The sequence below is a fragment of the Ruegeria sp. HKCCA4633 genome (assembly GCF_013034605.1).
GTDB lineage: Bacteria > Pseudomonadota > Alphaproteobacteria > Rhodobacterales > Rhodobacteraceae > Ruegeria.
Map to the genome: position 1 here is coordinate 1 of NZ_WQGJ01000005.1, position 57,671 is coordinate 57,671.

Sequence of the window (57,671 nt, forward strand, 5' to 3'; positions counted from 1 at the left end):
ACCTTCGACCAACTGGCCGCATAGCGCCGCACCGCATCGTAGCTGCCGTCGTAGCCCCGGTTGCGCAGCTCTTCGTAAATCCGAACAAGGGTCAGCCGTTGCCGCTTGGGCTGCCGGTCATTCTCGGCCAGCATCTCATCCAAGTCGGACCGCCAGGGATCGATCTTGGGCCGGGGCTGGGTTGAACGATCATAGCTGAACTCGGTCACCCCGGACCGGACCACCTTGCGCACCGTGTTCCGCGACACACGAAGTTCCCGGCAAATCCGCTTGATAGACTTCCCCTGGATAAAATACGCCCGCCTGATCTTCGCAATCGTCTCCACAACCAACATCCCCAACTCGCTCCCTCAATCCTTTGAGGGAGCTTCTGAAACGAATTATCAGGGGGGTCACTTTTGGACGCCGATTACCCTAATACAGGGGTCAATTTTGCATGCCGGTTCACACCCACCGCAGTTGCTGCAGAATACTAGACCGGTCAGAAGGTGCTTTTTGCGACGCTTCTCCCAAAACTTGGTTTGCTTGATGGCTTTGACGCGGGGATCAGCCTCGATCTCGCCTTGCCGCTGCTTGACCGCCTCCCAAAGTTCATCCCCGACGATCCGCAGCTCAGGGACCTCCGCGATGATCCATTTGGACGGATCGTTGAGACGGGAAACACGTCTGCCGGTCTCCGGGTCCTTGATGTAGCGCAGCCGGTTCCAAACAAGGCGGCCGATGTAGAGCTCATTGTTGAGAAGGCCCGTCCCACGCACTCGGTGCCCCCGGATGGCGGTGTCACGCCATAACTTGCCACGGGGACCGGGAATACCTTCGGCGTTCAGGCGGCGCGCAATGGCTTTCGGGGAGTGCCCTTCGGTGAAGTCATGTAACACCCGCCGGACGATCTCAGCTTCTGCTGCGTTGATCACTCGTTCCCCCGTGACGGGTTGGCCGTCGGGCCCGAGACGCCGGACGACATCATAACCGTAGCTGTTACCACCGCCGGAACGGCCAAGCTCGACACGCCCGCGCAAACCACGCCGGGTTTTGTCGGCCAGGTCTTTGAGGAACAGTTGGTTCATGGTGCCTTTGAGACCTACGTGCAATTCGCTGATCTCGCCCTCAGCCAGCGTCACGATGCAAACCCCTGCAAAGCTTAGCCGTTTGAAGATCGCAGCGATGTCTGCCTGGTCCCGGCTCAACCGATCCAGCGCCTCTGCCAAGATCAGATCAACCCGTCCTTCCTGGGTTGCATTGAAGAGCGCTTGCAGCCCGGGACGCAACATGGACGCACCAGAGACCGCCCGATCCGAATAGGCGTCGACAACAGTCCAGCCTTCCCGCTCTGCACGTTCCCGGCACAAACGCATCTGGTCATCGATAGATGCGTCTCTCTGCATCTGGCTGGAGAAGCGGGCATAGATTGCAACTCGGGTCATCGTCTGGCCTTTCTCTTTAAGTCGATCAAAGCCGCGTAGTCGCGGCCCGCTTCAATGGTTTGGGCGTGGATGTAGTGGCGCTCAGCCGTTCCGAAGCTCGCATGAGCCAATATTGGTCGGATCAGCTTCGCGTGTTCCGGAGAGGAGCGCGCCAATGTCGTTGCGGCGGCATCCCGGAAGAAATGCGGTGGAATGCGGCGACCCGTCAGCTTCAGGGTCTGCTCCGCGATCCGGGGGCTCAGCGCATCTTGCTTTAATGGTGCGCCTGTCCTGCCGACCCACAAGACATCGTGTTGTTGTTGGCCACGCTCCATTAAAAAGGGACGGGCTTCGTTGACATAACGACGCAACAGCGGCTCAACGCTCTGGGGAACATCAGCCTCCCATGGCTGCCCTGATTTGGTCAGATCCCCTGGGAGCGCGACGGTCATGGTGTCTGTTGTGACATGCAAGGATATGCCAATCCGAAGGCCGGCAAAGGCGCGTCGCCGCATCGGCATCAAAGCCAGCATGGCTATCATGGTGCCATCCCGCAGGCATATCATACGGCGCAGCGGTGTTGGCTCCGCTTCTGCATGACCCGTCGCTAGAGACATTCCCGCCTTGAATAGAACCTCGCTGGACAACACACGCCCAAGTTTGCGATCCCGATCACCCCGTCCTGCGGCGCGCTTCAATCCCGCTTTCAATCTCCGCTGAGCGGACCAGTCCTGTGTCGGGTCAGCCGCGGAGAGGATACGCAACACGCCGTCAATGAACATCAACCGGGTCATCGGCCGGGTGTGTGAGAGGTCCCTAAGCCAAGCGGAAAGGCGCGGCAGGGTCCCGCGTCGAGCCGGAGGCAGTGTGATCGCCTCCGCATCGCTGTTAATCAGCCATTGCAGCCATCGGGCATAGCGCAGTTCTAACGTCTTCAATGAGGTCGCGCGTAGATGTGACAGCGCGCCGCAATCGTCGAGTGGGCCACCTTCTATCTGAAGGTTGAGCCACATCTCCCGGTCTTGCACGGGCCAATCAGACAGAGGCAGAACAAGGCTCATCAGCGACGCCCTTTCTTAGCTTCTATCAGGTCAGCAAAGGCGCGTGTTGCCGAACGTGCCTCAAGACCGGAATACATGTTGATCGTGTGGCTGACCTCCGAATGTCCGAGCAACCGGCGCGCGACCTCATAGCCGCCGGGATTGGCGTCGAGCCAGTTCATCACCGCAAAATGCCGAAACAGGTGGGCATTCATCTCCAACCCCGTTTCCTTCCGAATCCGTTTGGAGACGCGCGCAGACAGAACGCCAGGATCAACCGAATGCTGACCATCCCTCCGGGGAAACAGCCAAGGCGTTCCCGCGGGGCAGAGTTCCGGACAGCGAGATTTGAGATGCACGTCGATCATGCGCAATACATCACGCGGGATCTCGAACTCGACAGGTCGCTCATTTTTGGTCTCGCCGTCTTCCAGAACCAGGTAGGCTCGGCCATCACCAGGACGGTGCAGGTGGCGTTCCAGGTGGATGCCAGCCAGGTTCTTCACGCGAACCGGGCAGACCAGCAAGATGGCGATGGCGAGTGCATCTTCGCGCGCCAGAGCCCAGCCATACGGTTTGGACATGCCGCGTGGTCGCGCGAAAATCCGTTCAGGCAGGAGCAGCAGGCGCTGTTGATGCCGATCCTCTTGCAACACCCGCAGCCGGCTTCGGTTCTTTTGGGTCATGCCATTCTGAGGTTTGACCGCCAGGCGCGTGGCAAGCCCGGCCAGTGCATCGCGAGCGTCATCGGGTGCATTAAGTATCCGGGCCAGGTTGCGGAGCAGCGCGGCGATCTCACTGATCATCTTTGTGGTCTGGTTGTTGGTGCGCGATAACATCTGGCGCAAACCCTGTTCAGCCATCACCGGATTGATCAGGACGTCCAATCCGCCAATCTCCGCGATCGGGATACCAGAGTGAACGAGTTCGGAGGCAAACCGAACCAACTGTCTTTGGTATTGGGACAGGGTCGCGGGTCGGAGTACCCTGTTCTGACCGTCATCTGCCAGCGGGTCCGGAGTTGCAAGACGGTGCATCAATTTTGCAAGCTCGCTTTGGAACGGCGTAGGAAATGCTGTCACGGGAAAGGTGATGACCTTCTGGCGCGTTTCCAGAGGCAGGATGGCCTTGGGCCATTCAGAAATACGTCGGACCGCCAGGTTCCAGCCGTTGACCGCAGCCCGATACGCGACATCCGGTGATTTGCTGATCTCGTTATGCGCAAGGGCTTCTCGATAGGCCGCGGCATGCTCTTTGCGCACAGTGGCGGGTTTGACGCCTTGCCGGTTCAGAAAATGCACGAAGCGGCAGAGTGCGGGTTGCAATGTCTTGTCGCCGGACGCCAATACATTCGCCCAGAGCGCTTGCCAATCGGGAGACAGATCATCGATCCGGTTGAAGCGCCGTTCCACCAGCCCGAAATGCGCGAGGGCGGCACGCGCATCACTCACCGCGTTTTGCCAACTCTTCGGTGTAAGACCGAGTGCTGCCGGTGTGACTTTGGACAGACGGGGCTGCAACCAGCGACTGTCGCAGGGCACATCCTCTGGCGGCAGCCCAAGGGCTTTGGCCACGCGGCGCAGACCGGAGATCATGTCGCGGCGGCGTCCGTCCGACAGAGAGCTGTCGGAGCGCAGTTGGTCGATGAGCTCGGCGAACATCGGTGTGTCGGCTTTGACGAAGGCCAATCTCAACGGAACGGGGCTCTGGCTAGTCATCGGGTTTACGTTCCTTTGGACATGTCGGGTCTCGGGCGGACGGGTGTGGACAGGGGGTCCGATTCGGGAAAAGCGTAGCACAGAAAGTCAGAAACTTACGGGCAAGCCCTCTTCCCGAAAATGTCATAACCTATTGACATTAATGTACATTAATGATCTCGATTGCCTACCAGCACTGTGCCTGCCGGTAGACGGCATGAGCTGCCGGATCAATGCGGATGAGGCGTCCGCCGGGGCCAACTCGGATAACCTCAAGCAGGCCTGCGGCAATCGCACGGCGCACCGTCTTCTCGGAGCAATTGTCCAGTTCAGCGACGTCCTTCACCGTCAGTAGCTTGCGGGGTCGGTTCTTCTTGGCATTGATCTGTGGCATCCTGATGCGCCTCCTTTTGGTCAGAGGCGTCCCGGCCCAGTTCCTGTACTGCCTGGGCAGCCAGCAATCGGACCAACTGGTCAATCGCTGTCTCAACCTGCTTGTGCGCGTGGTCGTCAGAAGGGGATATGGCAGGAACGCGTGTCATGCCATGACCATGACAACGCGGGCTTGCTCATTCTAAGTGTATTGATTGCCCAATTCCGGCGGCGCCCAACGCTCTTGCTCTTCGCGCTCAAGCTTGTCGCGAAAACCGTCAATGTCCACGCGGATCGTCTCACCGCTCAGGATTTGCCCCGGCTCGGTGATCATCTTCACGACAGCCTGGATAAAGTTGACGAGCGGACCTTGCCGTTGTCCTCCGGGGCGACCGTCTGAGTATGTCGTATAGGTTAGGGGGCGACCGGCATCTTTCCAGATGTAACAGCAGCTCTCGACAATGTACTGACGGCGTTTGTCGCGCGAGAACCGCTTGTCCCGGGGCGACATCTCCGCAATCGCACCAGGTGTCCCATGGATGCGTCGAATGTCATCGATGACATCCTGAGTAAGTGTCGTTGCGGTCTCAAGCTTGTCGAGCACTTGGGGAAGAAGGCCTGCGTCTTCTGGCGTCGACGCGAAACAAGTCGAAAGCGAGCCCAATGCGTTCCGGAGCTCTTGGGGACCAATGGAACTCTGTTTGGCTTTCCGCAAAAGTTGCTTGAGGTACTTTTGACCTCGTTCAATCGCTTGCGAGCGTCGGACCTCAGTCAGGTTGATTGCGATGTCGTCGTCGTTATTGAGGCAGTTCCCAAGAAGCACAGAGAGTTTGCGTACGAGCTGAGTTGGCAGGCCAAACCGTTCGGCCAAGCTCTCGATCATGTCATCAGAGAGAGTACCGCGTTCGCCATAACTGCCGAGCTTCCATGACAGCGAGCATTTGATCCCATCCATGTGCGGGTAGACCGAATAGTCACCTTCATCATCTTCAACGTCGCCTTGATCGTTCAGGCCAGCGTCCAAGTCAGCGCTCATCTTATTCTCCGCTTTGTACACTCTGCATTCGAGCCACACGTCCAAAAGCCAATGTGCATCACAGCAACTCTGCTTGCCGAAAAATCGGGCTGGATGACACAAGGCGATCCATTCAAACGTTGCACACAAACAAAAGAACAGGAAGAGAACAATTTGGTACCAGGTTCTGACTTGAAGCGCTGACCCAAAACGCCCGCGCTTTTGATAGGCTACAGCGCTTCGAGACAGCTGCGGCTTTTTAAGTTGGCGGACGAGCGAAACACAAGGAACAAAAAAACAGATCAATACACTTAGTCAGCAAGAACGAAAAATCGGACGTTCCGGGCCGGGACGGGTCTCCTCGTCTCCGTTGCGCCCGGTTTATGCTTGCTGCTTTCCCTCGCAAACGATCAAAAAAAGCGGTGACCACGGTACGTTCACGACCGGCCTCCAATAGTGAACTATGGTTCGGGGACTACCCCATCCCGCACCGACGCGGCTCCTTCTGGCCCGGTGCAGAAACGCGACTACGGAACCCACCGGCCGACGGGCGTCTTCAGACACTCGTCGGACCGGGGACCGCCGAGACCGTGCGCGGTCAAAGCGGGGCAGGTGAGAAGCCTGCGGGGAAGCGGCTGGCCTCCGACAAAAGGCATCGCGCGGATACGAACCTGAAAACGAAGGGCCTTCTCCCGCATGACGGGGGGAAGGAGCGGGGGCCGGATATTGTCTGGACAGTTGGAGGTCTCCGAACTGAAAGACTTTGCTGCCCGCTACACTTTGAGGGATGCTTGTGCCCTGCAACCTTTGTGAAATTTCCATTTGGTCGCGATATCTGTGTGACTCGTTTTTTCCAACACCATTTGAACTTTTGCACTTCGCTCGTTTGGTTGAGAAAATCGGCCATTTCGCTCTGTGTCAGTGAACTTTTGACCGTCTGGCTGCTGAGCCCTCTGACAAGGAGTGAGGCGAAGAAAATTTATTTGACATGCAGACATTATGTTTCATGCTTCAATTAGTCTTTTCTTCGGATTGGGAGTGCGAATGATGAAGTGGATGATGATAGCAGTCGGATTATTGACCTCTTTCGCCACAAACTCTGTAGCCCAAACCGCTGATACCGTCTTATTGAATGGCAACATCTACACTATGGATGCATCACGGCCTGAGGCTGAAGCAGTTGCTATTATGGGAACGCAAATCTTCTACGTTGGTTCCGATGATGGAGTCCAATCCCTGATTGGAGAAGAAACAAAAGTCATCGATCTTCAAGGACAAACGGTTCTGCCGGGCTTTGTCAGCGGCCACGAACACCTTGTCGCATCCGGGTGGACGCAATTGGGTGTCCAATTGGGCTCTGGTCAATCCAAAGAGGATTATCTCAAGTTAATTAAAGAGTATGCGGACGCCAATCCCGACGAGGAGTTTATCCGTGGCATTGGATGGAACGCGACTCTGATGGGCGGTGAGTTCACGGCTGCCGATTTGGATGCGATTGTACCTGACAGACCCGTGTTCCTGCAAGATTACACCATTCATGACGCATGGCTGAACACCAAAGCTATGGAAATGGGAGGCGTGAACAAAGACACCCCCGACCCAGTTCCGGGTTTGATCTATTTTGTAAGAGATGGCGAGGGTAACCCAACGGGCTACGCGAAAGAATTTGCGTGGATGGGGGCCTATGTGGAATCTGGTGCATGGCAGCCAGATACGATGATCCCAGAGAGCCAAACAGAGCTTTATGATTTGGCCGCGAAATTTGGCTACACCACTTACATTAACCAAGGCCTAGTGACACCGAACATCAAGTCTCAGGCTAAACACAAAGATGACACCCGAGTGGCGCTGGACATCCTGCAAGCACAAGCTGACGAAGGCACACTCAAGCTTCGTACGTTGATGATGACCCTTGTCAAAGGTGACGATTTCAATGCCGACGATGCGGTGGCCAATACTTTGGAGCTGAAGTCTTCATTCGACAACGATGACGTTCGCGTGCTTGGAATTAAGATACACCCGGAAGGGGTTCACACAAGCCATGCATCGGTCATGCTTGAGCCGTGGCTGGACCTGCCTGAAAAAACGGCAGTGCGAGGTGTATCGGCTGCCCTAACAGATGAAATTGTCCTCAAAGCAAACGCAGCCGGACTTGACGTCTCTGTGCATGTTGATGGCTCAAAAACCGTTCGCGAAACTGTTGACTCGTATGTCAACGCTCAGAAAGCTGGATACACCGAAGCCCGCAACTCGCTTCAACACTTAGCTTTTGCGCATCCAGATGATATTGAACGCATCATACAGCACAATATCCTGTCTAACATCACCCCGATTTGGGGCACGACTTGGAGCGGTGGGCTTGACGGTGCCATGGAAATCATGGGCCTTGAAAGGACGGTTTCCGAATTTCAACGCATCCGTACTTTGATGGACGCGGGCGCACCCGTCAGTATAGGCGCGGACGTTCCCAGCACCGACCCTAGCCTCATGGGGGTATTAACCCTATGCGAAGCAGCCGTTACCCGGCGCGATCCGTCTAATCCGGACGATGATCGTATCTTCCCGCCGGTATATCAGGCTCTCACGCTCGACCAATGTATATACGCCGCGACGCTTGGTGGTGCGTATGAAGCGAGGATGGAGGACAAGATCGGAAGCTTGGAGTTTGGCAAGTATGCTGACCTGGTTATTCTAGAAGATGACCTTTTCTCGGTGCTTCCTTCTGACATCGCGGATGTGAAGATAGTAGCCACGATGAAGGGCGGAGTATTCACACATGAAGATGGTCTTTGAAACGCTGTAATAAACGTACCTTCGCAAAGTAGGCCAGTGCGATGAACTAGGCTGCAATGCTACTAAAATAGGAAAATTTAGAGCTCTGTAATGACAAGCAACTTGATCGCTTTGGTAGCTTTTGTTTTCGGGTTCGCGGAAGTGAATGCTGCTGAGGCGGAGGTTACCCAAGGTTCGCCAAAACCTGCTGCCCAAACGTCTCCTTCAGGGGCGAAGCGTTTTGACATGTCCGGGCGCGCTCATGATTTTACTTATGCTTCAAACTCCACTGCGCTGGATGGATTTATTCAGAAACAAGTGGCGGATAGCTGGCTTGACTTGAAGCCAACCCTGAAGTCTCTGGAAGCCCCATTTGAAACCCTGCCGGATCCGTTGTTAAACGCAATGAGAACGCAAGTTCGTTGGCGAACGTCCGGAAACACTACGCGCTCTGATCCTGATTTTATCAAAGAGTACAATGCAGCCACAGGTGTTTTGGCGGCGAATGAAGTAGACGTTGAAAAGCTGATGCTTGAACGTCGTAAAATCATTGCGCATAACAACTCAATCGGGCGCGGTCCAAACTTAGAAAAGCTTGGTACGGCAATCAAGCTGCCTGGGTACATAGTACCGCTTACACTCAGTGGACGCGTTGTCACTGAGTTCCTATTTGTCCCGGTCGCTGGATCTTGCGTTCACACACCTTCGCAGCCGCCGAACCAGATCATTCATGTTGATTACCCCGGTGGCGTTGAATTCAAGTCGATTTTCGAAGCTTTTTGGATCGAAGGGGAACTGTTAGCAGAAAGCAGGGTTAGCGACGTTGTATTCTACGACGGCCAGTCAAACGTGGAATCCGCTTACAAACTAAACGCGAATTTAGTTGAAGTGTTCGCGCCCTGATCTTTAGGCCCCAGTGACCCATAACTTTCGGTCTTCTGTACGCGTAGACACTAATACCGGTAGACCGTCGCATACAGACCAAGCCGAAAGTGTTGAATAGAATACAGCCCGACCCCTAATCTGGTGGGCTTTTTGCGACGGCCGTCCCCTCGAAGATTTCTTCAAGAGGGGTCTCAATTTCCACGAGCAGATCTTGATTTAACTTTGTCCAACGTTTGCTCTGCGGGACAAATCAACCTAAGTCGCAGTGCGAAACTAACACGCAAAAAAGCACTTTCTTTTGCGATACGCCTCATGGATTGGTAGGGGCGATTACATACAGAGCTTTCAATGCTTCGCCGGGCTCTATCCCCGGCAAGGCAATACGGAAAATCTCCTCCATTGAACCTTGAGCATACATCTCTGACAAAATACGATCTACAAGCAATCGAAAATCATAGTCTCCTTTCTGTATCGCTAATCCTTGCTTTTCTATCGTCAATATTTCTTGGGATAACTTGAATTTTCCCTTTAGCCCGGCAGCAATGTAGTTGACTAACAAAATCGACTGATCTGCAAAATACGCATCGATTTCGCCGTCTCGCAGCGCCTTGATGCCGTCTGGGTGTGAGGCGAACCGTACCATATTTGCATCGATACTTGCCGCCTCAAAGGAATTGAGAACGGATGCCTCTGTTGTTGTGTTGCTTCTCATGCCAACCCTCTTACCCGCTAGCGCACTCATGGTGCCCTCGGCCTCGATTGGCAGTAATATGGACGTGCCGTCGACATAAATTGGAATCGAAAAATCAACAACTTCGCGACGGGAAAGTGTTATGGTTGCAGCCCCACAAAGCACATCGACTTCTCCTGAGGCAATTTTGTCGAAACGATCCTTGGCGTCGACCGGAATGAACTGGACGTTTAATTCCTTTAATTCAAGCTTCTTCGCAAGACTCTGCGCGACCCGATCGCAGATTAACGGTGACAATCCAAACGGCCGACCTTGATCGTTGAGGTAAGATAGTGGCGCAGCGTCTGTTCGAAAACCAAATCGGATTTCGTTGTTTTTTGTTATCCTTTCGATTGTCTGAGCAACCGCTCCGGTTGTGAAAAGAGCCGTTGCAATAAGTACAGATAGCAAGCGCATGGGTTTTCCTTCTTTGTCCGGTTTCCATTCCATTGGAGGTACGAATTATCCTATGTCGAGATCAAAACACATTGAGACGCAAAGTAGGCTGATAGTTGATAGCAAGAGTCGCTTGGCGAGGAAAGAAAACCACATCCTTGCACCATGGGTAGCTAACTCAGTTAGATAAAAGCAAAGCCTATTAGGCCGGGCTTATGTGCAAATGTCTAGTATGGGTTAACTCATTTGGATGCCACGGTGTCTTTGCCCCCTAGAGTTGGGCCACTACTTTTGCCGAGAAGGGGGAACAAGAAATGGCTCGGAGCGGCTCTTCGTTCCGATCTGACGAGCGGCTGTTATTTGGACCAAGCCTTGACCACAACATCCAACAATAAAATCGGTTAGTACAAGACACCAGGTCCGGTTGTAGATTATCCTTTGGAAAGCTACTTTTATCAGGCTTAAGGAAAACAAAAAATGGCGAACAAGCTGGCCACAATGTGGTTCGACGGCCCTTTGAGGTTAGTTGACCGGGTATGTATATCGTCAATGCTCGCCACAGATATGCCTGTCACCTTATACACCTATGGGGACATTCCGAATGCACCGCCTGGCGTCGAAATCAGGGACGGCAACGAAGTACTTGATAGGGCTTTAGTCCAGCGGCTGGTGCCTGTGGCGAAAAAAGATCAAGCTACCTGGCTGCCAACTGTTCAATTCAGTGATTTTTTCAGGGTCTTTCTGCAACGGGCTGGCGGAGGTTTGTGGCTTGATAGTGATGTGTTGATGTTTCGCCCCTTTGAATATCCTTCAGATGACGTCTATTTCGTGCGAGAGGTATCCGGCGGAATCGGCGCATCTGTTTTCTACCTTCCCCCCGGAAACCCGATTATTGGAGAATATGAGCGTCTACTTTAGCAGGATAATCTGGTGCCAGACTGGCTTGAATTTAAACGCCGCATTTTGCGTCCAATGTGGTATCGCCTGACCGGAACGTCCTATTCCGCTTCGGACCTTGGGATTACGATCTACGGCAACGAGGCCTTCCGGCAGCTTGCAAAAAGATACGACCTTTATGGTCGTGCACAACCACCAGCGACTTTCTATCATTGGTCTGACGCGAAGAATTTTGACGTTTTTCGCGACGTTCCCTGGCAATTCTTTTACGATGATCCTTGCCACATCGGTTTGCATATCCATAAAAAGTCCAATGAACATATCGAGGGTCCAGAGCCTGGCAGCCTTTGGCACAGAGCTCTTAAAGACTTCTCGTGAAATGATCCGCAGTTTTCCCAGCCTCGCCACAAGAGGAACACTTCGAATTTAGATCCTTCTGGCGATGTTTGCGGCGGACTTGTTGCGAAGAAAAACAATTTGGGCTCGGATTGGACATCTAACAAAACTCGTCTGGTGCCAGTTGCCCGAAACACAGGATCTGTGGGTCTGGAACCTATCGTGTCAATGTTTCAACGTTTATGGCGCGCGCTGGACCGTTGCACTTGAATGCTCCAATTAGACTTGGACCACTACTACGTATGAGAAACTGAGTTCTGTACACGGCACACAACAGACGTAAACCAGAAAAATAGTGTAGAAACATCAGCAAGTTTATGTGCTTGTCGGCTGGAGAATGAAATGTTCAACCCAGTAGGTCTACTGGAATGGGAGTCCCTAAAACGTCTTGGTCAATACCTAAACAGAACGCGCAGTCGGTATTGAAACGTCTGTAATTTGTAGAAGAATAGTTGCCGGTTTCAAAAAAGGTGACTTAAAATCTTTGGCCAACATAGAAATATAGAAACTGGTCTCCGTCGTCGTTGACCGCCGCATCTATCGAAAAATCCAGTTTGTGTTTTTTTGTTACTCGGTAGCGCAAACCAACACCGCCAGCGTAGCGGAAGCCACTATCGACAGAAATACTGTTCTTTTGCACTTCGCCACCACCAGCAAATGCGACGTATCCAAATCGCTTAGAAAGTCTTCCTCGATATTCAGCTTGCGCGGTCAGCATCGAGTTTCCATAAACATCAAACAATGGAAAACCCCTTATTTCAGAACCTAGAAGGCAACTGTCGAAGAAAGGAGTGCGGTCGCTTTTTTCGCAAGCCGTTGCTCTGAAGGCGATAGCTGATTCATTGCTAACGGGCCAAAACTTGTCGTAGCTTAGCTTCAGTCCGTAATAGGACAGATCCCCGTTTTGAACATCGTTTGAGTAGGTCAGTGCCAGATCCACTTTGTTCCCGCTAACCGGGTAAAACGTATCGTCACGAGTATCCCATTTCGCGACAAGGCCTACTGTTGCTAGCGCTGTGTCTGAGAGTTCGGCAACTTCAGGGGGCAACACGAAGCCGTCTACACCTGAAACAACGGTGTTCAGATACTGCAACGATGCACCTGCTGAAAAAGTATCCGTAAAGCTGTAGCGATACGCGCCTTGGAACGCGAGGCCCTGCTGCGAGACGTTTATCGAGTCATTAATCAGGAACAAATCGTATTTTAGATCTCCATATGCGAGTATGAACTCAACGTTGTGGCGATTGTTGTCGAGAGACAAACCACCACCTAGCCCGATTGCGTAGCTTTCCTTGTTCGTCCCTGCGAGGGCTGCACCTAAAGACGAGGTTTTTGATCCTTCGTCGCTTTGAAAAAGGTATCCAACACCCAAAACTAGCCCAGCACCGAAAGTCGGGTCGTTAATCGGGATGGGAACACCAACAAAAGAACCATTTTTGAATCCCAGTTCACTGTTGTCCTGGTTCGCATTGTCATCAGTGCCTTCCGCGCTCGCTCCAAACGCAGTGCAGAACATCGCAACTGCGCAAAAACCGGCCAAAGAAGTGCGAGGTTTACTCATTGAATAGGTTTCGTGAAAAGTTTGGCACTTAGTAGATACTCAGTCTTGAAAGCTAATCTGGACGTTTTACTTTCACCACAATAAGAGTAGCAAGCAGCTGACAGCCTTGTCCAGCTTATCGGTTGGGAACGCTCAATGCAGGTCCTGTGACTCGCTAATAATCATCTAAGCCGGATTTTCTCGCATACAAATCAGGCTGATCATGACAGCGTACTGAGCTGAATTGAGAGCAAGGTAGACATTCTGCCGAACGGCGGGAGCAGCTTTTCAGAAGTTCAGTCAACGAAAAAATGGAACATCTGAATAGTGAAAGCCCATTGGTGAACGGAAGGATTGGCATCAAACCAAACCGGAACCAGTGAGAAAATACTTGATTGCGTCAGCGATGAAAGCCAAGCCCAAGACGCCGAACAGCAGTGGGATGAACCATGATGCGGTGCTGCCTATGAACGTGATGAACGCTTCCAGTTTGGCTACAATGGACTGCCCCACGACAGCATATGCAAATGGAATCAGCATATATGGTAGCGCATACAAAAGGTTGTAGATCAGCAAACCTAGAGCCTTAGATTCAACATTGAAGCTGAACAACTCATTGATTAAGCCGAAATACGGTACAGAAAACGGCATACTCAAAACGCAAATTGTTACTCCCATCATGAAAGATGGAAACAAACCTTCTTTCTGCTCGCTGACTTCAGATCTTGTAGATTGCTTTTCAATTTGGGCACTTGTGCTCATCCTCACAGCGAAGCCGAGCAAAACCAGCCCCAGAACAAAGCCGATGACGAAGTTGATGCGCGTTGGGTCCACGAAACCTTTGACGACGAAGTCCACCACCGGAGCGAAAAGTTCCGCAAGTCCGGTGGCGATTAAACTGCCCATCACAAAGTAGACAAATCCGTAAACGATTAAAATGCCCATCAGAAAGTAGGCAAGTGTATGGCCTAAGATGAGTGCGTAGCTTTTTGCAATCGGACGGCTCCTTGTAAGAGCATATGCAATTGCGACGAGTAGGACGGGGTTTGCTACATCAACCAATAAAATAGGTATTCCTACCGCCCAAATACTACTCATTCCCGGCACCACTCACTCACATCAATAGGTTTCTTAGACATCCATTCATGTCCTTAACTTAGACTTCAGAGGAGCCGAGTGTAAAAGATGCCCCACTGCCCTGTGGCCATTTACCGGTTTCTACACGCGTATATACGTTTGACAAACCTGAGATTGTGCGACGGAACCGCGAACCAAAGAGGCGTCCGCGACTAGCAAGAACCTTTAACCTCTTTTTGCTGCGGGTCATGCCACTCAGTGATTGATCGTCCTCTAATGATTATGGCGCACGCTTTCACGTGCGCCGCAACAACGAGGTAGTCGCCGCTATTGTGCAAGATAACCAATTATCGCGTCATAGGCATTGATATTGTATTCGTCATAGTAGTTTGTAGAAGCCTCCGGCTGCGAGCTTTGTTTGACAATTGCCACGCCACGCTCAACGTCGATGTAAATCCACTGCCCATTTACCCCGATGGCATTGAACGACTCTTTGCCTGGCGTATGACGCACCCACCATTGTGCGCGGTAACTCCAATCCCCTCCGCCCATGACGCCCTTAGCATCTGGACCATTTGAGAACTTGTCTCTGTCGGCACCGTCCGAGAGCTTTTGGATAACTTCCTTCGGAACAACCTGTTCGGCTCCAACCATTCCGTCATTTAGCATCATTATTGCAAATCGTGCGAGGTTTCGTGGCGTCGCGTTTAAGCCGCCACCTGCAAAAAGCGTCCCATTCTTGTCCAGAAGTACATATGTTTCGCCTTCTGCACCAATTTTCGACCAAAGATCCGTAAGTTCATCCTGAAATGAGCGACCGGTCGCACGATTTGTCACCCAATTCACGACATCTGTTTTTGGCGTCTGATAGTGAAACACATCACCCTGTTCGTGAGCTTCGTCCTTTGGCAGCGTTGCAAGGTAAGAGTAAATACTGTCAGCGGGTATTTCGTCGGCAGGAGCTTCCCTTAACCCAAGGACCTTAGAATATTGTGTAATTCCTGAGTTCGGGTCAGCATAGTCTTCTGAAAAATCCAAAGACGCTGTCATGTCTTCGACCTGCTCAAACGTCGCATCTCCAAATGCACCGGAACTTTGCAACTCGGGGACGTATTTGGTTACTGGGTCTTCTTCGCTTAGAGAACCATTTGCAACAGCCATGAGACCAAACATTCCAGCGAACGACTTCGTGACGGACATCATTTGATGAGGCCGGTTCGGGCTCATACCGTTCAAGTACCGCTCATATACGATGCGGTCGCCATGGATAACGACAAAAGCATCGGTATAGGTTTCTTTTAGGTATGTATCGAAATCTACTTCGGACCCATCTTCCCGTTTGTAGGTCAGGCGTTCAATTCCACTGTCAATGTTCACCTTTACAGGTAGGGGCGATAGTGACGCGGGAATATTGGCGGTTGGAAACAACTCGCGCATATGCTGGTAGGACCAACGGTTGTAAGGAACGCCAAACAGCCCGTTTGTTCGGTTCACGCGCTTGTCTTCTGGCGGTGGAAAGCCTTTCATCAGACCAAGTTCGTCGGCAGTAGCGTAGGGATTATCTTCCGCATCAGCCGTAACTGCCGAAGCCAAAACGGCAACGCAGAACACTGCTGCGACCTTACCAATTCTGGCGATTGGTAGCTTCGTGTTGGTGGCCATGTAGTTCTCCCTTGTTTCCTGCGTGACTAATCATTTGATTGTATTCATCAAGTTCTGCACCGAATATGAACCCGTGACCAAACAAGTCGTAGCTTTTTGAGTACGCAAATTGCGCAAAACGACAGCACGTCAACCAACGAAATTGTAAACCCTACTGTCCAAACACTACTCAACCCCAGTACTGCACAGTTAAATCACTTGAGTTCTCAGACATCCATTTCCGCCCACTGCTTAAATTCCGGAGGGGCCAAGAGCGAACTTCACTTTTCACTCTTGGGACATTCCATCAGTTTGAACGATGCTCGATGCTGATTAAGAGTGTGTTTCCGACCATCGCATCGAAAGTGAGGTCGTGTAGCTAACCCAAATGCGGGGGTTCAGTATCGTGGTAACGTCATAGTTCGAAATCGTATCGGCCAAGACTTTTTGCTCCTCAACGTGCTTGTTTCGTTCAGAAGAAAAAAGAGATGCCAAACTTGAACTGTCTGTTTGGCCCACCTGTGGGAGACTGGGTAACGTCGTAGTAACCAGCGCTCAGGTCCAATGCGGTACCCTTTTCGTCGTTGGTTATGATAGTTTTGCCGACAGTTAGGCCCAGTGGCACTAACCAGGCCTCGTCATTGTTAGAAGCATTCCAATTATATGATATCACATTATTATATCCGAAATACCAACCTCCACCAAGGCCGTAGATCAGGATCGGCTGTAGTATAGTCGTGTTGAAGTCGCTCTCCCCCCACATATGAGCAAGAACACCACCCCAGGACAAATCTCCTGCCTGACCAAATATCACGAAGGCCGGACCCGCCCCCCAACCCGCGCCCTGAAGCGCGTCGTCGGTGTGGGTTGGTAGAGATACTTGTAGCCCATAGCCGAGAGAAATATTGCCCGAAGGTGTCGGTGCGTAAAACGCTTGAACCGTTGAATCACCTATACCCCATTCGAGATCGGAGTTTTGGGTAGGTTCACCTATGCCGGGCGGTAGAACTGCACCCGGTGCAACACCTTGAATTGGGATAATGCCCCTTAGCACCAGGTTGGCGCCGTCAAGTGGAACCGCGTAGACTGGTTGAATCTGGAAGTTATAACTGTCTTCCTCATCTGTGCCCGTTCTGAATGCCACCGTGTTGTCGGTCATGATCGCGCGAATGTCAGCGAGGGGGTTGGCGGCTTTTCGGGCCGCTTCGCATGCTGCATCGCAGCCGGCGTCTTGAGCTTGAACCATCACAGGCAGAAAGCTGTATGCCAGCGCACCAATAACGAGATGTGACAACTTCTTTTTCATCTTCAATTCCCCGTCCCTAGAATACTGATTTACCAAAAGTCTTCTGTCTCAAGGCTGCAATGCGATCCGCCAGCGCACAAGTCCTCCATCAAAATTAACATTCATTTTTGTTTAACTATGCCGTGTCGCCTTCAAGATATCGAACGGATTGGATACGCAAATTGTGCAAATCTCGCTCAATTTGCTCTTCCAGTTGTGACCGTGGTTTTGGGGCACGTGAGGAGGTGGAGAACCAGTTGAAAACCCAGAACGGAATAGCCGTCCAATATCTTACCGTTTTCTCAGTGTGTCGCTCGGCAACTCGCCATATTGTCGTTTATAATACTCAGAGAAGCGCCCAAAGTCGCGAAACCCATGTTTGCTTGCCACTTGCTTGATCAAAGTGCTCTGACTGCTGCTCATCGCCAATTCGAACCGTGCGTTCTGAAGCCTTCGAAAGCGCATAAATTTTGTTGGAGAAACTCCAAGCTCTTGTTGGAAAGACAGGTATAACAGTCTAGGGCTAACGCAAATCGCATCCGCAAGCTGTCGAGAACTCAAGAACTGCTGTGAACTACTTATCGCTTCCAAGGCTCGTGCAACAGTCTTCCAAGTGGCGGCACTTTTCAGGTTCGCGAAATCCTTTGACTTCTCGCTGTTTTTGCAAAGCATGTCACCTAGCGAAAACATGATGTGATCTTGGAGATCATCGGGTGAAAATTGATCCCAAAGACGCGGTTGGTCAAAAAGGCTGAACAGCAACTTCCTTAAACGCCGTCCAGTCGTCCCAAGCTTTGCAATTCCGTTTGTCGTATTCTGCGCCGAGTCAATTCGACAAAGTTCTTGGACCCCGTAGCGGTCTAGCAGGTTGGTCTCGAAGGTCACAAAAATCGAACTAAGGCAAGCTGGTGTCAGGCTTGAATGGTCGCGACCGGAGGACGTAATCAAAGCATCATCCGCTTCTACAGGTAGGCCACACCAAATCTCATTTTCGCTATTCGGGCGATAGAACGCAAAGCTTGTTGTTTCGCCGTCATGGGTCCAGTTTACGTGGCAAGGATGAGATTCTTCATTTAGCATGATTTGAAGGTCCGCTGCGCGAACGATCTGCAACTTGGAGTTTGTTATACCGGGTTTGAGTTGGACGGCTTCAATGTTCCAACCACCCATTGCTGCGTCAGTTTCCTGAAGAAAAGAAAACTCCTGATCTACCATCCATTTAGTTGCTCTCATGCGCCAGGCACCTCAATAATCGAACATGGACACGACCCCGCCTCTTCCATAGCCGACGTTGCAGGTCAGAGTGTCTACATTTGCAAGACCGGTTCCGTCACGGGGTAATCTGCCCTCTGCATTCGTACTGTTGCGAAGAAAAAAGTCGACGCGTATCCTCCTAACTAACTTCGCCGCAGCGTTTCAGCCGGGTTCTCACAAAAGAAGTCCCGGTACTCAGCTGCGAACCTGCCTGTATGGCGAAAGCCATTGTCGAGAGCGATCTGCAACACACTACTCTCGACTTGAGAACGCGCAAGCAAGTCTCGACGCGCGGCGGCCAATCGCAACACGCGCGAATAGCGCGCAGGTCCAATACCCGGCCAAATTCGAAATGCGCGATACAAGCTGCGGCGGTTCACACCGATGACCCGCGCCACCTCGTCCACGTTATCGAACTCCTCCGGCCCAAGTCCGGAGATATGACGACGGGCATGGGCCACGATCTTAAAAACATCCGAAGCGTCATCGTCTGGTGAGCGTTTGCTATCCTTGAAAAGCTGCGCGCCAAAAGCTTGCTCTAACGCGTTCAGGAACGCGAAGGCGATGTGCGGCTGTCTCAACATTGTGCTTTGGGCGAGTTTGTCGCTCAGGGCTTTCAATGCGTTGAAGCCGTCAGCAGAGGCTTTCATGAAACGGGCAGGCGACATGGACCAGCCGCGCTGTTCGGCGGTTTCTTTTGAGACCATAACCACGAACCCGGAAAAATTCTCAGGCATTACATATTCGTAGTCAAAGCGATCTCCAGGACGCCAGACAATTGTATCCCCGCGCTCCAATGGGTGGCCCAAAAACCGGGGACTGCCTTCGCCTTCTGTGACAATTCCGAACGATAAAAAGGGTACATTGTGTATGTCGCGCACCTGAACCGAGGCTGCGCATTGGATGTATTCCACTATGACTTGTCCGAGATCGACTGTGCTGTAGCGGTGCAACAACGGCCCTGCGGAAAGCTGAAGCATGTCAACGCTCCAGTCTTCGCCGAACTGCAACTCCTCAATCTGATAGGAGATATGTGTCTTCAGTTTCATTCCTCCTGATCTGATGCCTGCACCAAAAAGGTCAATCATTCGCAGTTTAAATTGCTCGTGGCACAAAGTGGATCGACAGGGTGCAAACAGTGGACTTAGACTTTTGAGAGAACTGCAGCACAAGGCTATACGCAAATGACTTTTTTTTCCAAGACGTTGATCCTTTCCAGCACAATGTTCTTGGCTGTGTCGAACATGGTCCAAGCGCAGAGCGCTGATACGATTTTTCTGAGCGAGAACATTGTCACGTCCAACGTCGAAATGCCGCTTGCGAAATCGGTCGCGGTAGAAGGTGATACCATCATTTGCGTGCGCACAGACGATAGTTGCCGAGAGCTTGCAGGCCCAGATGCCCAAATCGTGGACGCGGGCACAAACACCATCATGGCTGGTATCATCGACACGCATTTGCACACGCGCATCTTCGGACAAACGCATTTCGTCATGCTCAACCTGTTCAAATACAACGATGCAACACGCGAAGAGGTGGTCGAAGTCATCCGGGAATATGCATCGACACTTGCGCCGGATGAATGGGTTATCGGGGGCGGTTGGTCAGATGCGCATTTCCAGAACCCAACTAAGGAGGAACTGGACGAAATCGTGGGGGGGCGTCCTGCATTGATCTCGGACAATACTCAACATAACGGCTGGTATTCGACGAAAGCCCTGGAATACCTTGGGATCACTGCCGATTGGGAGCCACCGAAAGGCGGCTACATGCCGCTTAACGAAGCAGGTGATGAACCCTCTGGTCTTTTGCAGGAGAAAGCGCATCTTTCGACTGGTTTCGTCGAGCAGCATAAACTCTATTCCTTCGAGAAACAGGAAGCAGCGATCCGTGGCGCCGCCCGCGTTCTCAACGCGGTTGGGGTTACAGGAGCGACGGAGGCTGCTGCCGGGTCCAAGGAGGGTGCGGATGACGTCTACGTCCGTCTGGCGCAAAAAGGTGAATTAACACTCAGGCACGAGTTGGCAATGGTGTTCTGGGGCACCGGCACGCCTGAGGGTGATACCGCAATGATCGAACAATTGGAGATGCGGCGGGCCGCCGTCGAGGATGCAGGCGTTGACTCCAGCATTCTCCATGCGAACACTGTCAAATTCGCCATCGATGGAACGCCGGGGCGCTTCGCCTACATGGAAGGCCCGTATTTGGACGGCACAAGGCCAGATATGAACTTCCATCCAGACAATCTTGCAGAGATTTTTGACGCTCTGACAGAGCGCAATTTTACCCTGATGCTCCATGTTGAAGGGAATGCAGGGATCCGCCGCTCGCTCGACGCGCTGGAATTTGCACATGAAACTGGCGAACCCGTGCGCGACGACATCCCCCAAATTTTCACCCATGTCGACCATTTGTCGATCGACAACGCGCGGCGCATGTCCCGGCTTGGAGTTTCCGGACAGCTTCAACTTCACTGGGCTGATCCGACCGAGGAATACTTCCTCAATGTCACCAGCCAGAACCTGCCGAAAGAGGTTTTGGAGCGCATGTACCAGTTCAAGCTCGTGACCGAGTTCATGGAGTACGGATTTGGGCCTGACGCACCAACCTCGCCGGTGTTTTCACCGTGGGAAGGTATGGAGATCGGCATGACAAGGCAGGCGATGGGAACACCCGGCGGTCTTGTAATGCCCGGAGAGCCATTGACCTTTGATGAGGTTATCCATGGCTCAACACTGGGCAGTGCGCGCCTTCAGGATCGCGGCGATGTGTTAGGTAGTCTTGAGGAAGGCAAGCTTGCGGATATCATTGTGCTTGACCGCGACATCCGGAAGCAGGCCCTAGAGAATATCTTCGATTTTCATAAGATCGAAGTGCTGCAGACCTATATGGGCGGTGAGTTGGTCTACGACATTGATCGTGACGGCGAACCGGACAAAGAGCTGACAGAGCCGGTCTGGGAAGAAGGTGACGACGAAAAACTACGCCGTGGCGTGGCGGTCACCAGCGTAAGGGTGTCTGAGGGATGATGAAAGTCGCGTATGCGCTGGCGATGGTCGCGCTGTTCGGCCTTATAACTTCTCCAGTATCGGCGCAAAGCGTCGAGAAGGCACGGCAGCGCGCGATTGCAGGCCAACAAAACTTTGGAGTTCCGTTAGATCCGCTTGCTGCGCCGCCTATTTTAACGAGAGCACCGATCGGTGCTCCGCCGCATAGCATGTCGGCGGGGGGTCGTGTTATCGGTTGGCGAGATCTGCAACCGCCGCATGTTTTGAGCGAAACCCCCTTTGCTGACCTGCCTCCTTTTTTGCTCGATGCAATGCGTACCCACGTCGAATGGCGTACTTCATCGCCGCGCGAGCGCGAAAACTCGGCATTCATAAAACGCCACGAAGCTGCCCTGAAACTCCTCTCTATGCATAATGTCGATGTTGAAGGCCTGATGAAAATGCGCCGTAAGATTATTAGGCAGAATGGCCGTGCGGGACGCGGCCCTAATCCGGAAATTCTCGGACAGTTTATCCGCCTCCCGGGTTATGTCGTCCCGCTTGCTTTAGATGAGACAAAAGTGACCGAATTTCTGTTCGTGCCTGTCGCAGGGGCCTGCGTTCACACACCAACCCCACCTGCAAACCAGATTGTACACGTGAACTACCCGCAGGGCCTCGCTTTTAGCTCGATTTTCGACGCTTTCTGGATTGAGGGAGAGCTGGTAGCTGAAGATAGCAAAAGCAACGTTGTGTTTTACGACGGTGCTTCGAACATCGAGGCGCATTATAGTCTCACTGCCAAAGCCGTGGAGCTCTACACCGCGTGGTGAATGCGATCGTAAGGCCCTATATATGCTCGAACTTTTCCGAAATGCCCAACCAATTGCGGCTGCCGGTGAGTAAGACCTTCCGCCCTGAGACCAGTTACCTCTATGGACTTGTTGCAAAATTTGATCCGGTTTCATAACCGCTAGTTATAACGGTCACAGCGGTCATTTGCGGAAAACAGTCTGTTTATAGTGTAGCAAAAGACCGCTCCGATGGGCTTCTCTAGAAAAGGAGTTTCGTTGACGTTCGGCAAAGGTCAAATCCTCTCCCCGCAACCAAAATCCAAACAGCCCGGTCGATCTACAAAAAATCCACCGGATCAATTGCTTAACGATCAAACACCGTCAGCCTCGTAACCCGAAGCTCAGAGGTGCAAACCCTAATCACGTAAACAAATCTAGCGAATTGTCGTCGTTAAGAATGCCCGTCTCATCGACGGGCTTTGCTTTTTTTAACCATGGCGATCAAATTGCCCCGTATTTCCGGGACATAAACGCAGATAACTTCTCTGCAACAGAAGAAATGTAACGTTCAGCAGCAATCTGGGGTTCCTGCCAAATCGCTGACTTGATCGATCTGTGAGTGACTACCCGAGCCAACACTGGTCCTTTTGACCTATTGGACAGCGTGGGTCGAAGACGGGGTGTTTCATTTCCGTGAGGACCCAAACGAACGGGATGCTCGAATCCTTACAGCTTTGGATCTCTGGGCATGAAATGCCTAGAGCGTTACCTTCATATTTGTGAACCAACCTGCCAGCAGGCTTGGCGATCTCAAAATTGCAGATAGACTGAACAATGTAACGACGACAGGGAAGCGAATGAGGACCTGGTTATTTAGAATAATAGGCACAGTCGCATTTCTGGCATTCGCAGCAGTCGCTTTTGTTTGGCTGTTGCTTGCGGCTCCAATGTTCTCGGATATGCGGCGTGAACTTGTAGAACAGGTTCTTTCGGAACAAATCAACCGACCACTATTGGTCAACGACGATGTGCGCATCGCGGCGGGCCGCATTACCCACATTTATGTCGGCGGCGTGGTGATCCCAAGCCTTTCAATGGAAGATACCTCACTTGCAGAGTTAAATCGGCTGGAATTGGAGTTGGATATTGCCGCTTTGGCCAATGGGCGCCTTCACTTTGACAATCTGGTTGTAGATGGCCTGCAAGCAAATTTTCTAACTGCGGCTGATGGCACGACAAGCTGGCTCAAGGGCCATTCAGCACCAAATTCTGAACCCGAAAGCATCGCGGCAGAAGAAACTCTGGAAACGTCGATAGAGGTTCGCGAGTCCGATGACGAAGGCGCGGAAAACAAAGGCATCCTTACGTTTTTGAGCGACAAGAACGTGAGCTTTACGTCCATCGGATTGAACATAGATGACCAGGCTTCGGGGTTTGCCTTTGTTTTCGACCTCCAATCTCTTGCCCTGGAACAATTGTATGGCGGGCAGAACACAAGGGTTTCGGGGACGGGCTCTGTCAACGGTCAGGGTTTCGAAATCGAAGGCGACTACCCTCGCGGCGCGCCGTTTACGACGCACGCCAGTTTTGGGGAAATGACGGTAAGCTACGATGGTCAGCCATTGGCGGAAGACGAAGGTGGCGGTTATCGCGCGGTCTTGGAGATGGACACCGGTGAATTTGGCGATTTTCTCGAAGTCGTTGGGTTAGATCGTGTTCTGGAAGGCAACGGCCAGTTTCAGGCAGAGCTTGTGTCCCAGGATGCGCTCAAGATCGAAAGCTTTGCGACCAGCATAAATCTTGAGGATGGACAGAAACTCGAAGCTGAGGGTTCGATAGATGACCTTTACACCGCTCAGGGCGTCGATCTGATCTTTGATGCCCGCCTTCACCCTGAGGGACAGCCGCCGAGCGCGGCAAAGAGCTTCCAGGACCTGAAGTTCTCGGGGTTTGAGATGCACATGGTGGGATCTCTGGCGTCTTTCGAGTTCGAGAAACTACTGTTTAAAACCAACGCATTCGACCAGGGGCTGGACGTGATTGGGCCAGCATCCATCGAAAGCATACGTCGCATGCCCGACGGTCGCCTGGCCATGCTGGGCATTGCGCTACAAGCCGGACCGATCGAGGAGCCGGTCCTGAAAGCCGAAGGTGAAATCCTCGATCTGCTCCAACTTCAGGACGTAACTTTTGATGGTATGCTCGACGGGCCCGCTAAACTGATATTACCGAACCTAGATGAAGGCTTTGTCGACCAGTTCGGCGGCATCAAGGCCGATTTCAACATATCCAATGCGGGCGGGCCGGTTTCACTCAATAGGTTTAATGCTACCAACTATGGCACCGATCTCTGGGCGCTTGATCTCGCACTATCTGTCAACGAGCTAAAAGGGCTGGCCGGTCTCGATTTCGACGTGAAACTGGACGTCAACGACAGCGCCCAGTTTCTCACCGCACTCAACCTGCAACCCATCGAGATTGGCGCAATGGCTATCGATGCTGAAACCTCCAGGCAGGGTGAGGACTTTGATGCCGCAATCAAGTTCGAAGCCGGGTCTTCCGATCTTCTTGCGGCTTTGGATGCGCGGTTTCCCGAAGGTGCATCCGTCGTCCGTGGCAACATTACGAGCGAGAGGCTCGATCTCAACGACCTGAAGAACCTGACCGCCGTGCTGGACCAACTGAAAGGCCTGGTAGGCGAGGCCTCACAAGAACCTGAACCCGAAGTTCAGCCTCTGGTTTTGCCCAAGGAGACAGACGTTCAGCCCTTGGTGTTGCCAAAGGAGAAAGGGAAACCTGCCGATCTTTTGGATGTACAACGTGTACTGAAAGAGGCTGATGTTGAGGTGCAGATCGATTTCAAAGAGATTGTAGGCCAGCAAGGCGTAACATCTGTTTCAAGCCAATTGTCTGCCAAAGACGGAACCGTGGATTTCGGACCTCTTCAGATGGCTTATGGTGGCGGAAACTTCAGCCTGCGTGCGGTGATGGATCTGATTGACTCACCTGATTGGCTTTCGTTGTCAGGATCAACCTCGGGATGGGAATTCGGTGAAATCCTTGATGAACTGGGGATTGGTATTGATGCCTACGGGCGTTTGAGTGGTGAGTTCAACGTTTCTGGCAGCCCCGCCTCGGGCAAGGCCTTCGTCAACTCGATGCGCGGCAATGCGTCTTTGTCGATGTCGCAAGGTTACATTAGTACCAGTCTACTGGAGTTAGCCGGGCTGGGCATATTCCCGTGGCTGTTTTCAGAGGAGTTCAGACAAGGCTACACCGACATCACTTGTGTGGTAGCCCCGGTTGATATTCAGGCCGGGCGGGTCAGTTCAAACTCCATCGTCATTGAAACGGGATCGGTTCAATTGGTGGCCAGGGGACAAGTGGACTGGCTGAACGATAGCATAGCGATCAGAGCAGAGCCCCGTCGCGTTGGCAAACCGCTATCCCGAAGCGCGTGGCCCTTTGATGTGACTGGCCAGCTTTCGTCGCCAAAGTTCAAACTGGACGTGGGTGGGTCAAGGAACAAGGCCCCGGAAGGCGCTGATGCTATGCCTGTCGACAGGCAACACTGTGTGCCGGACATCAATCAATTGCAATAGCAGGACGCGACCTAGTTCTTTAATGGTTCAGGCTGCTCGGCCTGACATGTCAGAACCGCCTCGATGGCTTTTGCAGACCCGCTGAGATCAAGCTCTATCTCGGTCCCGCTTTCGCCAATAATCGTGACGCTTTGACGCTTTCCGAATTCAGTTACAAACGCCGGGTTGTCGAAAAAGGCGTAGCCACCGGGCACACCATTCTTGAAGACACCCACCGCTTCGCCTTCGAATCTCGCATCACCAAAATCGAACTGTACGATCCCGGTCGCCCCGTCCTCGATTTGAACCCAGGCGGGATTGTAGGCCGCAAAGAACCCGCCAGCCTGATTGGGCGCTGCGCCAATTTCAACGGTCATGTCACCTTCAAACGGTTTCCACGCAAGGCAGCCGTTGCCCTTTTCGGGATCAATCAGGATTGTCCAATCGCCGGATTCACCCCACCGTTCCATACCAGCTGCTTGAATTAAGCTTGCATAACACAAAGCCAATGTTGTCAGCACATACCTGTACATTCTGAACCCCAAACAGTTTTGAAGGTTAATCCATCCTACCGATACGGGAAGATCAATCAAACGATATGGAAGAGTCTTCAGGAGACAAGCCAACGAACCGAAACCGTTGTGTTGTAAACACGCTCGTCCCCAATTGCCACGATGACATTCAATTTTGGCTCCGTGAACGTACAAGGTCAGGAGATGTTGGCCGACCACTATAGCGTCGCCATGCGGCTAGAACAGGACAGCGAAGCCAAGGTCACAGTCTTTCAATGCGCCAATCCGGAACCTTTCGTCTGCACCTACGACACCGAGCTTCTCAAAGACATATCGACCGAGGCGGTATCACGCGAAGACGCTCAGCTATTGGACCTTAAATTGGTTTGCGAGCGGATCAACAATGTGCCGATGGCCGCCATCGCAAAACCGGAAGAGTTCTTGATTAGCGCAGCGTATCTCAGCATGATCCTAAGATGTCGGCTGAAATAGACCAGTGGTTAAATGATCTCGACCTGAGTCAGTACGCAGATGTTTTTGCGGAAAACGATATTGATGCGCGTGTTTTACCACTACTGTCTGGCGACGATTTAAAAGAGCTCGGGGTGAGCCTTGGTCATCGCAAGATCATCCTCGCTGCAATCCACGAACGCGCCGATCAACAGCACGTAACCTCGTCATCACAAGCAGCTCGTGAACAAGCGCCCACCTCAGATAATGCGCAAAGTGATGATCTGCTTAAACGGAAGCATAGTGAACCGGTCACTGCAGAGAGGCGTCACGTAACGGTTTTGTTTGCCGATCTAGTCGGTTCGACGGAACTCACCAATCGGCTTGATCCCGAAGACATGCGGGGCTTGCTGCAGAACTACCAAGACGCCGTTGCCGGAGCCGTCAGTCGGTATGGCGGCTACGTTGCAAAATATCTGGGAGACGGTCTTCTTGTGTTTTTTGGCTGGCCGAGGGCTTACGAAGATCACGCAATTCGGGCGATAAAAGCCGGTCTGGAATCTGTTCGGCGCGTCGGGGAACTCAATACACCGGACGGAGAGCGCTTGTCGGTGAGGTTGGGTGTTGCAAGCGGCGATGTAGTGGTCGGCGACACCATCGGCGAAAATACATATGAAGAAGGGGCTATGACTGGCCCGGTCGTCAATCTTGCGGCGCGGATTCAGGAACATGCAGAGCCAAACTCGGTCGTATTGTCCGTGGAGGAAACCGAGACAGCCTTGCATCGGATATTTGAATTTCAACCCCTTGGGAAGACAGAGCTAAAAGGTTTTGCTGAACCACGTACTCTGTTGAAAGTGGTGTCTGAGCGCAGTGCGGAAAGCCGGTTTCGAGCTTCACATCGCGATGATGCCGCCAGCGCGATGATTGGCCGCGACTACGAAAAAGGGATACTACTGCAATCATGGCAACGTGCTCAGAATGGTCACGGAGAGGTTGTTCTGCTGTCTGGTGAACCCGGGATTGGAAAATCGCGACTTACAGAAGAATTTCTTGCTGACATCGCCGCAAGCGACCAAGCCGATGTCATAAGACTGAACTGTTCCCCTTATCTCAGCAGTAGCCCCTTTCATCCGGTTGCCCAACGAATTTCCCAGGACGCTGGGGTCGAACCGGGGTTCGACGACAATCTGATCCTTGAACATGTTCGGAATATGCTTGAAGGGCGGCGCGGGCTGGACTGGGAACAAGTTCTGCCTGTCTTTGCAGCGTTGGTCGCGCCTCGTAGTGCGCTCGCCCAAAAGGTGCTCGAGATGTCACCGCAGGAGCAGCGCGACATAACAATCCAAACTTTGATCCACACCGTGCAAGTGCGATCAAGCGTGCGCCCGGTTATTCTGTGCGTCGAAGATGCTCATTGGATCGATCCTTCCACCCAAGCCTTGTTGGAGCGGTTTAAATCGATCTGCACCGATCTTCCTCTGATGATCCTGATAACCCACAGGCCCGGGTGGGAACTGGCTCGAGACGACGGGGACACGCACGTTCAGTCCCTGGTATTGCGCCGGTTCGATTCTGCGCATGTCTCAAACCTTGTCGAAAACATTACTGGCAAGAAGCCGGACGATGCCCTGATTGCCACAATCATTGAAAAGACCGACGGTGTACCTTTGTTCGTGGAAGAGCTGACCCGAGCGATTGTCGAGGCGGGAGAGCACGGGCAAATCCACATACCGTCGTCTTTGAAAGGCGCGTTGATGGCGCGTCTCGACGCGGTTTCACCTGAGGCAAAACAAGTCGCACTTACAGGTTCTGTAATTGGCCGAGAATTTGAGCCGAGCATATTGAATGCGGCGATGCGCATTGCGGATTCTGATATCAACAAATGCCTCGAAGAGCTTTCTCGAACCGGCATAATCTTCGAAAGCGGTCACAATCGTGGGCATTTTGTATTCCGTCATGCCCTTATTCGCGATACCGCCTATCAGTCCATGCTGAGCTCGACCCGAAAACATCAACATGCAGACGTGGCGCGTGCGTTGATACGAACACGGTCCGCTGAGATCGAGCGACGCCCCGAACTGGTCGCCCGCCACCTTTCAGAAGCTGAGGATTGGGGGGCTGCGTTCGAAAAATGGCAGATTGCGACAGAAATGGCATTGGCGCGATCTGCCAGCCAGGAAGCGATGACCAACGCTAAGGAAACTCTACGAGCTGCTGAAAATCTAGGCTCAGACTCTGATTCAGAATTGATCAAAAGCAAGATTCTGGTTGGTCGCAGCCATGACAGCCTGGGCCAATTGCCCGAAGGTATAGCGGTTCTGAAGGACGCTTCCAGCGCAGCCCGTGCCTTGCATAACGTAGAGCTGGCCGCTGACGCGGCCAACCACTTCGCTGACTCATGTATGATGTCCAGCGAAAGGCACGGTGAGGCAATTGATCTCTGCGATAGTGCACTGAGTGACTTGCCCGATGATGATGAAGTCCGCCGGTGTAGATTGATGAGCCAACTTGCGCGCGCCCACATGTTCGTCGGTCAGTTCTCCGAAGGTGCGCGTTTCGGCCAGCAGTCGATGGAACTGGCCGCAAAACTGGGTGATTATAAATCCCAGTTCTCGGTAATGATGATGCATTTCGGGGCCCCATTCGTTGCGCGGAAGGGAAGAGAAGCCCACCATTGGCGCGAAAATCTGGAGGCTATGCACGGTGTGGCCGAGCATCTTGGTAGCATCGATCAAGGGCGGGATCGCACTCTGAGCTTGTTTGTAGGCGCCGAGATGGCCGACCGAGAGTTGATGGACCATTCTTTGGGTTTGCTTACAGAGATTTCGGAAAAGGACAATCATCTGCAGCTCTATTGGGTTCAGAAACACGCACGCGCGATGGTTGCAATTATGGACGGCGATTTTGAGCAAGCTGAAAAACACGCCACCGAAGCGGTAAAAATTGGCCGAAAGACCCATGGGGAACATGTTGAGGGCGTCTTTGGAGTTCAGATGTTCACCATTCGCCGCGAGCAAAACCGACTGCACGAGGTTGCGCCTGTGATTAAGCAACTGATGACAGACAGCCCCGAAGACATTTCATGGAAGCCCGGTTTTGGTCTTATCGCTGCCGAGCTTGGATACAAGGAACCGGCCGAACGAATACTGAATGAAATGGCTGCCAATGGCTTCGATCTTCCACCAGACGCCATGTATTCAACGACTTTGTCCTATCTGGCCGACATATGTGTCGCCATTCAGCATCAAGAACACGCCAAGACGCTCTATAAAATGCTTGCTCCTTACGAAGAACTGACGATCACCGCTGGGGCCACGACAGTATGCACTGGCGCAGCTGCGCGACGCCTCGGAAGTCTGGGTACGGTTCTGAAGGACTGGGATGTGGCTGAGACGATGTTCCAGAAGGCAATAGAAATTGACACGCGCATGAAATGCCCTCCTTGGGTCGCGCACAGCAAGACGGCATATGCTACTGCACTAAGACAACGCGGCCGCCCGGCTGATGTGGAACAGGCGTTTCAACTGGAAGGGGAAGCGTTGGCAATTTCACAGAAATTGAGTATGGTTTCCCTAAGGTCAAAGCTCGAAGGAGTAGCGAGTTAAGGTAAAAAATCTGGTCTGGGGGACTTCATGCCAAGGTACATAATTGAAAGAAATTTTGCCGAGCAACTAAACGTTACAGACGATGACAAAATTCACATCAAAGAGATCAATGACGAAGTCGGCGTCGAGTGGATTTTTTCGTTTCTCAGTGCAGATAAGCGCAAAACCTACTGCTTGTATGAAGCCCCGGATGAGGAAAGCCTGAGAAAGGCGGCCGAACGCCTGAACATTCCCGCCGACGTGATAACACCTGTGGATCGCATCGACCCGGGAATTTTTGCCTGACCTGCAACATTATTTTCCCAATTCAGTGAAACGCCTTCGCGGGACCACGCGACGGAAAAAAATCGACTGAGGCAGCGCTGCAAGAAGCCCGACCTGACAATAGGGAGGCTTACGCATGTTTGATCTGAAAACACTCGACGGTGGTACGGCAACAGTGGAGCAAGACGCGTTGGGCGCTCTTGATGCAGCGCTTCGTGGCGGGGTTTATCAGAAGGGCTCCCCTGAATATGAGGATGCAAGAACAACGTGGAACAGCATGTTCGAACGTTACCCAGGCTTCGTAATCCGCGCGCTGGGGGCCAGTGACGTGCAGAAGGCCGTGAACTTTGTTCGGGACGCCGGCCTCGTTATGTCTGTTCGCTCTGGTGGACATCAGATTGCTGGTCACGCTGTTGCAGATGAAACTGTAATGCTCGATCTGTCCCAGATGCGGTCCGTGCACGTCGACCCCGTCACCAAGACTGCTCGGGTTGCGCCTGGAGCGCTGCTAGGAGACGTAGATCGCGAAACTCAGGCACATGCACTTGCCGTTCCCGTTGGCATCAATTCGACTACGGGTATCGCAGGCCTCACGCTTGGCGGCGGCTTTGGATGGACCACTCGGAAATTTGGCATGACGATCGATAACCTGCTCTCAGCGGAGGTCGTGACTGCGGACGGTGCCATTGTAACCGCCTCGCCCGCAAGCCACCCTGAACTTTTCTGGGCCCTCCGCGGCGGGGGTGGGAACTTCGGTGTTGTGACCTCATTCGAGTTCCAGCTGCATGAACTCGGACCCGATGTTTTGTCTGGCCTCATTGTTCATCCGATAGAAAATGCGTCAGAGCTCCTCGCAGAATTTGCTAAGATTGCTGACACTTCCCCGGATGAGCTGACCGTCTGGAGCGTGATGCGAAAAGCGCCCCCTCTACCGTTCTTGCCAGCTGAGTGGCATGGGCGAGAGGTGCTGATCTTTGCAGCCTGCTACAGCGGACCGATGGACGAAGGTGAAAAAGCCATGACGGCATTGCGCGCGCTTGGTGAACCTATTGTCGATGTGATCTCGCCCCATAAGTTCGTAGATTGGCAGGCCGCCTTCGACCCGTTGTTGACACCAGGTGCCAGGAATTACTGGAAAAGCCACGATTTCGATGCACTTTCTTCGGACGCAATCTCAGGACTTCTGAAAGCGATTTCCAGTCTTCCAGACCCGGCGTGTGAAGTCTTTATTGCCCATGTGGGTGGCGCAATGGCACGTGTTCAGGCCGGTTCGACCGCCTATCCCCAAAGATCCGCCCATTTCATCATGAATGTTCACACGCGTTGGGAAGACCCCGGCAAGGATGCCGAATGTATTGATTGGGCGCGAGAGCTTTACGACCAGATGCAACCGCACGCGAGCGGAAGTGCATATGTCAACTTCATGCCCGAAGACGAAGCGGACCACATGGCCGGAGCATATGGTGAAAACGGTGAGAAGCTTTCCAAGATCAAGGGTAACTATGACCCCGACAACTTGTTCAGGGTCAACCACAATATCTTGCCTACGTGATGGAATTCAGAACTACTTAAACTGATCCAGATTGATGTTGGGCATCTTGCCTTACTGCCTGCGGCTTTTCTTGTTGCTTAATTGTCAATCCAAGTGGGTTCTCCAGCCGGTGATCGCACCGGTGGTGATGCACATGCATCGTCGCAGTTTCAGTAAGCAAAGCTAAGAAACTCAACATGTGGATGTGTCAGACTTGGTACGGAGCGGTCGGTCAGTCCGATTTGTGTGAACGACTACTGTGGGGCAAGAATGTCGACACATTGGGTCAAGGTGTTGAACAGCCGGGAGCATCGCAAATCTGGCGATGGCTGCTATCGGGAGCAGAACCAAATTTGGTCAGCTTCATCGCCGCAAGGCCGTTGCGAGCCCACAAGGGGCGCCAGTCTTGACCCTTGGTCCATTTTTTCGCCAATGTCGACGAAGTTGTATTTTTGGGGGAGCTTCTGCATGACTCTGTTTTATCCAATAATCCTGCTGTTGCTGTCTTTTCTGGTCGGCACTACCGCCTCAGCTCAGGACAAGCCGAATATCGTTTTCATATTTCTTGATAACTTCGGTTGGGGTGAACCGGGATTTAACGGTGGCGGCATAATCCGTGGAACGGCCACTCCTGAAATGGACGCGCTGGCCGCTGAGGGATTGAGGCTTACAAACTTCAATGTTGAAAGTCAGTGCACTCCCTCTCGCGCAGCAACCATGACGGGGCGCTATGGCATCAGAAGCGGTAACCATACAGTCCCTCTGGGCGGCGGTGTCTACGGTCTGACTCAATGGGAGATCACTATGGCCGAGATGCTCAAGGACGCAGGACATAACACGGCCATGTATGGAAAATGGCACCTCGGCTGGACTGAAGGGCGCTATCCCACGAACCAGGGTTTCGATGTGTTTTACGGTGTTGAGACTACTGATGTAACCGTTTGGCGCTCGCTCCCGGGCTTTGCCGACGCAAACATGGAAGAACCTGTTGTCATGCAGGGTGTTGCGGGCAAACCTGCGACTGTGGCGCGGGACTACGACCTGGACTATCGCGGCGAGATAGACGGTGACCTGACAAAGAAGGCTATCCGTTTCATCGAAGACAAGAGCAAGGAAGAGGCGCCGTTTTTCGTTTATCTTGCCTACACTCAAACACACTATCCAAATATCGTGTCCAAAGAGTTTGACGGAGCCACTGGGAAAGGCGTTTGGGCGGACATATTGCGGCAGACAGACACCTACATCGGTCGGATAGTCGATGCGCTTGAAAGTGCGGGCATTTCGGACAACACGGTGGTGATCTTTACTGCTGACAACGGCCCTGAAGCTCTGCCGGTTGGAAACGCCAACGTGTCACCGGTCCCGGCGGTGCATGGTACGGCCGGGCCATGGCGGGGCACTCTCTTCACCAGCCTTGAAGGCAGCATGCGCGTGCCATTCGCGATTAAGTGGCCGGGAAAGATTCCCGCAGGTTCAGAAAGCAACGATATCGTCCACTCGATGGACCTCTACCCAACACTTGCAGCGTTTGCAGGTGGCAAGGTGCCTGAAGACAGAGCCTTTGATGGCATCGATCAATCCGGGTTCTTTCTGGGTGCCCAGCCAAACTCGAACCGAGAAGGCGTGATCGTTTACATGGGGGAACAGATTTTTGGCGTCAAATGGAAGGATTGGAAGGTTCTTTTCAAAGAGAATACGACGGCCTTCGGAGCGACAGAGTCCTTCGACACGCCAAGGGTCTACAATCTTTTGAACGATCCACATGAGCGTGAAAGCGTACTTTTTCCGCACACATGGGCGGCCGAAAAGGCGCTGCCTCAATTGCAGGAACACATCGCTACGTTCGAAAAATACCCACCAATCCCTCCAGGGGCGCCAGACCCTTATGAACCGCATGAAAACTGAACGGTAGCTTTGCTCGGTGGGCTCAATGGATCCACGCAACACCTCAACTTGTGACCAAGAATGGAGTGTTTGGAAGGGTTTTAGCACTCGCAGTGCTCGTCGTTTACAGGCTATGAGTCCCGAACCTAAATCAGACCACCAATAGCCCCAAAATAACATGGCGACGGACACTAACTGCACTGATTGCCAGACTTGAAATTGGCCAGTATTTCGCCGTTCTGGAAATTTTGATCGTCTATTTCCCGATCAGGATAGCGTGTTCCCGTTCTATTACCTCTTCCCAATTGCCTTGTTCTTTCAGGCCAGTCGAAGAGTCACCCATTAGTGATGTAACCATAAGCCGTCCGCGTGATTTCGCGTCTTCAACTGAAAACCCGGCTTGTTCAAACATCCATGCGGCGAATCGGAAGCGTTTGCCGATGGTTCTTTGATACGTTGCTTTCACTTTTTGATCAGTGTTCGCCCAGACTGAAACGGCGTGATCAGGCACGGCTGCATTTTCTTCAATGACCTTCTTCATGAGTAGGAGAATGCGGTCTTCAGGTGAGCCTTCAAACGCTTTTGCTTTTTCGATCACATTGTCCGTCAACTCTTGCTCCCAATATCTGAGCACTTCGTCCAGAAGCTCCCGGACATTTTTGAAATGCCAGTAGAAGCTGCCGCTGGTCAGGTTAAGTCGCTTTGCCATAGGCACGATCTTTATGGCGGAGACTCCGCCCTCGTTGAGCAACTTGTATGCCAGCAAAATCCAATCTTCTTTGGTTGCAGCGTTTCTAGGTGACGCTCGGGTAACAGTTTCGGACATTCAGATTTTAGCATTCTTTGTTTGACATAGAGCAGTCTATGGGAGTACCGTAGATAAGTCTATGGTGAACCAGGAGTTCACGACATCGTGTTCTCCGAAGCGCCTAGCAAAGTAGGGGGGATCAATGAATAGCATCACAAAATCCGCAACCTATACGTTTCTCGCGTTAAGTCTCATTTTGGCTGGCTCCGCTTTGGCGCAAAACGCATTGCCGACCGGTCGAAGCGCCTCTGAAATCGAAAACGGTGTCTATCCCGCATCGTACTTCCCAAACACCGAAGTCCTTGCTGAGGATGAGATGCGTATCACGGCATTGGGGACCGGGATGCCAAACCAAACCAAGGCGGCCGTTTCGATTTCGTTTTATGTCGAACTTGGGAACGGCGAAGTTTTTCTGTTTGATGTTGGAACTGGTGCCACCGGAAACTTATTCTCGCTGCGACCGGATTTTGCCAAGATCGATAAGGTTTTCTTCAGCCATTTGCATGTCGACCATGTTGGAGACTTCATGGGTTTGCATGTTGGGGGGTGGCTGTCGGGAAGATACACTCCGCTCCGCATCTTCGGCCCGTCCGGATCAGAAGATGAACTGGGCACCAAAGCCTATGTTGAGGGCATGTCAAAAGCCTATGCTTGGGATCTGGCCACACGTACGGGAGCGCTGCCGGATGATGGCGCCAAGCTTGAAGTCACTGAATTCGATTACATGCAGGAAAACGAGATCGTTTATCAGGAGAACGACGTCACGATCCGTTCCTGGCCTGCGATCCACAGCTTAGATGGCTCGGTGAGTTATTCTTTGGAATGGAATGGACTGAAATACGTCTTCGGCGGAGATACTTACCCGAACAAATGGTATGTCGAATATGCCAAAGGAGCGGACATCGCTTCGCACGAGGCGTTTCTTCCACCTGATGCTTTGGCCCCGTATTTTGGCTGGGACATGAAACAGGCGACCTACGTCGCAACGCGCATTCATACCGAACCCGCGGCGTTTGGCAAAGTTATGTCCGCGGTCGAACCGCGCATGGCGCTGGGCTATCACTCTGTTCTTTCGCCCGAAAACTATCAGGCGATTTTGGAAGGCGTCCGTTCGACGTACGATGGACCACTCACGCTCGCACGGGATCTTCAGGTGATCAACGTGACCAAAGACCAGATCGTTGTTCGGGAAGCGAGTGTTGACGACTATGTGCTACCACCATCTGTGAGCGACGAGTACATCAATGCCCCGCGTTCAAAAGAAAAAGAACCGTCAGACAAAGTCAAAGCGGGCAAATGGGAGGGTTACACGCCACCGCCAATGCCGGATCAATAACAAGGTAGGCGATGCGGTCTTGCCCGGCTGTATGTGAAACTGGGAAATCTTATAAAGCCACGGGTTGCGCCGGGTTCAAGTTGCGCGGGTGCTATTGTCGCCAAGGCTTGTGAAACCAGCCCAGAGACTGCGGAGCCTATGTCAATTTTCAGTCATTGCGGTATGTCGTCGGTCCAAATCGGTTTGCTCGGAAGGGCACTAAGGTAGGATCGCGCGTAGAACTGTGGGCATTGTTGAATTTCGAGGATGAATAACATTCAAGTTTGGCGGTATCTGAATCGACAACTGCTGGTGCTCGGCTTTTTTGCCGCTAGCATGCAGACTGTTTTGGCAGACGTAGTTCTATTCAACGGGTCCGAGGTCGCACCCAACATCGCCATCTTTCATGTCGCAGAGGATGGCGTTTATTTGGATCTTGAAATCTACGTCGACGATGTCTCGCTTTTTGCAGGTTTGTTACCCCAGCGATGGGCGCCAGATCCTGGGGGAAATGGGCGTCGTCTGAAGCAAAGTTCTGAACACGATGAAAGCCTGGGTCTGTCAGTTATTATAGGTGATGGGCCGGCGCTTTCGCCTGAGATCAGAAAAGTGGAATACAGAAAGCGTATAGACCGTGCCTCGCCGCTTGCGGGTCAGCGTGATCCGTTCTCTGGCCAAATTGTTCCCAGTCCGCCAGCCGATCCACGCGTCTTGTTCGTCAACGTGTTCTACCCGTTTCTGTCCCCAAACCCCAAAACGCTGACTATTCTGCCACCGTCGCGGGAAGGTGAACCGCTTGCGACCATCGGTATGCAGGTCTTTGATCGGGACGTTCCGGTCACGGATTTCAAGTTCCTTTCAAAACCGGCAGAATTGAAAATTCACTGGGCTGATCCTTGGCATTCCCGGTTCTCCGCTAAAAACCTGAATCGAAAAAACCAGGATGGGACATCGACCTTTCTATATATTGAGCCGCGGGAAGTTCGGCATGAAACCCTGATCCGATTGCACGAATTGGCACCTTGGATTGATGAAACAGTCGGGGTGGGCGATAAGCTTTCGCCACAACACGGCGCAAAGATTACAAAAAGGGCCGCAAAACTTTTGTCGTCGCGTAATGCGGTGTCCATCGATGGAAAACCCGCTCAGCCGGCAATAGCAACGGCAGAGCTTTTGACGCTAACGTCAAAGGGTTTTCAGGTTGTCGAACCCGGAAAGGAAGTGTCCTCGAACAATGCATTTGTTGGAGCGATCCTATCTTTTCCTTTGGCGGACCTTCCTGAACACGTGACGGTCACATGGGACATGTTTGATGAAAAGATTTCCCGTGTTGCAACGATTTCCAACGACGTTGCCGGACCATTTTTCGGGGCGGTGACCCCTGTGGACCCGAAATTCCACTGGCAAAACCACCTACTGAAATATGAAAGAAAATCGGTCTCGCAAATACCCGTAGTACGGCCAGAAGAGTCAAGGCCCGGGCTAGCTTGGGCTACAGGGATCATTAGCGCCGTATCGCTGCTTTTGGTGCTGGCAGGCACAGGAAAAGTCCTAAAACGCGTCAGTCTTGCAGTCTTGATTTTCGCTGTCCCGGCAACCGTCTATTTCTCTGGATCTTTTACGGCATTGGCCTGGCGGAACGCGTCGCCTCCCGATCCGCAGACTGCGGCAGGCATTTTGCGTTCGATGATCGAGAATTTGAACACAGTGAATTTGGAAACGACGCCGACCGCGAGAAAGGCAGAACTGACGCCAATTGTAACTGCGGCGTCTTTGGACGACATCGCAGCAGAGATTGAACGGGGCCTCACGATCCGCACGCCGGGGGGCAGCCTCGCCGCAGCAACTGATATTGGCAGTCCAGAATTGGAGCGTCTCGATCCGATCTCTGAACCGGGCGGCTTTCAGACGTTGGTTAAATGGTCGGTGCAGGCAAAAGGGGGCCATTGGGGGCACGCCCACATACGTGCTGTAACGTTTCGGGCGCTGATCGAGATCGTGCCGGAAGCCGGTCAATGGAAACTGAATGGACTAACTGTAATCGAGGCTCGCGATCCAAATGCGTAAGTGTCTAAGACAAAAACACTGTGCTTTAGGCATCTTGGTTGTCACCTTGCTTTTGTCTCTGGCTCTATCTGCCTCGGCGCATTTTCTACTGAACCTCAACGTTCGAATTTCGCATATCGAGCATACCGAGGACGGCTTGCGAATCTACATGCGTACGCCCATGCCCTATTTGGTTGCGGATAAGCTTGGCAACACCGACGGCGATGCCCTGCCGGAAGCTGCACCATTTACGACAAATGCCATGCGTGATGGTCTATTGGTCCACTTTGTCGACTTGCAGGCTTTTATGAACGATCCCAAAGGATTGGGGCAATTGGCCGAGGACGGCTTGCATCTGTCGATCGATCATCAGCGTCTCAGGGGAATGGTTGAGGCAATTCGCTTGCATCGGGTAGGAAATGAGCCCGGATTTGCGACTTTGGACGAAGCTCAAAGAGCCGTTGAATTTGAAACAGACCTTGCGCCACCGCTCTACGTCGGTGACACGATTGTCGATCTTGTCCTGAACTACAAGAGTGACCGCCCAGTCCAATCATACAGCATTGCCAATGTGCTGGACCCCGGCCTGCCGGGTCAGGATCAAACGGCCAACCTCATTCTCGACTACGCATCTGAAACACCACAGATTTTCCGCTCTCGGGGCCTGATGATCGAGCCTTTGGAGATCAAGCAAGCAGGGTACGGAGGTTTTCTGAGTTTTGTCTGGGAAGGTATCCGTCATATCCTGGAAGGGTTGGATCATGTTCTGTTTGTTGTGTGTCTGGTCATCGGCGCTCAGACACTCAGAGCGTTATTGTTGCGCGCAACCGGATTTACTGTCGGGCATAGCATCACGTTGTCTCTTGGCTTTTTCGGGTTTGTACCATCAGGCGCGTGGTTTGTTCCCGCCGTCGAAACCGGAATCGCGATTTCAATCGTTATTGCGGCCGCCGCTGCGTTCATGAGCAACGCGAAGTCTGAGGCCAAAATGGTCCTGCTGACCTCGCTTATTGGTCTGTTGCACGGGCTGGGTTTCAGCTTTGTGCTGCACAAGATTTTGCAAGTTACATCACCAGACATCTGGCAGAGCCTGCTTGCTTTCAATCTTGGCGTTGAGATTGGCCAGGTCGCCATCATTCTAGCGTTATGGCCCGCGCTAGTAATTTGCCACCGCATGAATGCCAGTTTGTGGATGTCGACACGTGTGGGCTTGGCAGTGGGATGCGCAGCCATCGCCTGCTATTGGACCGTCCAGCGAATTGCCGAGGTATATTCTGCGATAACCTGAATTCTATGCGATGATCCGTGCAGTGCTGATTGGCTGACGCAAAAAAGCGAGCGTTTAGCTGCGCCCCTGCACAGACCGAAATGGCGGGATACATTTGTGGTGGATGGCGGAGACGAAGTCCGCCAACATCTTTTTCGTTCAGAATTTTATTTATAATTTACCTATACTTAAAGGAATATTGCAATGGGGCTTCACGAAATATGTGCAGCAAAATGTGCAGCAATTTGAATGGGCCTTCGTAGAAATCAAAGCGTCGAACTGAGAGACGCAAGCTCGAGACAATCAGTGCTCAAAGCGACGTGTAGTATGCCTTCAACGTCTTCGCGATAGATTGACGCCGCAGCTTCAAAAATTCCTGGTAGTCCGCAAATTCGCCCGTCAGAAGTCCAAGCGGAACTGCGTTCTCCGTGAAGTTCTCTTCAAGATCCGCGTAGACTACGATCCCTCCGTATTTTGCGGTTCCTGAACTGCATTGTTTCCGCAAATCTGAAACATACTCACTAGGAGGCGCATTTCCGATGGCAATGTTGATCTCTTGCTGTGTGTAGACCAAGTTGGCGACTTGATTGTATTGAGACTGCGTAAGGCCAAGCGTCTTTTTCAGGTGATCCTTGGGGAAGATGTGGTGAACATCGCCTCTGTGCTCCAACATACTCCGCACTGTGATTTCTTTTGACAGAAAGCCTCTAGCATTGGACTTCACCTGAGACGCAAGAAATGTCCTGAAAGCCGGATGTTTGCTATTTGACGTTGTAAGCGCTTGCACCAAACCAACTTCCCAAAAGGCATCCGAGAGCACCGCTTTCTCGATACTTTCGAGATATTCCCCCATTCCCATCTCAGAAATCTGTCGAATGTCCTGGTCAAAGCGGGTTTCCATCGATCCCGAATATCTGGCGGTCAAGAGTGAGAGCGCGAACCACTTCCTGACAAATCGTTCTATCAACTCGGAGGCGATGCCATCTTTCCGCAGGCGCAGGAAGAGAATGTAGGCAAAGTTCAATGGCGCCTGGTTGAAGCTGAACGCGACCACGCTTGGTGCAACCAAAAAGAACACTGGCAGCTCAAAGTGTCCGAAGCCGCCCGCGCCGACATTGTTGCAACCGCACTAAAAGGCATCTCTGTTCGGCCAAAGGAGGCTGCGTGAATTCAGACTGGTGATTGCCCAATCCACATTTGGGTGACCCACTGACTGGCCCAAACCGAGAGTTCAACGCACGGCTCAGGTCTTCGAGTTTTGTCTAATCAGCAAGCTCATAACCTTTTGATAATACCAAGACTTCAAAAATGGCGATGAACCCAAGTTCATCGTGCGCTCCCGCTGTGCCCAAGCATCGGCGGGAGCGAAGTTGTCCCTGATCGTTTCACGAAGCTTCGTCGAAATGCAGGTGCCACGGCAGATCACATTCCCTTGCTCACGAATGCAGATGCTCCCCAGCATCTAACACCACCCGAGGCAGACCACGTCGCGACACCATTGGTAATTCGGAAGCTCGCCAAGAACACCCGCAAGAAGCGATGAAGATAACACAACCACCAAAGGTAAGGCCTTCGGCAGATTAGATAATTTTCGTGCTTCTTTTTTGCTTCATGAGAGAGGCTTGCAACAAAGATACGCAAGCGCACATTCGAAAAGACTTGTCATTTCGGAGCGCCATGCATACTTCAATCTCCCCAAGGGAGAAAATCGTGCCTTCAAACAACTCGAAATCCAAGCGCACTCTGCCGCTACCTGAGAAACGCATACACGCCTGAACTTATCGCGTGTTCGCAGCCGTTCGGCTGCGATGTTTCCAGATTTCGAGTATTGAAAGGGCATCTCCATGCAGCCCCAAGTCTATACATCTTTCTTCTACCCGCGTTTGAATGGGTGGTTCCAGCCAGCCTACGAGAGCCTGATTAAAGCCGCCAACCGAAAGTCCGGGTGGGATGCCTTTGATGAGGATGCACCGGCTGAGGATTCGATGCCAAAGCAGTACGCGAGGGACTATTGCGCCGTTGCCTCATTGATCCGTGTTTGCGCGGCATGGAAGGACACACGCGATCAGATTGCAGGCCAGTTGCGTCGCCCATTTTCGCTGACAGTTGTTGAAACCGGTGAAAGTGAATGGGTGGAAGCCACAGGAGACGCGTTTAGCGATGGTTTGATCCCCGCGATCTGTAGCAACAACCCTGATGCAACCAAGCCAAAAATCGTGTGCTACAAGTCGCGCTGGCGCAAGACCACGCCAGCAAAGACTGCAAGCGATTTCAATGAAGCGCTGGCTCTGGCCGCGAAGGAACCAGCGTCGTTGATTGTAATCGTGCCAAGTATCGAAGTGTTGCCGGACGCCTTTTGCAAGAAATCCGCTAAGATCATTTCCCTGAGCCCATTGTCACGGAGCATGATCTTGATGCTCTATGCCATGATGCACGGCCGCCAATGTACAGCTTTGATGACAAAGGCGCTTAATCAGATGCCATCCCATGATGCTTTGGCTCAGATCTCAGCTAATGAAATTATGTTGGCTCTTCGGACGCCCAAGCTGATGGCATTTGTCCTGCAACTGAATAAGTTGACGACGCGCACAAAAGCCAACCCAGAAGCCATGGATGACGTCAAAGGCCTGGGGGCCGCGCGGGCGCCGTTGAAGCGTCTCGTGGATGACATCCAAGCATACTCTGACGGTCACCTGAGTTGGGCAGATATCCCTAACAACCTTCTACTCGATGGGCCTCCGGGTGTCGGGAAGACCTTTGTCGCGCAGAAATTGGCAGAAGCGACAGGGGCGCATTTTGTTGGCGCAAGCTATGCTGCTTGGCAAGCGGAGGGCCATCTTGGCGATTTCCTCGCTGCAATGAGAGATGATTTCCTGGAGGCAAAGCGCCATGCGCCGTCCGTTTTGCTGATCGATGAAATCGATAGTTTTGCAGATCGCGCAACCAACAAGAGCGATAACGAGAACTACAATCGGGCGGCACTAAATGGCCTGCTTGAACAGCTGGCGGGCGCCGAAAAGACGGATGGCGTCTTGGTGGTCGGCACAACAAACTACTCGGGCAAGTTGGATGCTGCACTACTGCGCTCTGGGCGGTTCGACCAAAAAGTCCACATCCCTCTTCCGGATAGGGGCGCGCTGACAGAGATCTTGTCCGCAGATGCTGGACCGACAATCAGCAAGCAGGAACTTCACGCAGTGGCGGCAGAAATGCTTGGGCAATCGGGCGCGGATGCCGCCGCGCTTGTGCGTCAGGCCCGTTCCATCGCCCGCCAGGATAAACGCCCAATTGCGATCCAACACCTCCAGACGGCGCTTGAGAAGTTTGCGAAGCCACTGCCTTCCAAGATGCTGTATAGGATGGCAATCCACGAGGCCGGCCACATCGTGGTTGCGCACGCACTTCTCGCCGGATTGCCGACAATGGCCCAGATCTCACCGAGAGGTGGTCGAGTTGACCTTGAGCTGGACAAATTCGGTCATGAAACTCAAAGCTTGGAAAATCGCCTCGCTATTTTGTTGGCTGGACGCGCAGCCGAACTTTCTTGCCTGGGTAGTGTTTCGTCAGGTGCCGGCGCGGGCGACAAAAGCGATCTTGCTCAGGCCACCATGTTTGCAGTCCAAGCCGAAACACAATTCGGTTTGTCCAACGACAATTTGATTTGGCACCCGGTGTCCATGGATAACCTGCAAGATATGCTTCAAGATCGCGACCTGGCAGCCCGCGTTCAGTCGCGGCTGCGCTCCGCAAACCATCTTGCTCAAAAGACCATCGGCGAAAATGAATATTTGCTTGAAGGTGTGGCCCAATCGCTTGTCGAAAGGCGGCAATTGAACCGGGCTGAGCTCGAGCAGTTGTTGCGAGATTTGAAATCTGCAAAAGGCAAAGATCGCCATGCAGTTAAGGAGAATTCGATCCAAAACATGCGCTGGCTTCATTGACCATAATGTCGGTCCCGAATGCGCCGGCTCTTATCGTCAAATTCCCCATATAGAATATCTCTATATGGCTCTTTTGACAGAGGTTTCGCGTGTGTGTGTGTGTCGGGCGCGGCGGGCTGCTGCCGGAAACGTGAAAGGTTTGGCTGGGGCGTTTCAGGACCAACGTTTTCTAACGGCCCCGCCCCGGAGCGGTCGCCTCTTCGCTCGTTTCCTACGTCACTTGGAAGCGTGGGGCGTCACTTCCAGCTTGGGCACATCGTATCCGGCTTCCGTCAAAACAGATCGCGCTTTGTCGATATGCTTTTGGCTGGGTTCCGTGCTGCGCGATAGGATCCAACCGGCGCTTCCATTGGGCACCCCAACAACGGCAACCTCATACTCATCGTCCACCCACAAAACCCAGTATGGCGATTTGACAAAGGGAACCTGTGGGAAGCTGACCTTGAGTTTGCCAACATCTTCAATTGTGGCTTGGCCGGTGATGTCCTTTACCCTCGTGCCATTTTCAACAAGACAGCGGTTGTAAACGGACACCGTATCCTCGGCGATAATCTGATATTCAGCCGTTGTGTCTGTGCATCCCCGCTGGAAGAACACCGGGAAGCGGGCGTACTCAAACCACACTCCGGTGTATCTCTGCACGTCTAGTTTGCCCACGACGTCCATCGTGACCGAGGTGTCGCGGTAGGAACCCGAGCAAGCCGCAAGGGTTGAACATAACAGAATAGCAGCAAGTTTCTTCACGGGGATCTCCGGCATATTGGGCCAACCTCAAAACATGTCAGAAACAACAGTTCGATTTGGTTTCTGGCCATCTATCTGGAAAGCCAGAAGGGATCAAAAAGGCTTGGCACCTTCTCGCCTATCGGTCTGTCAAGAAAAGGTAGTATGCAATGCGCCGTTCAGGCGCAGCTTTTGCCTAAAGCTTCTCAGTAAATTCGCTTCTCAGGAATGACACCCCTGACCCCACCACGAGGGTTTTCTATATCGCCAGCACGGCGAGGGATAAGGTGAATGTGGCAATGGAAAATGGTCTGTCCCGAAACTTCGCCTGCATTGATGCCCACGTTAAATCCTTCGACAGACCGATCCAGCCCGCGGACAGTTTGGCGCTCTGTTTGGAGGAGTTGCTGTACCGCATTCAACTCTGGCTGATGAAGGTCGAAATAGTCCGGCACATGCCGTTTCGGGATGATCAAAGTATGATGCTGGGTGACCGGAAAGCCGTCCCGAATGGCATAAGCCAGTTCATTTTCAGCAACCACCCGCTCGCCGGGGATTTCGCAAAACGCGCATCCATCGCATCTGTGAGCGTAGCTCTTGGCCATGCCCCGAAAATCAGTGTCATCGCGATCTCGCTTCATTGCATTGCAGGAATAACAAAGCGCCTGAAGGTTGATGGCCTCGTCACTGCCGCCTTTGTTTCGGGGCAGGATGTGGTCGACTTCCAACGCCTTTTGGTCGGCCGATATCCCACATAGCTCGCAACGAAAATGGGCGCGCTTCAGAACCTCGTATCGAAGGGTGCCGGGAATGTACCCTGACGACTTTGATCTATGCGACCATATCTTGTCGCCACGCTTCCCGATGAACGTATCGATTTTCTGATCGCAAATCCTGATGAGGTCTTTGATCTCGGCATCTTGGAGGCCCGAATTCTCTGCAAGTTGATAAGCTTGGATTTCCCGGCCGGATTTAATGGGCTGCACAATGCCATTGTTTGTGAGAACACGTCCCACCATGTTCTTCGTGCGGATCATATAATATTCGAGCTGCGAGCGGTCATAAACCATGAGCGCTGCGGCAATCTCTTCAAGCGAGGCGGATCCACCACCTTTTAGTATTCTGCGGATCATCACCGGCTGGTAGATATGTGACATCCGCATATGGTGCTCAAGAAACTCCTGGAGCCGCACATATGCTTTTGATGGCGTTGGAAAACCTGACATTTTGACAAACTAAACGATCTGATTGTCGAGCGTCCAGTTACTCGGTGATCTTGATTGTTTTCGAAGGCGCGCTCGATACTCCAGCCACATATTTTCATCTTGTCCGGCAGCAAACATGGCTTCCCGAAGCGCCGTTTCGAACGGCTTGAGATCCAAGGCTGGCCTCTCCTTTTCGAGCGCCCTGTAAACCTGCTTGTTGAACCGCCCAGGCACCACCCTATGGCCAAGCGTCAACTCGCAGAGGCGTGCCAATTTTTCGTTTCGCAACTTGGTGAACCGGCTGCTCAGAATGCGACCGGTCTCCACATCAAGTTCAGGGAAAGCAACATGCCAGTGTGTTTCGTTTCCGATGCCAGACTTTCGCGGTTTCTCGTGCTGAACAATGCTGGCTCGGTTGCCAGACGTGTTGGAAACACCGTATTCAAAACAGATTTCAGCAAACACAGAGACAAAGTCTTGCTGGCTCATTTGCTCGTTTGGCGAAATCACAAAATGCCTAACGCTATACTGTTTGCCAGCAATTTTGGAGATTTCACCCAAAAGTAGGAGGTCTTCCGGGCAGCCACGGATCCAAGTTGAAATTTCGTTGCCCGCAGGTTTTGCAAGGTAGGTTGCGATCCGACTGGTATGCGCAGTTGGGATGCGCGTTGATTTGATAATCATGACCGCCCCCCCAAGATTTGGGTGCGGATCAAGTCGACATCTCGTCTGATCGCATCGATACGTTCGCCTTGCTCGACAACTTGCTCAGCGCGCAGCGGATTGAATGTATGCGTCTCGGCCAATTTGCGCGACAGAAATGAGAGGTTCATCCTGACATCGATCAGAAGCCCTAGGACCTCAATGGCAGCTTGGATGTCTTTAATGATGGGCTTCTTTCGTGGCGGCTTACGAGGTTTGGTTTCAGGCAGCGCGCCTTCAAAATTTAGGGCTCGCGCCAAGACAAAGCGCGCATACGCAGTTGCGGAGATACCCTCCGCTTCCGCTCCATCTGTCAACAAATCATGCAGATCTTCAGATACCCGCATTCCCACCATTTTTGTTTGTTTTTTTGTTTTGTTTTTAGCCATCTTCGTTCTCCAATTTTGATAGCTGCACGACTTGCTATTAGCGTGCGCAACATGGAGTTGTGCGGAGGGTTGCAAGGGGCAAGCGGACGTGACTGATCGGCCCACGGCTACCAGGGGCGGTTCCGGCCCAAAGCCGCCGCCCAGCTCTGCCTTGCCTTTCTGCATCCGCAGCCCGCTTAGCAGTCATTCGCCGCGGATGCGAAATCAATCACTCGTCCGATGACCGCAACGCGGACATTCCGGACACTTGATTATCCAATCTCTGCTTGGCTCCAATCTAAACTATGGAGGCCCATTCGGACACGACGGCCCACCCCAACGCATTGGTCCCACAACAGCTAACTGCCGAGATTTGCCCTGCCGCAGATGTCGTGCACGACTGCGATACGGGTGAAGCGCAACACGAGCATCCGGCAAGCATGCCCTTCTGCGCGATGCCTGACACATCAGCAAGCGCGTACAGCGGCTTTGTTGGTGGATTTGTCGTATCCCGTGGTGGAGATAGTGACGCGCGGTCTAGATCGAAGTCGTCTGATACAGGGAAAATGTCGCCCTCAAGCACGGTCCCCCAGATGCCGATGTCTTTGATCTTTTCCGCCTCTACCTCGAATGGGTCTTCTTCAAGGATGGTGAAGTTCGCGAACTTGCCGGGAGTGATCGAGCCAATCTCATCCTCCAATCGAAGGGATTGGGCTGCATCGATGGTTACAGCCCGCAAAGCGTCTTCTACAGATAAGCGGTGTTCGGGACCAGCCACGCGGCCAGATACTGTCGTCCGGTTCACACCAGCCCACACGAGAAACAGCGGTTCACCCGGAGCCATTGGTACGTCTGAGTGGAAAGAAATCGGGGTTCCACTGGCCTTGATTGGGCCAAGGGGCACGATGTCATCCGCACGGTCCGGGCCAAGCCCAAGCTCGCTATATCGATCTGACAGCGCGGTTACGTAGTATGGATTGCCGCTGACGATGCAGCCCAGTTCAGCGATCCGCATTGCTTGATCTTCTCTTGCATAACCGAAGTGGACCAGTGTCGTGCGGTGATCGGCGCGCGGCATCCGGCGCATGTTTCGCTCAACAGCGTCCAAGATCAAGTCCACGGCAAGGTCGCCGGTTTGATGAACATGCAACTGGTAGCCTGCCTCCCAGTAGGCATCGAAAACAGGATTGAACTCATCCGGTTGCATAATCCACTCGCCGTGGAAATCGCCGCCGACATAGGGCTCCGAGACCTGCATGGCCAAACTGTAAACAGCGCCATCGGCGAAGAGTTTCACCTGCTTCGGCATGAAAGCCGTCTTGCCTTCACCCCATTCGAGTAGTTTTTCCGTCTCTTCGATCATCGTGCCGTTTTGGAGGTGCAAGGCAGCCAGAGATTTCCCGTCGGGTATGAAATAGGTCCTGAGCGGTGCGTCAGGCCCGGAAAAGACGGCGTTGGTTGCTTCTTGCAGAGGGCGCGACAGCACGCCTCCCGGTTCCGCAGCAACCGTGACGCCTGCACGGTGCATATACTCGCGCGCCAGCCTGAGACCAGCGCCCAGACGCTCTGGTGTTGAAAGCACCGGTGCAACTGCGGGAAGAACGGCAAACATGCCCGCCTCGAAGAAATACCCGTCTTCAAAGCTCGACTGCTCAAGCGCAAGCCCCGCAAAGCCATTTACGAAGTCTTCGGTGATGCCCAGAAACTCCAATGCGGGCGTGTTCAAGATAAGTTCGTGTGCAGATCGGTGGACTATGATGATTGGGCGTGTGCTGCTGATCTCGTCGAGTTGTGCACGCCTGATCTCGCCATGAAAAAAGTGGTGGTATCCCCATGTCAGTAACAAGGCGTCGGGATCATCCATTGCCGCTTCAGCGGCTTGCAAGCGAGACTTATAATCCGCTTCATCCTCGGCGGCCTTCGAAAAGCCAGTCGGAATATTCCAATCCTCAATCGATATGATCTCGGAGGTCAGGGTCAATCCGGCGAGGAAAGGGTGCACATGCTGGTCGATCAAACCGGCAATGATCACCTTGTCAAAAAACCGTTCGTCCAGCCGAAACGGCTGCGAACCAATCCGATTAACGATTGCATCGCGCGATCCCGCGGCCAGAATACGGTCTCCGACCACGGCGACCGCGTTGATTGCTGGGTCGTTGTCCTCCATGGTGATGACGCGCTGCGCTGTGTAAACAGTGATTTCGGGCAGCGTCTGAAGCTGGCTTCCAAAATCCTGCAATGACGAGGCCGCATGAGTTGAGGTGGCATGAGAAATCGCGATCATTGACGCGCTGCCGAGGATGGTCATTGCGGTGCGGCGGGTAACGTTCAGTTTGGTCATGGCTCTTAATGCTCAGTAAGGCGAAATTTGCCTGAGCCTAGCATCGAGATGATCTTAGGTGGAAAGGAAAACTGCTGCCGATATCGAATTGAGCGCCAAGTTTCCCAAGCAAAATGATGCTATGATTTAGCGACTGACCTCGACCGCTTTGGGCTCTGAGCAGACATCGGATGCGGCGCGGCATCATCACCAAAAAGTAGTCCTTCATTGGCGCGCAAACGGCCCAAAGCCGACATCCAGCCGTCTACAGGGATGCTGTACCGCGGCTCAGCAATGCTGCCGTTCGCCGCATATGCACGATACCATGCCGGATCGACAGTACGTAAGTGATCAAAATGGTAGTGCCTGCAATGGTCAGTAGGGCGCCGTCTACAAGTTGCGGGTGAGATCGAGAAAGACCGGGCCGTTCGGTTTGAAACTTCGATCTCCCGCCGTAAGTATAGGCCGTTTTGCTACAACAAAACTGATGTTGTTCAAGCACTGCGATTAATTAGGCAGGTGCAACGGTGTGATGCGCTTTATCAGGTTGCCAAAGATGTAGAGCCAGATCCTGCGTCCATTTTGTTGAAAAGTTGATTTGACGCTCGTTGTGGTCTTTTGCCAACCTCCAAACAGTCAGCATTTAGGGAAACACTTGAAAATGAAATCAGGATACAGCGCGCTCGCGCTAGCTATTTTGCTCGCAGGCTCGCCGCTACTTGCTCAGCAAGCCGACACCGTTTTCCTGAGTGAAAACATCATCACGTCAAACCCCGAGTTGCCACTGGCGCAATCCGTGGCGGTTGCGGGAAACACGATCATTTGTGTACGCACTGATGACAGTTGCCGCGAGTTGGCAGGCGATGGCACCCAGATCGTGGATGCGGGCACAAATACCGTTATGGCTGGTATCATCGACACTCACTTGCACACACGCATCTTTGGGCAGACGCATTTCGTCATGCTCAACCTGTTCGGTTACAACGATGCGTCGCGTGAGGAGGTTGTCGAAGTAATCCGGGAGTACGCGGCGACGCTCGGGCCAGATGAGTGGGTGATCGGCGGCGGTTGGTCCGACGCGCATTTTCAGAATCCCACCAAGGAAGAACTGGACGAAATCGTTGGTGGACGCCCTGCATTGATCTCCGACAATACGCAACATAACGGCTGGTATTCGACGAAAGCTCTGGAATACCTCGGGATCACTGCCGATTGGGAGCCACCGAAAGGCGGCTACATGCCTTTGAATGACGCTGGCGATGAACCTTCCGGACTTTTGCAGGAGAAAGCTCACCTTTCGACAGGGTTTGTCGAACAGCACAAACTCTATTCTTTTGAGAAACAGGAGGAAGCGATTATTGGTGCCGCTCGCGTGCTCAACGCGGTCGGGGTCACCGGTGCAACGGAAGCTGCCGCCGGGTCCAAGGAGGGGGCAGATGACGTCTACGTCCGTTTGGCGCAAAAAGGAGAACTAACACTCAGGCACGAATTAGCCATGGTGTTCTGGGGCACCGGCACGCCAGAGGGCGATACCGCAATGATCGAACAATTAGAGATACGGCGGGCCGCAGTCGAGGATGCGGGCGTTGATCCCAGTATTCTCCATGCGAACACTGTGAAGTTCGCTATTGATGGAACACCGGGGCGTTTTGCCTATATGGAAGGCCCGTATCTGGACGGCACACGGCCGGATATGAACTTTCGACCAGACAACCTTGCAGAGATTTTCGACGCACTAACAGAGCGTGATTTTACCTTGATGCTGCACGTTGAAGGGAACGCGGGGATCCGCCGCTCGCTCGACGCGCTGGAATTTGCACATGAAACCGGCGAGCCCCTTCGCGACGACATCCCTCAGATTTTCACGCATGTTGACCATTTGTCTATCGACAACGCTCGTCGCATGTCTCGGCTCGGGGTTTCCGGGCAGCTTCAACTTCACTGGGCTGATCCCACCGAGGAGTACTTTCGTAATGTGACCAGTCAGAACCTGCCAAAAGAGGTGCTGGAGCGTATGTACCAGTTCAAACTCGTGACCGAGTTCATGGAGTATGGATTTGGACCTGACGCGCCGACGTCTCCTGTGTTTTCGCCGTGGGAAGGAATGGAGATCGGCATGACACGACAGGCTATGGGAACACCCGGCGGTCTTGTCATGCCCGGTGAACCATTGACCTTTGAAGAGGTTATCCATGGCTCGACCCTGGGTAGTGCACGCCTTCAGGATCGGGGCGATGTGTTGGGGAGTCTCGAGGAAGGCAAGATTGCAGACATCATCGTGCTCGACCGAGATATTCGCAGACAGGCCGAAGAGAACGTTTTTGAATTTCACAAGACTGAAGTGCTGCAAACCTATTTTGGCGGCGAACTGGTCTACGATATTGATCGCGACGGCGAACCGGACAAACTATTGACCGAGCCGGAGTGGGAAGAAGGCGACGACGAGAAACTGCGCCGAGGCGTCGCAGTTACTAGCGTGAGAGTGTCTGAGGGATGACGAGTCCGCTGTCAGCTTTTGCGATTGGCGCTCTGTTTGGTCTGATATCTCTCCCGGTTGCGGCACAAAGCATTGAGAGCGCATGGCAGCGCGCGATTGCGGGCCAGCAACCCGGTGGTATGCCGTTTGATCCGCTTGCAGCTCCGCTTGATTTGACCCGAACGCCAGTCAGTGTAGCGCCGCAAAACATGTCGACAGGTACGCGTGTGATTGGCTGGCAGGATCTGCTACCAGTGCATGTCTCCAGCGAAACGCCCTTTGCCGACATGCGACCGTTTCTGCGCGACGCCATGCGCATCCACGTCGAATGGCGCACGTCGACACCGCGCGAACGGGAAGATATGGCACTATTTGAACGCCACGAAGCTGCTCTTACACTCCTCTCAATGCATCAAGTTGACGTAGACGGCCTGATGAGAGAGCGGCGGAACATCATCGCTCAGAATGGCAAAGCAAGGCGCGCACCCAACCAGAACATTCTCGGACAATCTATACGGCTTGCCGGTTACGTTGTCCCGCTCGCCTTCGAAGAGAAAAAGGTGACAGAATTCCTGTTTGTGCCAGTTGCAGGTGCCTGCGTTCACACGCCAACACCGCCTCCAAACCAGATTGTCCATGTGGACTATCCAAAGGGTGTTGCCTTCAGCTCAATCTTCGAAGCTTTCTGGATCGAAGGAGAATTGAACGCCGAGGATACACGGCGCGACGTCGTCTTTTTTGATGGCGCTGCAAACATTGAGGCGCAATATAGCCTGAAAGCAAAGACCGTAGAGGTCTACAATTCTTGGTGAAATCAATCGTCAGCCATGATTGATGCTTGAGCCATTTGATAGAGAGAATGTCCAAACGAACTTATGGATCCGTTGCCCCTTACCGGACATTTGAGCTCGAATAGACAGAAGGGCGCAATCTGCGGACGGCCTATTGGGGCCAAGCCGCACGCAGCTATTCTCCACTTGTGAGACAAGCAACAGACGATTTATTGGCTATTCTGAAACGGCCCGAGCTCCTCTGGCCCAGGCTTTCAGGCAAAGAAGTTCTGCGGCGATCATTGCGGCTGCGTTGGAGGTCATCTCCGCATGATCAAACGGGGGGGAGACTTCGACCACATCCATGCCGACTGGATCGAGCCCCTTCATGGCCCGGATTATGGCGAGCGCTTGGTAGCTGGTAAGCCCGCCCGGGACCGGTGTGCCCGTCCCGGGAGCAGTGGACGGATCGAGGCAGTCTATGTCGAAGGTCAGGTAGGTCGGACCATCCCCAGCGGTGGACAAAATGGTTGCGGCAATCTCTTCAGCTGGAGCAGCATGTACGGCGTCTGCATGCAAGATTTTCATGCCATAGGTCTCTTCGCCCTCGAAACAGGTGCGGATGCCCACCTGAACGGTCCGTTGCGGATCTATGATGCCCTCGCGAACCGCTAGGTTGAACATACTGCCGTGATCCATGCGTCCACCCTCGTCGGGCTCGACGTCCCGATGGGCATCAAACTGGATGAGACCGATTGGGCCGTACTTCTCAGCATAGGACTTAAGTACCGGATAGGTGATGAAATGATCGCCGCCCAGAACAAGGCTGGCCGTTCCTCCCGAGATTATCTCCGATATGTGGCGCTCTATGGCCAACGGGACGTCTTGGGGCACGCCCCAGTCGAAAACGCAATCACCGTAATCGATTGCTGCAAGCGTATCGAATGGATCAAACCGCCAGGGCCAAATTGGGCCCCAGGCATGTTGAGCGCTTGCCTTGCGAATTGCCTCTGGGCCAAAGCGGGTTCCAGGACGGTTACTCACAGAAAGATCAAAGGGAACTCCGGTGATCGCTACATCCGCCCCCTCAAGATCCTTTGTGTATTTGCGGCGCATAAAACTCAGAGCGCCGGAATAACTGGGCTCAATCTGTGAACCTTTGAGTGCGCCACGGGTAAAGGCGGCATCGATGCCATAGGATTTAAGGTCTGTAGCCATGGTGTTTTGGTCAGTTTCTTGTGATAGGTTTCATGGCTTTTTCTATTCTCATTATCGGCTGGATGCTATCTGGTGATCTTGATCTTGCAGCCGATTTTCGGCGGCGCAGTGATTATCTTAGTTGCAAAATCAATCGAATGTCAGCTTTCGGCAGAGGTCCTTGCCTATTATGCGGACACAACGAAAGTCAGCTTTCCGCCCATTTTGTCGAACACTGAATTACCCAACCTAGGAAACTTTGGGCTTGTAGTCGCTAACAGCGTCAAAGGCGAAGCGTTGAGTTGAGTTGAGCCATTTGCTTCTCAATTCTTTCCTTGAGAACCAATTGCTGCCGATGCCTTCCGCAGGCATCTCTTCCCCAGAAATCCAAATCCATTATCCTTAAATCTTTCCTAAACCTTGTTCTGGCAATCTATCGGAAGCAATTTCTTAAGGAGAATTCGATTGCCAACACTTTCATTTTGCTCACCAAAAGGGGGCTGTGGGAAATCCACAACATGCATTTTAATGGCCCTCGAAACATCCCGGGCTGGGATGTCTGTTTGTATCTTGGACTCGGATCCCAAACGGTGGCTGTCTGAATGGGCTAGCGCGAAGCCGCTTCCCGAGAATCTCACTGTTCGTCAGGTCGAACAGCGAAACCTGACCGAGGCGGCTTTCGCGGCGGCCGAACGTTTCGACTACGTATTGATCGACGTCGAGGGATCAGACGATGCATCTTTGATTGATGCCATTCTCGTAAGCGACCTTGTCATCGTTCCCACCCAGACATCTCGTTTGGATGCGCTGGCGGTGGTCCAAGTTCTAAAACAGGTGCGCCAGAAAAGCCTCGTATTGAGGCGCGATATTGCGGCTCGTGTCTTGCTGACCAAGACAGAACCAGGGGCGGTCGAATATCGGATCACCGCAGAAATCAAAGCAGTCTTACAGCAAGCAAACGCGCCCGTTTTTGCAACTCAGCTTGCAAATCGCCCTATTTTTCAAGCGATGGTGAGCTTCGGTGGGGATTATCTGGACTTACCAAAAGCGTTCCAAGGATCCTCCCCAAAATCAGCGCACGCAAACGTTGCCGCTTTGGCGCAGGAAATCTCAACGACCCTCTCAGAAATTCTCCAAGCTGCATAAGGAAAAACAATGATGGATAAAACAAAACACAATCATATGCCCAGTCTCGGCGACATTAACAAAGTCGAGCAAGGTGACATGGGCTTCCCACTCGGATCGACCAGTAAGCCGAGCCTCGCACTCCAACCAGAGATGAGCCCTTCAAAGCGCAGGGCGGCCGCGCGTACGCAAAAGCTTTCCGTAAGTGTAAATCCAGATCTCTATGCTGCTTGGAACGCAATCCGAGAGGACAAAGAGCAAGCGGTTGTGCGAGCCGTCGAGCTGTCTCTGATCGCATATTTGGAAAAGCACGGACAAACGTTCGATCTGTAAGACCAGCCCTAAAAAGCCCGGCTCCCTGCCTTCGTTATGTGGGGAGTCGTGCCGTTTTCTGGGTCTCTTATTTTTCCCGTGGCCCCCTCTTATTTTTGGTGCTGACCTCTTATTTTTCCAAAAGATTAGGAAACCGATTTTGAGCGGCGTGGAATTGGTGGAATTATTGACTTTATTGTTTTTTATCAAATATTTATATGTTGACTCGGTCGCACTTACGCGATAGAAAATGCGCATTCAAAACGGGAGGGAACAACATGTTCCATTTCATCAAAGAGGCTTACCACCAGTTGCACATTGCAGCTGTCATCATTCATGTTTCGCTGGTTATCGGCGAAGTCTATGATTTGATCCCACACGCGTGACCAGGAGCAAATCATGGAATTTTTGGTCTATCAGATAAGTGAAAGAGCCCTGTTCTGAGCGCCGGTATCATGAGCCTGCGTTGCGGCTCACATTGCAGCTCTTGAAAGCGCCGCCTTCAGAATGGGCGGCTTTTTTGTTTTCAGCAGTGTCAGATGAAGATACTTGGCGTTCTCGTCATCTCGGCACATCCAGGCCGCCGCCGCATACATTTCCTCGAGAACCTTCAGATAGCCAAATAAGTGGGGATCAGTGTCCTTTCTTCGATGCCGGAGGACATCCAGTTTGCCACGGTTGCTCTTGCCGATCTCTGCACCTATTTGGCTGATTTCCAGCCATAGCGCACCTTCGGATTTCGAGTACGTCTCGATTTGTCCTAGAAGAAGAAATCGGCCTTCAGAAATCTTGCCGACGGCGCTCCAAACCGGTTGGCCGGGCTCGCTGAGAATGATGTCTCTGTACAATCTGAAGCTAATTTTTCCAGGCATTTGGCGCCCCCTTGCACAGGTAAGTGTGCGAGCAGATGCAATGGGCAAGTTGGGGGGCTATTTCGGTAGATTGGGCGGATTCCGGTCATTAGCTGCGTCTGCGAGGTGGTACGGGTTTCTCATCTTAAGCAGACATCCAAAATGTGCAAAAGTCCGAGGCAACTCAGCACTGCCGAAAGTTGGGTTCGAGCCCAGACCTGCCACCAAAAGTCGAAGGCATGCTGCACTTGCGTTCGGCAGGTCCAGCCCAAAGCCGTCATTGCCCGAAGGCGCTTTGACCGGCAAAAAACCTTCGCTAGGAATTTGGCCAAATTCGAAATCTGTGAATAGCCGACGTTGTTGTCGGTATCTCTTGCGCGAATCCTATGAGCTGGAGGTTCGTTTTCATGGAACTTGGCTTCTCGGAAAGATAGTTTCACCAGCTAAAACTTGCACCGAATGTTTATGGCGTTTCTACTGCGGCGGAACACCAGATCAACGTGCGGCGTTACATGACCTCTGACAACTTGAACAGGACTCTCATCTCGAATTGGTTCTTTGCTCTGGGGACCATGGCTTTTTTGATCTGTTTCTTGTGGTTTGGGCGCGATTTTCTGATTCCGTTGGCGATCACAGGGCTTCTGTTCATTCTTTCTTCTGCGCTCGTGGACAGGATCCAGCGCACAAACCTGCTTGGGTGGTCTCCTCCAGGCTGGCTGGCCCAACTCCTCAGCATCATCGTGATAGTGGGGGCGCTGCTGGTCCTTGGGCTGATCGTCTCCTCCTCGGTGGACGACGTACAAGACGCACTGCCCAGGTATCAGGAACGGTTGATGAGCCTGACGGAGAAACTAGAAGGGTTTCTGGGTCCCAAATTCGTTGAAGCTGGTCGCCAGGCAGCTGAAGACATCGAGATAGGGTCTTGGTTAGGAACGGCTGTGGGGCAGTTTGGAGGCGCAATGTCGACAATCGGTCTCGTCGCGCTGTACCTTGCTTTTCTGATCGGCGAACGTCTGGCTTGGGTCGACAAATTGCCGAGGCTGGTTGCGACTGAAGAAGGAACCCGTCGCGCCCGGAAAGTCCTGCACAAAATTTCAGTTGGCGTGAAACAGTACATGTGGGTCAATGCTGTCACCAGCGCCATGAGCGGCGGAGTTGCCTTTGTCATTTTTTCATGGGTCGGCCTTGATTTCGCACCGCTTCTGGCACTGACCGTATTCGTTGCGGGGTTCATCCCTAATATCGGCGCATTTATTGGGATCGCGCTTCCATCTCTTGTAGCCTTGATACAGTTCGATAGCCTTACGCCTTTCCTGATCGTACTATTTGGATACGGCGCTGCTGATCAATTCATTGCCAACGTGATACAACCTACGATGCAGGGCAAGTCCCTCAACCTCAGCACATTCATGGTAATGGTTTCGCTGACGTTCTGGGCAACGATTTGGGGCGGTGTGGGAGCATTTCTGGCAATACCGATGATGGTTGTGACCATGGTCATCTGTTCGGAAATCCCGGCCACCCGTTGGATCGCTGTTCTGTTGTCCAGCGACGGTCAATTGCAAGATGGAAAAGAGTCCGTCGAACTAGACGAACAGACCGAATACGCGAGTGTCCGTCGGTCGCCTCTCTCAACGAAACAAAAGCTAGAGGAAGAGGCTAAGCAGTTGCGGGCCGAGTTCGAAAACAGAGACGGTTAGGTTCATAACTTCAAACGCCATTACTGCCAAACTCAATACAAAGTGCATAATCTCAAAGCCGCTTGAGCATAGACAACAGCCTTAGTTCACCCGATGGGTGTGCGAGGGCAAGTGTCCGAAAAGTTGTTTGTATTGATTGCTGAAATGTCCGAGATGCAGGAATCCATGTTCGGCGGCGACACGCTTGATCTTGGTTTCCATCGGGTCTGAGTTTTTGAGGACTCTGTAGACTTGGTTCAGCCGAACGCGACGCAGCCAAGTTGCGGGCGAAATCCCGGCTACATCCTGGAAAGCGTAGTGTAACGAGCGAAGGCTGATCCCCAAATTTGTACAAATGTCAATCAGCCCGAGGACCTCTGGAAAATCAGCTAGGGCAAGGTCTGTTGCTTTTTGAACGATAATGCCCTGTTTCGACGGCGGAGAAGGAACCAAGAATTCGTTGAAGGATTCTAACAATGTCCACAAGAACTGTTTTTTGAATTGGTCTACTTGAGCAGCATACACGGCATGGTCTTTTGGGGAACAGGATTTAGT

The 57,671-nt window shown here is 52.7% G+C and carries 45 protein-coding genes and 1 pseudogene (1 of these 46 running past the window's edge); 22 read left to right on the top strand and 24 right to left on the bottom strand.

Annotation, left to right across the window (positions count from 1 at the left end; all coding sequences use genetic code 11):
* From GOV85_RS13065 to GOV85_RS13090, 6 genes and pseudogenes are all read right to left on the bottom strand, one after another.
* Window positions 1-335: pseudogene (locus GOV85_RS13065) on the bottom strand (IS21 family transposase); the annotation flags it as partial.
* A gap of 57 nt (window positions 336-392) precedes the next feature.
* Window positions 393-1,424 carry a recombinase family protein gene (locus GOV85_RS13070; RefSeq protein WP_171178876.1) on the bottom strand — a complete coding sequence of 344 codons (1,032 nt, stop codon included), beginning with the start codon at window positions 1,422-1,424 and terminating at the stop codon, window positions 393-395.
* Window positions 1,421-2,464 carry a tyrosine-type recombinase/integrase gene (locus tag GOV85_RS13075; protein WP_171178879.1) on the bottom strand — a complete coding sequence of 348 codons (1,044 nt, stop codon included), beginning with the start codon at window positions 2,462-2,464 and terminating at the stop codon, window positions 1,421-1,423. The genes GOV85_RS13070 and GOV85_RS13075 overlap by 4 nt, the downstream gene beginning before the upstream one ends.
* Window positions 2,464-4,161, bottom strand: coding sequence for a site-specific integrase (locus tag GOV85_RS13080; RefSeq protein ID WP_171178880.1), 1,698 nt, complete (start codon window positions 4,159-4,161; stop codon window positions 2,464-2,466). Before GOV85_RS13080 ends, GOV85_RS13075 begins: the two co-directional genes overlap by 1 nt.
* A 166-nt stretch (window positions 4,162-4,327) precedes the next feature.
* Window positions 4,328-4,534, bottom strand: a complete 207-nt coding sequence (locus tag GOV85_RS13085; RefSeq protein WP_171178882.1) for a helix-turn-helix domain-containing protein — start codon at window positions 4,532-4,534, stop codon at window positions 4,328-4,330.
* Window positions 4,535-4,714: 180 nt separating this feature from the next.
* Entirely contained in the window at window positions 4,715-5,548 is an 834-nt protein-coding gene (locus GOV85_RS13090) for a hypothetical protein (RefSeq protein WP_171178884.1), read from the bottom strand.
* A gap of 1,026 nt (window positions 5,549-6,574) precedes the next feature.
* On the opposite strand from GOV85_RS13090, the gene GOV85_RS13095 reads away from it, so the two are divergent.
* Together GOV85_RS13095 and GOV85_RS13100 are read left to right on the top strand one after the other, a co-directional pair.
* A complete protein-coding gene (locus GOV85_RS13095) occupies window positions 6,575-8,320 on the top strand; it encodes an amidohydrolase (RefSeq protein WP_171178888.1) in 1,746 nt (581 codons plus the stop codon).
* Between the two features lie 90 nt (window positions 8,321-8,410).
* Window positions 8,411-9,202: a DUF3299 domain-containing protein gene (locus GOV85_RS13100; protein WP_171178890.1), complete on the top strand. Its 792-nt coding sequence runs from the start codon at window positions 8,411-8,413 to the stop codon at window positions 9,200-9,202.
* 292 nt (window positions 9,203-9,494) lie between these two features.
* Here GOV85_RS13100 and GOV85_RS13105 read toward each other — a convergent pair whose 3' ends face one another.
* A complete protein-coding gene (locus GOV85_RS13105) occupies window positions 9,495-10,364 on the bottom strand; it encodes an amino acid ABC transporter substrate-binding protein (protein ID WP_171178892.1) in 870 nt (289 codons plus the stop codon).
* Window positions 10,365-10,787: 423 nt separating this feature from the next.
* On the opposite strand from GOV85_RS13105, the gene GOV85_RS13110 reads away from it, so the two are divergent.
* Window positions 10,788-11,228, top strand: coding sequence for a hypothetical protein (locus GOV85_RS13110; RefSeq protein ID WP_171178894.1), 441 nt, complete (start codon window positions 10,788-10,790; stop codon window positions 11,226-11,228).
* A gap of 12 nt (window positions 11,229-11,240) precedes the next feature.
* On the top strand, window positions 11,241-11,585 hold the full coding sequence (locus GOV85_RS13115; RefSeq protein ID WP_171178896.1) for a hypothetical protein: 345 nt from the start codon (window positions 11,241-11,243) through the stop codon (window positions 11,583-11,585).
* 493 nt (window positions 11,586-12,078) lie between these two features.
* On the opposite strand, the gene GOV85_RS13120 is transcribed toward GOV85_RS13115, so the two are convergent.
* The 6 genes from GOV85_RS13120 to GOV85_RS21720 form a co-directional block, all read right to left on the bottom strand.
* Window positions 12,079-13,164, bottom strand: a complete 1,086-nt coding sequence (locus GOV85_RS13120) for a BamA/TamA family outer membrane protein (RefSeq protein WP_171178898.1) — start codon at window positions 13,162-13,164, stop codon at window positions 12,079-12,081.
* Window positions 13,165-13,503: 339 nt separating this feature from the next.
* Window positions 13,504-14,241, bottom strand: a complete 738-nt coding sequence (locus GOV85_RS13125) for a hypothetical protein (protein WP_171178901.1) — start codon at window positions 14,239-14,241, stop codon at window positions 13,504-13,506.
* Between the two features lie 306 nt (window positions 14,242-14,547).
* Entirely contained in the window at window positions 14,548-15,882 is a 1,335-nt protein-coding gene (locus GOV85_RS13130) for a serine hydrolase (RefSeq protein ID WP_171178904.1), read from the bottom strand.
* 451 nt (window positions 15,883-16,333) lie between these two features.
* Window positions 16,334-17,167 carry a hypothetical protein gene (locus tag GOV85_RS13135; RefSeq protein WP_171178905.1) on the bottom strand — a complete coding sequence of 278 codons (834 nt, stop codon included), beginning with the start codon at window positions 17,165-17,167 and terminating at the stop codon, window positions 16,334-16,336.
* 270 nt (window positions 17,168-17,437) lie between these two features.
* Window positions 17,438-18,379 (bottom strand): helix-turn-helix domain-containing protein, encoded by a 942-nt coding sequence (locus GOV85_RS13140; RefSeq protein WP_171178908.1) that lies wholly within the window; start codon window positions 18,377-18,379, stop codon window positions 17,438-17,440.
* A gap of 164 nt (window positions 18,380-18,543) precedes the next feature.
* A complete protein-coding gene (locus GOV85_RS21720; protein ID WP_171178910.1) occupies window positions 18,544-19,449 on the bottom strand; it encodes an AraC family transcriptional regulator in 906 nt (301 codons plus the stop codon).
* A gap of 135 nt (window positions 19,450-19,584) precedes the next feature.
* Here GOV85_RS21720 and GOV85_RS13150 point away from each other — a divergent pair, with 135 nt between their 5' ends.
* The 3 genes from GOV85_RS13150 to GOV85_RS13160 all read left to right on the top strand — a co-directional run bounded on the left by GOV85_RS13150 (window position 19,585) and on the right by GOV85_RS13160 (window position 25,783).
* On the top strand, window positions 19,585-21,429 hold the full coding sequence (locus GOV85_RS13150) for an amidohydrolase (protein WP_171178912.1): 1,845 nt from the start codon (window positions 19,585-19,587) through the stop codon (window positions 21,427-21,429).
* Window positions 21,429-22,220, top strand: coding sequence for a DUF3299 domain-containing protein (locus GOV85_RS13155; protein WP_171178914.1), 792 nt, complete (start codon window positions 21,429-21,431; stop codon window positions 22,218-22,220). The genes GOV85_RS13150 and GOV85_RS13155 overlap by 1 nt, the downstream gene beginning before the upstream one ends.
* Before the next feature lie 818 nt (window positions 22,221-23,038).
* A complete protein-coding gene (locus GOV85_RS13160; RefSeq protein WP_171178915.1) occupies window positions 23,039-25,783 on the top strand; it encodes an AsmA family protein in 2,745 nt (914 codons plus the stop codon).
* An 11-nt stretch (window positions 25,784-25,794) separates the two neighbouring features.
* Here the strand turns inward: GOV85_RS13160 and GOV85_RS13165 are convergent, their stop codons facing one another.
* Window positions 25,795-26,295, bottom strand: coding sequence for a hypothetical protein (locus GOV85_RS13165; RefSeq protein WP_171178917.1), 501 nt, complete (start codon window positions 26,293-26,295; stop codon window positions 25,795-25,797).
* 162 nt (window positions 26,296-26,457) lie between these two features.
* Between GOV85_RS13165 and GOV85_RS13170 the strand changes: the two genes are divergently transcribed.
* The 5 genes from GOV85_RS13170 to GOV85_RS13190 all read left to right on the top strand — a co-directional run bounded on the left by GOV85_RS13170 (window position 26,458) and on the right by GOV85_RS13190 (window position 34,032).
* On the top strand, window positions 26,458-26,766 hold the full coding sequence (locus tag GOV85_RS13170; protein WP_217358295.1) for a hypothetical protein: 309 nt from the start codon (window positions 26,458-26,460) through the stop codon (window positions 26,764-26,766).
* Window positions 26,751-30,332 carry an adenylate/guanylate cyclase domain-containing protein gene (locus GOV85_RS13175; RefSeq protein WP_171178919.1) on the top strand — a complete coding sequence of 1,194 codons (3,582 nt, stop codon included), beginning with the start codon at window positions 26,751-26,753 and terminating at the stop codon, window positions 30,330-30,332. Before GOV85_RS13170 ends, GOV85_RS13175 begins: the two co-directional genes overlap by 16 nt.
* A 27-nt stretch (window positions 30,333-30,359) precedes the next feature.
* The gene (locus GOV85_RS13180; RefSeq protein WP_171092613.1) at window positions 30,360-30,617 is read left to right on the top strand and encodes a DUF4242 domain-containing protein; all 258 of its coding nucleotides are present in this window, start codon (window positions 30,360-30,362) and stop codon (window positions 30,615-30,617) included.
* 115 nt (window positions 30,618-30,732) lie between these two features.
* Complete coding sequence (locus tag GOV85_RS13185) at window positions 30,733-32,148, top strand: FAD-binding oxidoreductase (RefSeq protein ID WP_171178921.1); 1,416 nt, start codon at window positions 30,733-30,735, stop codon at window positions 32,146-32,148.
* A 447-nt stretch (window positions 32,149-32,595) separates the two neighbouring features.
* Window positions 32,596-34,032, top strand: a complete 1,437-nt coding sequence (locus tag GOV85_RS13190; protein WP_171178923.1) for an arylsulfatase — start codon at window positions 32,596-32,598, stop codon at window positions 34,030-34,032.
* A gap of 235 nt (window positions 34,033-34,267) precedes the next feature.
* On the opposite strand, the gene GOV85_RS13195 is transcribed toward GOV85_RS13190, so the two are convergent.
* Window positions 34,268-34,837 (bottom strand): TetR/AcrR family transcriptional regulator, encoded by a 570-nt coding sequence (locus GOV85_RS13195; protein ID WP_171178925.1) that lies wholly within the window; start codon window positions 34,835-34,837, stop codon window positions 34,268-34,270.
* A gap of 124 nt (window positions 34,838-34,961) precedes the next feature.
* On the opposite strand from GOV85_RS13195, the gene gntH reads away from it, so the two are divergent.
* The 3 genes from gntH (at window position 34,962) to GOV85_RS13210 (ending at window position 39,468) form a co-directional block, all read left to right on the top strand.
* Window positions 34,962-36,155: a guanitoxin biosynthesis MBL fold metallo-hydrolase GntH gene (gntH, locus tag GOV85_RS13200; protein ID WP_171178928.1), complete on the top strand. Its 1,194-nt coding sequence runs from the start codon at window positions 34,962-34,964 to the stop codon at window positions 36,153-36,155.
* A gap of 1,284 nt (window positions 36,156-37,439) precedes the next feature.
* Window positions 37,440-38,201 (top strand): hypothetical protein, encoded by a 762-nt coding sequence (locus GOV85_RS13205; RefSeq protein ID WP_171178930.1) that lies wholly within the window; start codon window positions 37,440-37,442, stop codon window positions 38,199-38,201.
* A gap of 34 nt (window positions 38,202-38,235) precedes the next feature.
* On the top strand, window positions 38,236-39,468 hold the full coding sequence (locus GOV85_RS13210; protein WP_171178932.1) for a HupE/UreJ family protein: 1,233 nt from the start codon (window positions 38,236-38,238) through the stop codon (window positions 39,466-39,468).
* A gap of 289 nt (window positions 39,469-39,757) precedes the next feature.
* Here the strand turns inward: GOV85_RS13210 and GOV85_RS13215 are convergent, their stop codons facing one another.
* Window positions 39,758-40,525, bottom strand: coding sequence for a hypothetical protein (locus GOV85_RS13215; protein WP_170563858.1), 768 nt, complete (start codon window positions 40,523-40,525; stop codon window positions 39,758-39,760).
* A 1,087-nt stretch (window positions 40,526-41,612) separates the two neighbouring features.
* On the opposite strand from GOV85_RS13215, the gene GOV85_RS13220 reads away from it, so the two are divergent.
* Window positions 41,613-43,388 (top strand): AAA family ATPase, encoded by a 1,776-nt coding sequence (locus GOV85_RS13220; protein WP_171178934.1) that lies wholly within the window; start codon window positions 41,613-41,615, stop codon window positions 43,386-43,388.
* Between the two features lie 216 nt (window positions 43,389-43,604).
* Here GOV85_RS13220 and GOV85_RS13225 read toward each other — a convergent pair whose 3' ends face one another.
* The 5 genes from GOV85_RS13225 to GOV85_RS13245 form a co-directional block, all read right to left on the bottom strand.
* On the bottom strand, window positions 43,605-44,132 hold the full coding sequence (locus GOV85_RS13225; RefSeq protein WP_170486575.1) for a lipocalin family protein: 528 nt from the start codon (window positions 44,130-44,132) through the stop codon (window positions 43,605-43,607).
* A 185-nt stretch (window positions 44,133-44,317) separates the two neighbouring features.
* Window positions 44,318-45,268: an HIT domain-containing protein gene (locus tag GOV85_RS13230; protein WP_254442986.1), complete on the bottom strand. Its 951-nt coding sequence runs from the start codon at window positions 45,266-45,268 to the stop codon at window positions 44,318-44,320.
* Between the two features lie 78 nt (window positions 45,269-45,346).
* Entirely contained in the window at window positions 45,347-46,000 is a 654-nt protein-coding gene (locus tag GOV85_RS13235; RefSeq protein WP_170486576.1) for a hypothetical protein, read from the bottom strand.
* Window positions 45,997-46,407, bottom strand: a complete 411-nt coding sequence (locus GOV85_RS13240; protein ID WP_170486577.1) for a hypothetical protein — start codon at window positions 46,405-46,407, stop codon at window positions 45,997-45,999. Before GOV85_RS13240 ends, GOV85_RS13235 begins: the two co-directional genes overlap by 4 nt.
* A gap of 277 nt (window positions 46,408-46,684) precedes the next feature.
* On the bottom strand, window positions 46,685-48,727 hold the full coding sequence (locus GOV85_RS13245; RefSeq protein WP_245224464.1) for an amidohydrolase: 2,043 nt from the start codon (window positions 48,725-48,727) through the stop codon (window positions 46,685-46,687).
* 577 nt (window positions 48,728-49,304) lie between these two features.
* Between GOV85_RS13245 and GOV85_RS13250 the strand changes: the two genes are divergently transcribed.
* Window positions 49,305-51,203 carry an amidohydrolase gene (locus tag GOV85_RS13250; protein ID WP_170624047.1) on the top strand — a complete coding sequence of 633 codons (1,899 nt, stop codon included), beginning with the start codon at window positions 49,305-49,307 and terminating at the stop codon, window positions 51,201-51,203.
* Complete coding sequence (locus tag GOV85_RS13255) at window positions 51,200-51,994, top strand: DUF3299 domain-containing protein (protein WP_170485422.1); 795 nt, start codon at window positions 51,200-51,202, stop codon at window positions 51,992-51,994. The genes GOV85_RS13250 and GOV85_RS13255 overlap by 4 nt, the downstream gene beginning before the upstream one ends.
* 195 nt (window positions 51,995-52,189) lie before the next feature.
* Here the strand turns inward: GOV85_RS13255 and speB are convergent, their stop codons facing one another.
* Window positions 52,190-53,170 carry an agmatinase gene (gene speB, locus GOV85_RS13260; protein ID WP_170352649.1) on the bottom strand — a complete coding sequence of 327 codons (981 nt, stop codon included), beginning with the start codon at window positions 53,168-53,170 and terminating at the stop codon, window positions 52,190-52,192.
* A gap of 72 nt (window positions 53,171-53,242) precedes the next feature.
* Between speB and GOV85_RS13265 the strand changes: the two genes are divergently transcribed.
* From GOV85_RS13265 to GOV85_RS13275, 3 genes are all read left to right on the top strand, one after another.
* Window positions 53,243-53,455, top strand: a complete 213-nt coding sequence (locus GOV85_RS13265; protein WP_171178937.1) for a hypothetical protein — start codon at window positions 53,243-53,245, stop codon at window positions 53,453-53,455.
* 159 nt (window positions 53,456-53,614) lie between these two features.
* Window positions 53,615-54,295: a ParA family protein gene (locus GOV85_RS13270; protein ID WP_170486580.1), complete on the top strand. Its 681-nt coding sequence runs from the start codon at window positions 53,615-53,617 to the stop codon at window positions 54,293-54,295.
* 9 nt (window positions 54,296-54,304) lie between these two features.
* Entirely contained in the window at window positions 54,305-54,607 is a 303-nt protein-coding gene (locus GOV85_RS13275; protein ID WP_170469303.1) for a hypothetical protein, read from the top strand.
* Window positions 54,608-55,059: 452 nt separating this feature from the next.
* Here the strand turns inward: GOV85_RS13275 and GOV85_RS13280 are convergent, their stop codons facing one another.
* Window positions 55,060-55,458, bottom strand: a complete 399-nt coding sequence (locus GOV85_RS13280; RefSeq protein ID WP_170469306.1) for a hypothetical protein — start codon at window positions 55,456-55,458, stop codon at window positions 55,060-55,062.
* Window positions 55,459-55,949: 491 nt separating this feature from the next.
* Between GOV85_RS13280 and GOV85_RS13285 the strand changes: the two genes are divergently transcribed.
* Window positions 55,950-57,137 carry an AI-2E family transporter gene (locus GOV85_RS13285; protein ID WP_170486471.1) on the top strand — a complete coding sequence of 396 codons (1,188 nt, stop codon included), beginning with the start codon at window positions 55,950-55,952 and terminating at the stop codon, window positions 57,135-57,137.
* A gap of 81 nt (window positions 57,138-57,218) precedes the next feature.
* Here GOV85_RS13285 and GOV85_RS13290 read toward each other — a convergent pair whose 3' ends face one another.
* Window positions 57,219-57,671 carry the 3' end of a helix-turn-helix domain-containing protein gene (locus GOV85_RS13290; RefSeq protein ID WP_170486472.1) on the bottom strand. Its footprint extends 501 nt past the window's final position, so only the last 453 of its 954 coding nucleotides appear in the window; its start codon lies off the right edge, out of view; its stop codon occupies window positions 57,219-57,221.

Excerpts from the sequence above, each read along its gene's own strand:
- GOV85_RS13070 (WP_171178876.1), bottom strand. The coding sequence starts at position 1,424 with ATGACCCGAGTTGCAATCTATGCCCGCTTCTCCAGCCAGATGCAGAGA.
- GOV85_RS13125 (WP_171178901.1), bottom strand. The coding sequence starts at position 14,241 with ATGAGTAGTATTTGGGCGGTAGGAATACCTATTTTATTGGTTGATGTA.
- GOV85_RS13130 (WP_171178904.1), bottom strand. The coding sequence starts at position 15,882 with ATGGCCACCAACACGAAGCTACCAATCGCCAGAATTGGTAAGGTCGCA.
- GOV85_RS13285 (WP_170486471.1), top strand. The coding sequence starts at position 55,950 with ATGACCTCTGACAACTTGAACAGGACTCTCATCTCGAATTGGTTCTTT.
- GOV85_RS13190 (WP_171178923.1), top strand. The coding sequence starts at position 32,596 with ATGACTCTGTTTTATCCAATAATCCTGCTGTTGCTGTCTTTTCTGGTC.
- GOV85_RS13175 (WP_171178919.1), top strand. The coding sequence starts at position 26,751 with ATGTCGGCTGAAATAGACCAGTGGTTAAATGATCTCGACCTGAGTCAG.
- GOV85_RS13230 (WP_254442986.1), bottom strand. The coding sequence starts at position 45,268 with ATGTCACATATCTACCAGCCGGTGATGATCCGCAGAATACTAAAAGGT.
- GOV85_RS13090 (WP_171178884.1), bottom strand. The coding sequence starts at position 5,548 with ATGAGCGCTGACTTGGACGCTGGCCTGAACGATCAAGGCGACGTTGAA.
- GOV85_RS13155 (WP_171178914.1), top strand. The coding sequence starts at position 21,429 with ATGAAAGTCGCGTATGCGCTGGCGATGGTCGCGCTGTTCGGCCTTATA.
- GOV85_RS13245 (WP_245224464.1), bottom strand. The coding sequence starts at position 48,727 with ATGACCAAACTGAACGTTACCCGCCGCACCGCAATGACCATCCTCGGC.
- gntH (WP_171178928.1), top strand. The coding sequence starts at position 34,962 with ATGAATAGCATCACAAAATCCGCAACCTATACGTTTCTCGCGTTAAGT.
- GOV85_RS13075 (WP_171178879.1), bottom strand. The coding sequence starts at position 2,464 with ATGAGCCTTGTTCTGCCTCTGTCTGATTGGCCCGTGCAAGACCGGGAG.
- GOV85_RS13185 (WP_171178921.1), top strand. The coding sequence starts at position 30,733 with ATGTTTGATCTGAAAACACTCGACGGTGGTACGGCAACAGTGGAGCAA.
- GOV85_RS13105 (WP_171178892.1), bottom strand. The coding sequence starts at position 10,364 with ATGGAATGGAAACCGGACAAAGAAGGAAAACCCATGCGCTTGCTATCT.
- GOV85_RS13085 (WP_171178882.1), bottom strand. The coding sequence starts at position 4,534 with ATGCCACAGATCAATGCCAAGAAGAACCGACCCCGCAAGCTACTGACG.
- GOV85_RS13135 (WP_171178905.1), bottom strand. The coding sequence starts at position 17,167 with ATGAAAAAGAAGTTGTCACATCTCGTTATTGGTGCGCTGGCATACAGC.
- speB (WP_170352649.1), bottom strand. The coding sequence starts at position 53,170 with ATGGCTACAGACCTTAAATCCTATGGCATCGATGCCGCCTTTACCCGT.
- GOV85_RS13150 (WP_171178912.1), top strand. The coding sequence starts at position 19,585 with ATGACTTTTTTTTCCAAGACGTTGATCCTTTCCAGCACAATGTTCTTG.
- GOV85_RS13235 (WP_170486576.1), bottom strand. The coding sequence starts at position 46,000 with ATGATTATCAAATCAACGCGCATCCCAACTGCGCATACCAGTCGGATC.
- GOV85_RS13110 (WP_171178894.1), top strand. The coding sequence starts at position 10,788 with ATGGCGAACAAGCTGGCCACAATGTGGTTCGACGGCCCTTTGAGGTTA.
- GOV85_RS13100 (WP_171178890.1), top strand. The coding sequence starts at position 8,411 with ATGACAAGCAACTTGATCGCTTTGGTAGCTTTTGTTTTCGGGTTCGCG.
- GOV85_RS13120 (WP_171178898.1), bottom strand. The coding sequence starts at position 13,164 with ATGAGTAAACCTCGCACTTCTTTGGCCGGTTTTTGCGCAGTTGCGATG.
- GOV85_RS13180 (WP_171092613.1), top strand. The coding sequence starts at position 30,360 with ATGCCAAGGTACATAATTGAAAGAAATTTTGCCGAGCAACTAAACGTT.
- GOV85_RS21720 (WP_171178910.1), bottom strand. The coding sequence starts at position 19,449 with ATGAAACTGAAGACACATATCTCCTATCAGATTGAGGAGTTGCAGTTC.
- GOV85_RS13205 (WP_171178930.1), top strand. The coding sequence starts at position 37,440 with ATGTTTGATGAAAAGATTTCCCGTGTTGCAACGATTTCCAACGACGTT.
- GOV85_RS13275 (WP_170469303.1), top strand. The coding sequence starts at position 54,305 with ATGATGGATAAAACAAAACACAATCATATGCCCAGTCTCGGCGACATT.
- GOV85_RS13160 (WP_171178915.1), top strand. The coding sequence starts at position 23,039 with ATGAGGACCTGGTTATTTAGAATAATAGGCACAGTCGCATTTCTGGCA.
- GOV85_RS13095 (WP_171178888.1), top strand. The coding sequence starts at position 6,575 with ATGAAGTGGATGATGATAGCAGTCGGATTATTGACCTCTTTCGCCACA.
- GOV85_RS13080 (WP_171178880.1), bottom strand. The coding sequence starts at position 4,161 with ATGACTAGCCAGAGCCCCGTTCCGTTGAGATTGGCCTTCGTCAAAGCC.
- GOV85_RS13165 (WP_171178917.1), bottom strand. The coding sequence starts at position 26,295 with ATGTACAGGTATGTGCTGACAACATTGGCTTTGTGTTATGCAAGCTTA.
- GOV85_RS13240 (WP_170486577.1), bottom strand. The coding sequence starts at position 46,407 with ATGGCTAAAAACAAAACAAAAAAACAAACAAAAATGGTGGGAATGCGG.
- GOV85_RS13255 (WP_170485422.1), top strand. The coding sequence starts at position 51,200 with ATGACGAGTCCGCTGTCAGCTTTTGCGATTGGCGCTCTGTTTGGTCTG.
- GOV85_RS13140 (WP_171178908.1), bottom strand. The coding sequence starts at position 18,379 with ATGAGAGCAACTAAATGGATGGTAGATCAGGAGTTTTCTTTTCTTCAG.
- GOV85_RS13195 (WP_171178925.1), bottom strand. The coding sequence starts at position 34,837 with ATGTCCGAAACTGTTACCCGAGCGTCACCTAGAAACGCTGCAACCAAA.
- GOV85_RS13280 (WP_170469306.1), bottom strand. The coding sequence starts at position 55,458 with ATGCCTGGAAAAATTAGCTTCAGATTGTACAGAGACATCATTCTCAGC.